Consider the following 44,079-nt stretch of genomic DNA (forward strand, 5'->3'; position numbering starts at 1 on the left):
GGTGGCGGCGGTCGGGGAAGGCACCCATGCGGTGGTGGCGCCCTGCTTGAGCTGGCCAGCCTTCTGCTCGACCATCGCGGCCATCAGGTCGGTCATGGCCCACATGCCCTTGCCGATCTGGGCATGGCCGGTCAGGCCGGTGGACAGGCCCGCGTCGACATTGTTGTCCTCGTAGGCGGTGAACCACTTCTGCGACTTCTGGTCCGCCTTGGGGACCACGACACCCGCCTCCATGGAGGTGTGGATCTCGTCGCCGGTGCGGTCGAGGAACCCGGTGTTGATGAACACGACGCGTTCCTGGGCCGCCTCGATGCAGGCGCGCAGGTTGACGCTGGTGCGGCGCTCCTCATCCATGATGCCGACCTTGAGGGTGTTCTCGGGCAGGTCGAAGATCTGCTCGACGCGGCGGAACAGCTCGACGGTGAACGCGACCTCCTCGGGCCCGTGCATCTTCGGCTTCACGATGTAGAGCGAGCCGGTGCGGCTGTTCTTCAGCGGGTACTCGCCGCGCAGGCTGTGCAGCCCGGCGAGGGAGGTGATGAGGGCGTCGAGGATGCCCTCGGGGATCTCGTTGCCCTCGGCGTCGAGGATCGCGTCGGTGGTCATGAGGTGGCCGACATTGCGGACGAACAGCAGCGAGCGGCCGGGCAGGGACAGCGTGCGGCCGTCGGGAGTGGTGTACTCGCGATCGGGGTTCATCACGCGGGTGAAGGTCTTGCCGTTCTTGCTGACGTCCTCGGAGAGGTCGCCCTTCATCAGGCCCAGCCAGTTGCGGTAGCCGTTGGTCTTGTCGTCGGCGTCGACCGCGGCGACGGAATCCTCGAAGTCCATGATGGTGGTGATGGCGGACTCGAGGACGACGTCCTTGACCCCTGCGGGATCGGTCGAGCCAACGGGGCTCTCGGGATCGAGGAGGATCTCGGCGTGCAGGCCATTGTGCTTGACGAGCAGCGAGGCGGGGTCGCTGGCGTCGCCGGTGTAGCCGAGGAAGCTGGCGTTCGTGGCGAGCCCGGTGGTGGAGCCGTCCGCGAGGGTGACCACGAGCTTGCCGTCCGCGATGGCGTACTTGGTCGAGCCGGCGTGGGAGCCCTCGGCGAGCGGGGCTGCCTGGTCGAGGACGCCGCGGGCGTAGGCGATGACCTTGTCGCCACGGACCTTGTTGTAGCCGCTGCCCTTCTCCGCGCCGTCATCCTCGGGGATCACATCGGTGCCGTAGAGCGCGTCGTACAGCGAGCCCCAGCGGGCGTTGGCCGCGTTGATGGCGAACCGGGCATTGGTGACGGGGACGACGAGCTGTGGCCCGGCGGTCTCCGCGATCTCCTCGTCCACGCCGGAGGTGGAGACGGTGAAGTCCGACGGGGCGGGCTGCAGGTAGCCGATATCGGTCAGGAACGACTTGTAGGCGGCGGCGTCGAAGCTGTCCTTGTTGTCCGTGTGCCAGGAGTCGATGGTGGCTTGCAGCTCATCGCGCTGGGCGAGCAGGGTCTTGTTGGTGGGGGCGAGATCGTTGATCACCGATTCAGCGCCCGCCCAGAACGCGTCGACGTCGACGCCGGTCCCGGGGATGGCTTCCTCCACCACGAAGTCGTACAGAACCTTGGCAACCTGCAGGCTGCCGACGTTCACGCGCTCAGTCATTCATCGCCTCGCTTCTTCGGAAAATCGTGTCACGCATGCGCACAACAATGCAGGCCCCGCGTCGTTGCGGCAGCCCTGCAACCACTTTAGGCTACCCGCAGCGTGTTGCCCGAACCACGGTATCGCCGATCCCCGGCCCCGCGCGAGGCCGGTCAGGCGGGCTCGAGGGCCGCGAGCGCTTCCCGGCAGGCCGTGGCGATGCGCTCGCGCAACGGAGCGGCCCGCTCGGCGAGCCCCTGCTGGAGCCGCACGTACTCGGCGCGCCCGCGCGGTGCTTCCACCTCGATCGGGGGGAGGCCGTGGCCGGACAGGTCATACGGGCTCGCGCGCATATCGATCTCGCGCGCGGCCAGAGCAAGCTCGAAGCAGTCGAGCAGCAGCTCCGAGGATGTGATCGGCAGCAGCTTGTAGCACCACTTGTACAAGTCCATGCTGGCATGCACGCAGCCGGGCTGCTCGGCGCGGAGCTGGTCGGCGCGGGAGAGCGCCTGGTCATTGCGGGGCCGCGCCGCGTCGGTGAAGAAGCGGTACGCGTCGACATGGGTGCAGCGCAGGGGCATCGATTCGACCACGGCATCGGTGCGGTCGTGCCCGAGCCGGAGCGGCACCTGCGCATGCCGCACGTCGTCGGGGCTGGCGCGATACACCATCGCCCATTCGTGCATGCCGAAGCACGAGAGGCGGGCGGGGCGCGCCGCGGTCCGCTCGATCAGGGCGAGGACGAAGCGCACGGTGCGGGCGCGGTGCTCGACGAACGCGGAGGAGACGTGAGCACGACCCTGCTGATCGGTGTGGTAGCCACGCCACCCCGCGTGGGCGGGAGCGTCCTCGAGTGCGATGCCGATGCCGGGGTGCCAGCGGCGCAACTGGGCTGGCCGCAGGCTGTAGTAGGTGAAGAGGAAATCCCAGACGGGGTGCGCCTCGCCGCGCTGCTGCCGCGCGCGATGCCGGGCGAGCAGCGCATCGGCGCGCGCGTGGTGGCGCGACTGGCGGGCGTGCCAGGCCTCAACAGGGAGGGAGCGGTCTGCTGCGGGGGGAGCATGAAGGGCGCGGCGCACACTGCTCATTGTGGCCCGGCCCGGCCCGCGCGGGCCAATCGCGAGCCAGCCTAGAGGGCTGGAGCGCTAGCGAGGGAGGGGGCAGAGGTGCCAGCGGGCAGCGTTCCAGATGGGGAACACCGCAGCGGTGTTGGCCTCGGGGTACTTCGGCCGGGTGTAGTCGAGGAGATCCTCGATGGTCTTGCCGGACTTGCTGGTGAGGATGCAGGTCTCCAGGGCGATCTTGCTCGTTTCGACGAAGCCGATATCGCGAGCGAACGATCCCATGCGCTGCTCGCCGACGAAGCCGTCGAGACCGTCGGCCCAGCGGTTGAAGCCGTACTGCGTGTCGAAGTCGCAGGTGGCCTCGTAGAAGTCCGCGCATGTCTGCTGCGAGCCGTTCACGGCGTAGGTGCGGCTCTCCTGCCGCACCTCCGTCGAGTCCGAGCTGTCGATCAGGACGAAGAAAAGAACCGCACCGATCGCGATGGCGACGACGGCGGCAATCAGTCCAGCGAGCAAACCCTTCATGGATCCACACTATAACGGTGGCTGCCGCCACCACTGACAAATGCGACGCTTCGACTGGAGCGGATGCGCATTTAGCGGCGGACCGGGCGGGCGTGGCCCTCAGCGAAGCCCGCCGACGACTGGATCCCCACCACCGCGTCCTCCGCGAGCGAGGACAACGAGCGGGCACCGGTGTAGGTGCAGGTGCTGCGCACGCCCGAGCAGATGTGATCGATCAGGTCCTCCACGCCGGGGCGCTCGGGATCGAGATGCATCCGGGACGTGGAGATGCCTTCCTCGAACAACGCTTTGCGCGCGCGGTCATAGGGTGAATCGCTGGCGGTGCGGGCGGCGACGGCCCGCTTGGAGGCCATGCCGAAGCTCTCCTTGTACGGCAGGCCATCGCTATCGATGTGCAGGTCGCCGGGCGCCTCATAGGTACCGGCGAACCAGGAGCCGATCATGACATTGGACGCGCCCGCGACAAGGGCGAGCGCGACATCGCGCGGATGGCGGATCCCCCCATCGGCCCACACGTGCCCCCCGGCCTCGCGCGCGGCGGCGACGCATTCGAGGATCGCCGAGAACTGCGGGCGGCCAACGCCAGTCATCATGCGGGTGGTGCACATCGCGCCCGGACCGACGCCGGCCTTGATGATGGTCGCGCCCGCCTCGAGCAGTTCCGCGGTGCCTTCCGCGGTGACGACGTTGCCCGCGGCGAGCGGCACCCCGAGCCCCGCATCGGCGATGGCAGCGACCGCGCTGATCATCTTCTCCTGGTGCCCGTGCGCGGTGTCGACCACGAGCAGGTCGGCCCCGGCCTGCACCAACGCCCGGGCCCGGTCCACGACATCGCCGTTGATCCCCACGGCGGCGGCGACACGCAGCTCGCCACGCGCATTGGCATTGGGGGAATACAGCCCCGCGCGCAGCGCGCCCTGCCTGGTGAGCACGCCCACGACGAGCCCGGCATCGTCCACGATCACCGCGAGGTCCTCGTGCGCGGCCGCGAGCCGATCGAACACGTCGCGCGCGGCGGTGTCCACACCGATCGTCATGAAGCTCGTGGCCATCACATCGCCGACGCGGGTGTAGCGGTCCACCCCCTCGCACGCGCGCGGGGTGAGCACCCCGACGGGGCGGCCCGCCTCGATCACCACGGCAGCGCCGTGCGCGCGGCGGGTGATCAGCGCGTGCCCGTCGTACACCGCTTGCGCGGCGGAGAGAACGATGGGCGTATCGGCGACGTGATGGCGGGAGTGAACGAACGCGATGGTCTCCGCGGCCGCGGCGAGGGGGAGGTCCTGGGGCAGCACCACGAGCCCGCCGCGCCGGGCGACCGTCTCGGCCATGCGCCGCCCGGCGACCGCGGTCATGTTCGACACCACGAGTGGGATGGTGGTGCCCGACCCATCGTTGGTGGAGAGGTCCACGTCGAAGCGGGAGGCGACGTCGCTGCGCCGCGGCACGAGGAACACATCGTCGTAAGTGAGGTCGTGGGTGGGTTGCCGTCCGTCGAGGTATCGCATCGCTGCCTCCTGGGGCTGCTTCCTGCGGGGGTGCCGGATCGATCGCGGGCTAGCCGGCGGTGGTCTCGCTGCGATCGCCGCCCCACAGGGTATGGAAGTGGCCGGGCTTGTCGATCCGCTCGTAGGTGTGGGCTCCGAAGAAGTCGCGCAGGCCCTGCAGCAGCGCGGCAGGCAACCGGTCGGCGCGCACGCTGTCGTAGTAGGCGAGCGCGGACCCGAAGCCGGGCACCGGCACGCCCATCAGGGCGGCAGCGGCGACCACGCGCCGCCAGCTGCCGATCGAGCCTTCCACGGCATCGCGGAAGTAGGGGTCGAGCAGCAGGCTGGGCAACGCCGGGTCCGCGTCGTAGGCCTCGCGGATGCGGCCGAGGAACTGGGCCCGGATGATGCAGCCGCCGCGCCAGATAGTCGCGAGCTCGCCTGGCCGCAGCGACCATTCGTACTCCTCGCTGCCCGCGGTGAGCTGGTTGAAGCCCTGCGCGTAGGCCACCACCTTGGAGGCATACAGCGCGGCGTGGATGTCATCGAGGAAGGATTGCTCGTCCACCCCCGGCAGGGCCTCGCCTAGCGTAGTGGCGAGCTCGCCGCCCGCGAGCCCGGTGGCGGCCGCGCGGAGATCGCGCGAGCCGGAGACCGCGCGCGCGAAGACGGCCTCGGCGATGCCGGTGACTGGGACGCCGAGGTCGAGGGCGGACTTGACGGTCCACCGGCCCGTGCCCTTCTGCCCGGTGGCGTCGAGGATCATCTCGACGAGCGGGCGCCCGGTCGCGTCATCGACCTGGGCGAGGACCTCGGCAGTGATCTCGATCAAGTAGCTCTCGAGCACGCCGCGGTTCCATTCGGCGAACACCTCGGCGCACCGTGCGGGGCTGTAGCCGAGCACGCCGGTCATGAGCTGGAATGCCTCGCCGATGAGCTGCATGTCGGCGTACTCGATGCCGTTGTGCACCATCTTCACGTAGTGGCCGGCGCCATCGGGGCCGATGTGGGCGCAGCAGGGCGTCCCGTCGACATGCGCGGAGATGGACTCGAGCAGCGGCCCGACCGCCTCGTAGGCCTCCGCGGAGCCGCCGGGCATGATCGAGGGGCCCTCGAGCGCGCCCTCCTCGCCGCCGGAGATGCCGCAGCCCACGAAGTGGATGCCGCGCTCGCGCAGCTCGGCCTCGCGCCGGCGCGTATCGGTGTAGAGCGAGTTTCCACCGTCGATGATGATGTCGCCGTGCTCCATGGCACCGGCGAGCTGCTCGATGACCGCATCGGTGGCGGCTCCGGCCTGGACCATGATCAGCGCGCGGCGGGGCTTCTCGAGGGTGGACACGAATTCCTCGATCGTGCCTGCTGCAAGGAACGTGCCGTCGCGGCCGTGATTGCTGACTAGCTCGGCGGTGCGCTGCGGGCTGCGATTGTACACGGCCACCGCATGACCGTGGCGGGCGAGGTTCCGGGCGATGTTGGCGCCCATCACGCCGAGGCCGGTGACGCCTATGGGGGCGGTGCGGGAGGACGAGGTCACGATGCGGACTCCTGACTGGGCGAATGCCGGGCTGGGGGATTCAGGCCTGGGTTCTCGATCCACCTTAGACCGCGCCGGGCGGGGCGTGGGGCCGCTCAGGACTCCAGGCCGAACAGCCGGGAGAGCTCGATCAGCCAGGGCACCGCAACCGCGAGGGTGGGCCCGATGAGGATCAGCGAGGCCGTGGTGTAGGCCGCGACGGCGGTGGGCGCGTGGTGGGTCTGGCCGGCGAGCCGTTGCACGCGCAGGAGAGTGGAGATCCCCCCGGCCGCCATTGCTCCCTCCGGGGCGGTGCCCGCTGAGCAGGTCACCAGGGCGCGGGCGAGCGGCGATGGGCCCGTGGCGTGGAGCGCTGCATCATCCGCGAGCAGCTCGATGAGCAGGCGCACCGAGCCGAGCGCGGACTTGCTGCGCACGACGCGCGGGAAGGCCTCGTGCACGGCGGTGAAGGCCTCGAGCACGAGGTCGTGGCGGGCGCGCAGGTGCGCCCGCTCGTGAGCGAGGATCGCCTCGAGCTCGACGGGGGAGAGGGAGTCGAGCGCGCCCTCGCTGACCACGACGCGCTGGTGCATTCCGGGCAGGCAGTACGCGAGGGGCTCGGCGTGCTCGAGCACGCGCAGGTCGGCGGTGGTGTAGCGCGACAGCCGCGGATCGCCCTTGCTGAGCAGGTCGACGAGCATCCGGTGGTGGGCGCGACGGCGACGCGTGCGCACCGCGACGCGCACGGTGCTGTAGGCCAGGCGCGCTCCGATGAGCACCGTGAGGGCGAACACGGCGACGGAGAGCAGCCACAGGGGCAGGCCGAGGACCGCGATCTCCGCTGCGGGGGAGGTGGTGGGGCGACCGTCGGGGCCGGGCACGAGCAGCATGCTCGCGATGGCGAGGCCGGAGCTGAACGCGGAGAGCACGGCGGCGAGCGCGATGGACTGCCAGAGGACGAGCGCGGCGCGGGGCGCGCGCAGCGGCCATCGGGCATGGGCGAGGACCGCGGGAATCGGGCCGGCGAGCGCGATGGCGAGGACCGCGAACGCGATGGCGGTCGTCCCGATCATGCTTGTCCCTCGATCGTTGATGGTGCGGGTGGGCGGCGTCCTGTGCTACCAGTGTGCCCGCGCGGGGTCGATTGGGAAAGCCCGGCCTGGCTAGTTGCGCTGGCCGCGGGCCCGCCCGCTGCCCTGCTGGTCGCGCTCCTCGAGCGCGGCGAGGGCCTGGCGGAGCGCATCTGCCTCGGTGGCGTCGACGCGCTCGACGAAGTGCACGAGCGCGGCGGCGCGACCCCCGGATTCCACGGCCTGCTTGAGCGCATCGACCATCAGCTCGGCGACAAGCTCCTCGCGGGCATTGACCGGGGCGTAGCGATAGGCGCGCTCCTCGCGCTCCTGGGCGACGAGATTCTTCTTCGCGAGCCGCTGGAGCACGGTCATCACCGTGGTGTAGGCCAGTGCCCGGTGCTGCGAGAGGGCCTCGTGGACCTGGCGCACGGTCTGGGGCTCGGGCATGGACCAGAGGTGGTCCATGACTGCCCGCTCGAGTTCTCCAAGACCTGCCATTCCGCCAATTCTACTGGTAGCACGACCATGGCCGCTACTACGAGTGGTCGTAGTCACCTTCAGGGTCACGCGCGGGCCGGTTGCTTCTCGCTGCCGGCGAGCCCCGCATGCACATGGCGCGTGCCGATGGGCACGATCAGCGGGGCATCGGAGGCGGGATCCTCGATCACCGCCGCGCGCAGGCCGAACGCCTCGTCGAGCAGGGCCGGGGTGATCACCTCCCGCGGCGCGCCCGAGGCGATGATCCGGCCCGCCTTCATGACCACGAGGTGATCGCTATACCGCACCGCGAGGTTCAGGTCATGCAGCACCATCACCACGGTGCGGCCCATCTCGTCGTGCAACCGGTCCACGAGATCGAGCACATCGAGCGCGTGCGACAGATCGAGGTAGGTCGTGGGCTCGTCGAGCAGCAGGATGTCGGTGCCCTGCGCGAGCGCCATCGAGATCCACACCCGTTGCCGCTGCCCGCCAGAGAGCTCATCGACGGGGCGGTCGGCGAGCTCGGTGATGCCCGTCAGCTCCAGCGCCGCGGCGACCACGTGCTCATCGTCGGCGGACCATTGGCGCATCCAGGACTGGTGGGGGTGGCGCCCGCGCGCGACCAGGTCGGCCACGGCCAGCCCCTCGGGCGCGATCGGGGCCTGCGGGAGCAGCCCCACCAGGCGCGCGACTTCCTTGGTGCGCAGCGAATGAATGGAGCGCCCATCGAGGATGACGCTTCCCTCGCGCGGCTTGAGGAGCCGACCGAGCGCCCGGAGCAAGGTGGACTTGCCACAGCCGTTGGGCCCGATGATCGTTGTCACCCCGCCCTGCGGGATCTCGAGGTCGAGCCCCTCGACGATGAGGCGATCGCCGTAGCCGAGCGTCACATTGCTGGCATGGAGCCGTGCCGTCGTGCTCATGCTGTCACCTTGCGATTGGTGCGGACGAGGAGGTAGAGCAGGAACGGGACACCGAGGGCGGCGGTGACGATGCCGGCGGGCAGCTCCACCGGCAGCATGGTGCGGGCGGTGATATCCGCGGCCAGCACAAGGGCGGCGCCGACCAGCCCGGAAGCGAGCAACGGCGGCCCGGGGGAGCGCAGCAGCCGCAGCGCGACCTGGGGGGCCATCAGGCCCACGAAGCCGATCGGGCCGGCCGCGGCGACGCTCGCGGCGGCCAGGCCCACCGCGCTCAGGAGCAGAACGGCCTGCGTGCCATTCACCCGGGCACCGAGTGCTCGGGCGGTCTCGTCGCCAAGGCGCAGCACGTTGACGCTCGAGGCGGCGGCGAGGGCGACGCCGCTGAACGCGGCGGTCGCGGCGAGCATCGGGACGAAGTGCCGCCAGTCACGCCCATTGAGGGAGCCGACGAGCCACGCCTGGGCCTGGGCGACGTCGTTGATGTCGGACTTGATAAGCATCCAGTAGACCAGCGCCTGGCAGATCGCGGTGATCGCGATGCCGATGAGGATCAGCCGGAATCCATCGACGCCGCCCTTCCACGCGAGCGCGTACAGGATGACCGCGGTGACCAGGCCGCCGATGAGCGCGGCTAGTGGCAGGCCGACCGAGCCGAGCCTGGAGAGCACCACCCCGGTGGACCCCCCCGTGAGCACGATCACGGCCACCGCGGTGACCGACGCCCCGGAACTGATGCCGAGGATATCGGGGCTGGCCAGGCCGTTGCGCGTCAGCGACTGGGTGATCGCGCCGGCGAGGCCGAGGGAGAAGCCGACCACCACGCCCACGAGGGAGCGGGGCAGCCGCAGGTCGATGACGATGAACTGCTCGAGGTTGTCGCCGCCGCCGAGCAGGACGCGGGCGACGTCGGCGAGGGAGAGGGGAAAGTCGCCCCGGCCGATGTTGATGCCCATCAGCAGCACGATCACCATCGCGAGCAGGGTGCTCACGATGATCATCCGTGGGCGCAGCACGAAGGAGCTGCCCGCGATGCGCAGGGAGGGCCGCGAGGGCACGACGCGAACGGAGGGATCGACGTAGCTGGTGATATCGCGGGCGGTGGTAGCGGGCTGGGTGGTAGCGGGCTGGGTCATCGGGGGCTCGGTCCTCACAGGCTCACCAGCTTCCGTCGGCGCACCAGCGCGATGAAGAACGGTCCGCCGACGAGGGCGAGCACGATGCCGAGCTGTAGCTCGCTCGGGCGGACCACGATGCGGCCGAGCACGTCGGCCGAGAGGATGAGGATCGCGCCGCACAGGCCGGAGAACGGAACGATCCATTTGTAGTCGGGGCCGGTGATGGCGCGCGCGATGTGCGGCACCACGAGGCCGAGGAAAGCGATGACGCCGCACGCTGCGGTCGCCGCGCCGGCAAGGAGGGTGATCGCGAGGATGCCCGCGACGCGGGTCAGCGCGATGTTGGTGCCGAGCGAGCGCGCCATGTCGTCGCCAAGGCTCAGGAGGTTGAGGCCCGGGGTGCTGGCCCGCGCGATCGCGAGTCCCACGATGATGAACGGCAGCACTTGCAGCAGCACGTCGAGCCCGCGCCCCGCGACCGAGCCGACGTTCCAGAAGCGGTAGGCATCGAGGGACGCGCGGTCGAGCAGGACTACGGCGTTGGTCATGGCGGTGAGGAAGGCGCCCACGGCCACGCCCGCGAGGGGCAGGGTGAGCGGGCTCGCGCCGCCCTTGCCGATGGAGGCGATGCCAAACACAACGATCGTGGTCAGGAAGGCCCCGAGGAAGGCGAACCATACGTACTCGCTGGGCGAGCCGAGCCGGAACAGGTAGACGGCGAGCACGACGGCGAACGCCGCGCCGGGGATGACGCCGAGTATCCCGGGGTCCGCGAGGGGGTTGCGGGTGTGGCCCTGGATCAGCGCGCCAGCGACGCCGATGGCGATGCCGACAGTGATCGCGAGGAGCGTGCGGGGCACGCGGAGGCTGCGCACGATGATGTCGGTATCGGCACCGCTGGGGGAGAGCAGCGCGTTCTGGATCTCGAGGAGGGCTAGCGGGCGTGCGCCGATGGCGATGCTGGCGAAGGCCATGAACACGAGTGTGATCGCGAGCGCTGCCAGGCCGAGGAGCCGGCGCCGGCGCAGCTCGGCGATGGTGGGGGCCTGCTGGTCGGGCTCGAAGCCCTCGGCGAGGGCGGCGGGCTCGTCGAGGGTCTCCGCGGGCCCGCCCGCGCGTCCCAGGGTGAGGCGCCGGGCGAGCGCGCGCCGTGGGCCGAGGGGGCGACCGGTCCGGGTGTCCCGGGTGATGAGCAGGGCGGCGGACTTGCCCAGCGACTGGCCCCGCGTGCCGTCGCGGGCTCCGAGGTTCCACCACGCGAGGCCGAGGGTGGCCGCGGCGGTGAAGATCGCGAAGACGGCCCGGTCTGCCTGCCCGCCGCCGGACTGGTCGCTGAGGCTGCTGATGATGAGGAGCCCGAGCGTGAGCGGCGCGGCAACGATGAGCGCGTCGATCGCGTGGGCGGAGAGGTGCCGCCACCAGGGCGCGCGCGGGTCGAGCGGGGCTTGCCGTCCGAGGTGGTCCGGCCCGGAGGTTCTGGCGCGCGGGAGCGCAGCGTGATCCGCGGCCGCGGACAGTGTGTTCGACACGGTGTAGCTCGCTTTCGGCACGGACGAGTGAGGATCGGCCCTGGCGCCACGACCTCGGGCGCTGTCGTTAGGTTACGCGAACCTAACCAGGGCGGCGAAACCGTGGTCGCGGAAGGCGGGCGGCCTCGGGATTTGAATAGCTTAGCCTGACCTCACTATGGTTAGGGTACGCTAATCAAAAGGTCCCGGGTGGGGCCGCGACGCTGTTGGAGGCCCCTGCGCCGGGGCTCGGGAGGGATGAGCAACGAATGGGCTTCGTGACAACAACGCCGACGTCGCCCGCGCTGGCGGGCGGGGCGAGCCAGGGGCGACTAGCCGCCCGCGTGGAGCAGCCGTTCCTCGCGAGCATGGCGCGGTTGCGCGCGCTCGACGTCGACTATCCGCGCAACTATGCGATCACCTGGATGCACACCGAGCCCCGCCGCCATGGTGGCCGCTGGGTGCGGCGATCCCGGAGGGGCGCCTGGAGGTCATGCACCGCAGGGCCGTTCGCGAGCTCGGCTCGCGCGACGTGGCGACCGGCCAGGTTGCCTCGATGGTGATTCATGCCGTGGTGGCCCGCCTTGTCGCGCTGCTGGTGCTCGAGGGTCGCGCGTGGGATCCCGGCACCGACAACCTGTGGCTGCACTATGACTCCGACGGCGGCGTGGACTGGGCTGGGGTGGTGGATCCGATGCTGCGCGTGCTACCCGGGGACCCCGCCGAGGGATCACGGGCGGTGCGGACGCTGCCCAGCGAGGGGGCGCTGGTGATGTGGGTGGCGCACCGGTGCGAGACGACGCTGGCCCCGTTGCTCGCCGAGATCGCGCGCTTGTCCGGGGTGGACGCCTCGCGGTTGTGGTCGATGGTGGGCGAGGCCGTGCTCGGGATGGCTTCCTATGCTCCGGCGCGGGCTGGGGTCGATGACGCTGCCGCGCTGCGGCGCGCCCGGGGGCTGATCACGGCCTTCGAGGAGCTCGGTCGGCCGGTGCGGAGCCATTCGTCCGTGGTGCGGCTGCGCTGGGGGAGCCTCGCAGCGGCTGTGTGATGAAAGTCACTCTTCGGAACGGGTTGCAGATGAGGCAAGGCTCACCTAATGTAGTGCGTGGGCGGGGGAGCACAAAGACCGCCGGGCCGTGACGGTGTCCTGAGGGCTGCAGCGACACCCGGTCCATGCCAGGATGGGCCTCACGCTTACAGTGGCGTGAGGCCCATCTGCATTCCCACGCAAAAGGATCCACACGTGACCACTACCGATTCCGCCCCCGGCTTCCCCAGCGACATCCCCGACGAGCTCACCGAGATGCTCAACCGCGGAATGGGCCAGTACCTAGGCCTCCGCTATACCGAGATCACCCCCGACTCCGTGCGCGCGCACTGGACGATCCGCCCCGACATGCACCAGCCCGCCGGGCTCGTCCACGGCGGCGTCTACTGCGCCGTCGTCGAATCCATGGCCAGCGTCGCTGGCACCGCCTGGCTCGGCGATCGCGGCCACGTCGTGGGGGTCAACAACAACACTGACTTCCTCCGCGCCGTGCGCGAGGGAACGCTCCACGCGCACTCCATCCCGCTGCACCGCGGCAGGCTGCAGCAGCTGTGGCTGGTCAACATCACCGATGAGCAGCACCGGCTCGTCGCCCGCGGCCATGTCCGCATCCAGAACATCATCGACTCCGCCAAGCTCGGCACTTCCTGAGGGCCGGGAAACGGCAACGGCGCCGGGAACCCTGGAGGGTCCCCGGCGCCGCGAGCTAGGCGCTAGCCGCTTCAGCTAGCTTCGAGCTCGTCCTGCTTCGCCTGCGCCTTCTTCTGCGCCTCCAGCGATTCGAGATGATCGAGCGCGGTCCGGGCCGTCATCCACTGCTCGGTCACGGTGAGCTGCGCGCGCGAGTTGGTCAGGAAGGTCACCGTCCAGGAGAACAGCGTGGCCACGCGGCTCTTGAAGCCCACGATGTAGACCAGGTGCACCGCGAGCCACATCAGCCACCCGATGAACCCGCTGATGTTGATCTTGCCGACCTGGGCGACGGCGCTGTACTTCGACACAGCGGCCATGTTGCCCTTGTTGAAGTAGGAGAACGGCTTGCGCTCCGGGACGGGCTGGCCCTTCTTCTCGGCCTTGATCTCCTTCTTGATCGCCTTGGCCGAGTAGCGGCCGCCCTGGATGGCGACCTGCGCGACGCCGGGGAGCCCGTCCAGGGACATCATGTCGCCCACCACGAAGATGTTCGGCTGCCCCTGGACCGTCAAGTCCGGGTTGACCTCGACGCGACCGGCGCGATCCACGCCGGTGCCGGTCTGGTCGGCGAGGATCTTGCCGAGCGGGCTGGCCGCCACGCCCGCGGCCCACAGCTTGCAGTACGACGTGATGCGCTGCTCCTGGCCCTCCTTGTTCTTCACCACGATGCCGTTCTCATCAACATCGGTGACGAACGTGTTCAGCATGATCTCCACGCCGAGCTTCTCGAGGCGGTTCTGCGCCTTCATGCCGAGCTTCGGGCCGAACGGCGGCAGCACCTGCGGCGCGGCGTCGAGCAGGATCACCCGCGCCTGGCCCGGATCGATGTTGCGGAACGCGCCCTCGAGGGTGTCCTTCGCGAGCTCGGCGATCTGCCCCGCCATCTCGACGCCCGTGGGGCCCGCGCCGACCACGACGAAGGTGAGCAGCTTCTCCTGCTCGACGGGGTCATTGGACAGTTCCGCGAGCTCGAACGCGGAAACGATCTTGCCGCGCAGCTCGAGCGCATGGTCCACGGTCTTCATGCCGGGCGCGTGCTTGGCGAAGTGATCGTTGCCGAAGTACGACTGCTCGGCGCCCGCCGCGACGATCAGGCTGTCATACGAGGTGACAGTGATATGACCGAACTGCTCGGACGTGATGGTCTTGTTCTGCACGTCGATGTCGATGACCTCGCCCATCAGCACGCGCGCGTTCTTCTGCTTGCGCAGCACGACGCGCGTGGGGGCGGCGATCTCGCCGACCGAGAGGATGCCGGTGGCCACCTGGTACAGCAGCGGCTGGAACAGGTGATGGGTGGTGCGGGCGATCATCGTGACGTCCACATCGGCCCGCTTCAGCGCCTGGGTCGCGAACAATCCGCCGAAACCGGACCCGATGATGACGACCTGGTGCCGCTGCTTGGTTGCGGGCTCATTAGCCATGGCAGGCTCCTTTGATTGCAAGGCTGGCTTTCTAGCGTAGTGACGTGCACCACGCCGCGGGAATGGGATCTCCATAATTGCCGCGGTTGTCTCCCCATCACTTTCTCACCTTGCGGGAAAGCGATGCTGCACCAGGGTGTCCAAATGTGTCCGATATCGCACTTGGGGCTTCCGGGCCCGGTGAGGGTGAGGCACTTCACTGCCCACCGGCCCATCCGCACCCGCGGCAGGAGCGAATACCTCGCGTGAACGCAATCGTGCTCGTGCTCCCTGGCGGCAAGGTCCGCAACTCCCGCCCGCTGCGCCCCTGGCACCTCGCGGCGGTGCGGATGCGCCCGTTCACAGCAGCGCTCCGCGCGGTCCCCGGCCTCGATGTCACGCAGGTCAGCTACAGCCAGCGCGGCTGGAACGGTGACGGATCGACCGTGCGCGCCGATGCCCTGGCCATCCTGCAGCAGCGCCTCGCGCTGTATCCCGGGACCCCGGTCGTGCTCGTCGGCCACTCCATGGGCGGCAGGGTGGCGGCGCACTGCGCTTCCCATCCCGCCGTGCGCGGAGTCGTGGCGCTCGCCCCATGGTGGCCACAGGATGAGGGCGCCCTGCTCGGGGAGGGGCAGCGGGTGCACGTCCTGCACGGCACCGCGGACGGATGGACCGACCCGGCAGCATCCCGGCGGGAAACGCTGCGCGCCAGCACCGCCGGCGTGGAAGCATCATGGCATCCCGTCGAGGGCGCCGGGCACTTCATGCTGCGCGACGCATCCCGCTGGCACGACTGGACCGTCGAGCGCGTGCAAGAGATCGCCGCGCTGCCGCGCTAGGCCCGCGCGCTACCACCGAACCGATCCGGCGGCGGCTCCGAATGCCCAAGGAATACAGCAACACGAGGGGGAATCCATGGCACGAGCGATCCATGAGGACAGGCGGGTAGCTGTCATCGGCAGCGGCGTCGCGGGACTCACCGCGGCGTGGGTGCTGCGCACCAGCGCCAAGGTGACGCTGTTCGAGGCGGACGCGCGGCTCGGCGGCCACGCCGACACCCACGACGTGCCCGTCGGTGGAGCGACCGTGCCCGTCGACACTGGTTTCATCGTGCACAATGACCGCACCTACCCGACTCTGCTGAGGCTCTTCGCCGAGCTGGGCGTGGAGACCCAGGAGACCGACATGAGCATGTCGGTGCGCTGCGACGGTTGCGGCCTCGAGTATGCCGGCGGCAAGAAGGCACCCGGCATCATCCCCACCGCGCGGACCCTCGGCCGCGGCCGCTACCTGCGCATGCTCGCTGAGGTCAAGCGCTTCCACCGCGCGGCCCGCAAGGTCCTCGATGCCGACGAGCACGATCCTCGCGCCGACCCGGACGTCACCCTCGGGGCGTTCCTCGAGGCAGGCGGATTCTCGCCCTACTTCATCCAGCACTTCGTCACCCCGCTGGTCTCCGCGGTGTGGTCCTGCAACCCGGGCACGGCGCTGCAATACCCGGCCCGCTACCTGTTTGCCTTCCTCGATCATCACGGGATGCTCAGCGTCACGGGATCACCCACCTGGCGCACCGTCACGGGCGGCTCGCGCGAGTACGTGGCGCGGGTCGCCAAGCAGCTCGACGCCGTGCACACGGCCACGCCCGTGCGGTCGGTGCGGGAGGCCAAGGACCATGTGCTCGTGGTGCTCGAGGGCGGCGAGCGCGCGGTCTTCGACGCGGTTGTGATCGCCACGCACCCCCATCAGGCCCTCACCATGCTTCCCTCGGCGACGCCGGAGCAGCGCGAGGTGCTCGGTGCGATCCACTACACCCCCAACAAGGCACAGCTGCACACCGACGAGTCCGTGCTGCCGAAGGCGCCCCGGGCCCGGGCTTCGTGGAACTACCGCATCCCCTCCTGCGATGCCGATCCGGAGAACGTGCTTGTCAGCTACGACATGACGCGGCTGCAACGCCTCGGCGCGCTCGATGGCCGCCGCTTCGTCGTCACCCTCGGCGGGGAGCACCTCATCGATGCGGGCGCCGTGATCGACACGATGGGCTACGAGCATCCCCAGTACACCCCCGAGGCCGTCGCCGCGCAGCGCAGGCTGCCCGGCATCAGCACGAGCCGCATCGCCTTCGCCGGCGCCTACCACGGCTGGGGATTCCACGAGGACGGCGCCCTGTCGGGCCTGCGCGCCGCCGAGCACCTCGGAGCGACCTGGTGACCAGCACGACGGTCCGCACCTACCCGGGCGCGCTGTACCCCACCGAGGTCCGGCACGTGCGGCGGGCGCCCCTGCGCAACGAGTTCACCTACCGCAGCTACTGGTGGCTCGTCGATCTCGACCGCTTGCCCGTGCTGCCCTGGTGGCTGCGCCCGCTCGCGCGGTTCGAGGCCCGCGACCACCTGGGCGATCCAGCACGCCCCATCCGCGCGAACGTCGACGCCTTCCTCGCCACCCGCGGGATCGACCTGCGGGGCGGCACCATCCTCATGCTCGCCAACGCACGGGTCCTCGGCGTCAACTTCAATCCGCTCTCGGTGTTCTGGTGCTTCGGCGGCGACGGCGAGCTGCGCTGCGTCATCGCCGAGGTGCGCAACACCTACGGCGAGCGGCACTGCTACCTGCTGCCCGCCGGCGCTGTCGTCGACCCTGGTGGCGCGCGCGTGGCCAAGGAGTTCTACGTCTCCCCGTTCAACGACGTCTCGGGCGACTACGAGCTGCGGCTGCCCGTGCCCGGCGAGCGCCTCGGGCTCGCGATCGTGCTGCATCGCAGCGCCCAGCCGCCCTTCGTCGCCTCCGTGACCGGCACGAGGCGGCCCATCACGCGCCGCACGCTGCTGCGGGCATTCGCCAGCATCCCCTGGGCGCCGCTGCGGGTGATCGTGCAGATCCGCTGGCAGGGCATCCGGCTGTGGGCGCGGCGCCTGCCCATCCAGCCCCGCCCGGTCCACGCCCGGCAGGAGGGCACGTAGATGAAGCGAACCACCGCCGAAGCGAGCCCGCGCACCGCGCGGTCGCGTCATGATCAGCAGGAGAACCCCGTCCCCAGGAAGAAAGTGGCAGGCACGATGAACACCGACGCTGCGACAACATCGCCGGAAGCGATCACCGCGCCGGCACCACCCCTCGCCATCGATCCCGAGCGCTGGCCCGGCGTGGACTCGCCACCGAGCGGGCCCATCGCGCGCGGCCGTGGACGCGTGGCGCGACGGCTATTCCGCCACGCGGTCAAGGACATGCCGCTGCGGGTCGAGCTGCCCGACGGCACGATCTGGGGCAGCCCCGACCCGGACGCTCCGGCTCCGCGGATGATCCTGCGCCGTCCAGCCGACTTCTTCGACCGGCTCGGTTGCGGCGCGCTGATCGGGTTCGGCGAGGCCTACATGGCCGGCGACTGGGACGCCGATGACCTCGAGGCCGTGCTCGAGGTGTTCGCTCGCAACCTCACCAGCCTCGTGCCCGCGCCGCTGCAACGGCTGCGCGCGGCACTGATCGCCCGGCAGCCGCGCAGCGAGCGCAACTCCACGGAGAACTCGCGCTCCAACATCTCCCGGCACTACGACTTGTCCAACGATTTCTTCCGGCTGTTCCTCGACAAGTCCATGACCTACTCCGCCGCCCTCTTCACCGATCCTGTCGGGGCGAGCTGGGATGATCTCGCGGCGGCGCAGCGGCGCAAGATCGACCGGCTCCTCGATCAGGCGGGCGTCGGCGAGGGCACGCGCCTGCTCGAGATCGGCACCGGGTGGGGGGAGCTCGCCGTCCGTGCCGCCCAGCGCGGCGCTCGCGTGCGCACCGTCACGCTCTCCACCGCCCAGGCCGAGGTCGCCCGCCACCGTGTCGCCGAGGCGGGCCTCGCCGGGCTCGTCGACGTGGACGTGCTCGACTATCGCTTCGTCGAGGGCGAGTTCGACGCGATCGTCTCGGTCGAGATGATCGAGGCCGTCGGCTACCAGTACTGGACGACCTACTTCCAGAAGATCGACGAGCTGCTCGCCCCCGGCGGCAAGGTCGCCATCCAGGCCATCACCATGCCGCACGAGCGCATGATGGCCACGCGCAACACCTACACGTGGATCCACAAGTACATCTTCCCTGGCGGCCTCATCCCCTCCGTCCAGGCGATCGACGACACCGTCACCCGGAGCACGAGCCTGCGCATCGCCGACCGGCTCGGCATGGGCCTGCATTATGCCCGCACGCTGCGGCTGTGGGAGGACCGCTTCACGGCGACGTTCGACGATGCCCGCCAGCTCGGCTTCGACGACGTGTTCCGCCGCATGTGGAAGTTCTACCTCAACTACTCCGAGGCCGGGTTCTCCGCCCGCTACCTCGACGTCGAGCAGATCCTGTTCACCCGCCCGGGCGAGGACAGCGATGCGCGCAAGGAGGGCATCTCGTGACGACCACCGCCACCAATGACGTCCACGGCCACGAGGCGCCGAGCGCCAGCGCGACGGGCGCTGCCGGGTTGATCGCCGAGATCCTCGAGCCGATCACCGGAAGCCCCCTGCCCGTGCGGCTGACCGCCTGGGACGGCAGCAGCGCGGGCCCCGAGGATGCCCCGCGCGTGCGGATCAGCAGCACCGATGCGCTGCGGCGGCTCCTGTGGCATCCCGGCGAGCTCGGTGCCGCGCAGGCCTACGTCACCGGCGAGCTCGATGTCGAGGGTGATCTCGGCGAGGCCCTCGACCACGTCTGGAACGTCGTGCGCGAGCGTGGGCTCTCCGCGGTCCGTCCGGGCCCGCGGTTGATCGCCCGGCTCGCTCGCGCAGCCCGGCAGCTCGACGCGCTCGGCCTCGACCCGCAGCCGCCGGCCACCCAGGCCCGTGTCCGGGGGCGCCTGCACAGCCCGGGACGGGACCGGCAGGCCATCAGCCACCACTACGACCTATCGAACGACTTCTACGCCCTGATCCTCGACCCCAACATGGCCTACTCGTGCGGCTACTGGCCCTCCCGCGAGCCCGGCTACACCGTCGAGGACGCGCAGCGCGACAAGCTCGACCTCGTGTGCCGCAAGGTTGGCCTGCGCCCCGGCATGCGGATGCTCGACATCGGCTGCGGCTGGGGCTCGCTGAGCATCCACGCCGCCGCGAACTATGGTGTCACCGTCGTGGGCGTGACCATCTCGGCCGAGCAGAAGCGCTTCGCTGACGATCGGATCGCCCGGCTGGGCCTGCAGGACAAGGTCGAGATCCGCCTGCAGGATTACCGCGAGATCCCCGACGGGCCTTTCGACGCGGTCACCTCCCTCGAGATGGGCGAGCATGTCGGGCAGCGCAACTATCCCCGCTATGCCCGTGCCCTCCATGACAACGTCCGCCCCGGCGGGCGCGTGCTGATCCAGCAGATGTCGAGGCGCGGCAAGCACCCCGGCGGCGGGCCCTTCATCGAGTCCTTCATCGCCCCGGACATGCACATGCGCCCGGTCGGCGAGACCATCGCCATGCTCGAGGCGCCAGGCCTGGAGCTGCGCGACGTCCACGCCCTGCGCGAGCACTACGAATGGACCGTCAACGCCTGGCTCGAAACCTTCGAGGACCGCTGGGACGAGGCCGTGGCGATGGTCGGCGAGGAGATGGCCCGCGTCTGGCGCCTCTACCTCGTCGGTGGTGCCCGGACGTTCCGCGACGGGCGCATGGGCGTGGACCAGCTCCTGCTCGTCCGCCCCGGTGATCGTGGCGAGTCCGGCTTCCCGGACGTGCGCCCGCAATGGTCCGGACGGCTCGGCGAGGACAGCAGCAATGACTGATTTCCTGATCGTCAGCGCAGCCAGCCTGCTCGCGGTCGTCGTGCTCATGGCGATCACCGCCCGCATCGGATTCACGCTCGGCAGGCACAATGTCGTCGATGTCACCTGGGGGCTCGCGTTCGTCGTCATTGCCGTGGTGTCGGCGATCGCGGGAACGGGCGAGCCCGCTCGCCGCATCGTCGTGGCGCTGCTCGTCTCGGCCTGGGGGCTGCGGCTTGCCTGGCACTTGCTGCAGCGCACCCGCGGCCACGGCGAGGACCCGCGGTACGCGGCGATGCTCGAGAGCCACGGCAGCGGCTCCCCGTGGGTGCCCCTCACCCGGATCTACCTCACCCAGGCGCTCGCGGCCTGGTTCATCTCCCTGCCCATCCAGGTGGCCGCCATCTCCGATGGGCCGCTCGGCTGGATCGCCTTCGCCGGGATCCTGCTGTGGATCGTTGGCGTGCTTTTCGAGTCGGTCGGGGACCATCAGCTTCGCGAGTTCAAGGCGGACGGCGCCAATCGCGGCAAGATCATGGACCGCGGCCTGTGGTCGTGGACCCGCCATCCCAACTACTTCGGTGATGCCTGCGTGTGGTGGGGGATCTTCCTCATCGCCGCCGACGTATGGCCCGGTGCGCTGACGGTGCTGTCGCCGGTCGTCATGACGTACTTCCTCGTTCATGCCACTGGGGCGCGGCTGCTGGAGAAGCACATGGCCGACCGGCCCGGCTTCCGCGAGTACCAGGAACGCACCAGCTACTTCGTGCCGCTGCCGCCCAAGCGCGGGTAGCGCTGGGCGCGGCGGCGAGTGTGCGAGAAACGACAGGCTCGAGCGCTGGAGCTGTCGTTTCTCGCACACTCGGGGCCGGGCAGCTCGGGGACCCCCGTGCCTACCGGTTCTCGGCGCCGCCCGCCGCCTCGGTGCGCGAGCCCCCGCACTCCACGCCGGTGAGGTCCGGCATGTCGCTGCGGACGAACACCGGGTCGAGGCCCTGCGCGCGCTGCTCCCGGTAGTGCTTGAGCAGCCGGAACACTACGACCGACAGCGGCGCGATGACCAGCAGGTTGATGGTGACCATGAAGCCCATGCTGAGATCGGCGAGCGACCAGACGAGGGCCAGCGACGCCACCGAGCCGAGGAACACGCACGCCACCACCGCCATGCGGAACAGCAGGATGGCGAGGCTGGAGCTGTTGAGGAAGGCCATGTTGGCCTCGCCGACGTAGTAGTTGCCCAGCACGGAGCTGAACGCGAGGAAGAAGATCACCACCGCGAGGTAGTGGATGGCCCAGTCGCCGAACTGCAGGGCGAGAGCCTCCTGGGTGAGCGAGGCGCCCTCGCGGCCCACGCCGTAGGACGGATCGGCGAGCAGGATGATGAACGCGGTCATGGAGCAGATGAGCAGGGTGTCGAAGTACACGCCGAGCGATTGCACGAGCCCCTGCTTGACGGGGTGCGACACCGCGGCGGTGGCACTGACATTGGGGATGGAGCCCATGCCGGCCTCGTTGGAGTAGAGGCCGCGGCGGATGCCGTTCATGATGACTGCGGCGATGCCGCCGCCGACGATCTCCTGGATGCCGAACGCGTTCTCGATGATGAGCAGGAACATGTTCGGTACCTCGCTGATGTTCAGCGCGACCACGAGCAGTCCGAGCCCGACGTAGGAGAGCGCCATGACCGGCACGAGCACCTCGGTGACGCGGGCGATGCGCCGCACCCCGCCGAACACCACCAGCGCGGTCAGCCCAGCGAGGAGCACGCCGATGCCAACGGTGAACATGCCGGAGCTATTGCCGGTGGAGGTCTGCACGACGTCGGAGATCGTGTTGGCCTGCACGGTGTTGAACACCAGCGAGTACGTCACCAGCGCGATGAGCGAGAACGCGATGGCGATGTGGCGATTGCGGAGCCCGTAGGTGATGTAGTAGGCGGGGCCGCCACGGTAGGAATCGACATCCTTGATCTTGTAGAGCTGCGCGAGGGTGGATTCGATGAAGGCCGTGGCGGCGCCGACGATGGCGGTGAGCCACATCCAGAAGATCGCGCCGGGGCCGCCGATGGTGATGGCGATGGCCACGCCGGCGATGTTGCCGGTGCCGACGCGGGCGGCGGCGGCGATGGTGAACGACTGGAACGCGGACAGGCCCTTCTTGCCGTTCTCCATGACGAGCGCGGGCTCGGCGACGGAGCGGAACATGTCGCCGATCATGGTGATCTGGAGGACCCCGGACCGGATCGTGTAGTAGATGCCGGACAGGACGAGCACCGCGACGACGAAGTACCAGTAGATGTCGTTGATGCTGGTGATCGTGTCGATGACGTCTTCCAAGGCGGTGACCCCCAGGGACGTGGCCCAGCGCGTGGACCGGCATGGTCGGTTGGCTTCGCTGAGCCTATCCCCGGGACCACGTGTTACAGGCGTTTTTCCGCCGTCGCGGGGGCGCGGCACCGGCGCTGATCTGCGATGGCGCCAGCGATGCCCGGTTCCTCCTGATCAACGTTGTTACGTCGAGTTCACAGCGGGGCCCGTGCTGCTCACACGTCGCGAAGGATGGGCAGCTCGCCCGCGTCGATGAGGCCGGTGAACTCGCTGTAGTCGTCCTCCATCTGGTTGGCGTAGGCATTGGCGAAGGCCGCGATGGCCTTGTCGAAGTGTTTGCCCTTGCGGAGGTAGGCGCTGAGCGCGCGGGGGTCCGTGGTGCGGGCGTGGGCGCGGGCGAGCAGGGCGCCGGTGAGGCGGCCGTAGTCGTCAAGATTCTTGCTGGTGAGCGTCTCGGGGTCGATGTCGGCCTTGTGGTTGCGGAACTGGCGCACGTAGTAGTGCTGGTCGTCGATATTCGTCCAGCCGAGCGTGACGTCGTGATCGGCCTGGACGAGCTTGGCGCCCTCGGCGACGCGCTGCCCGTGGTGGGCGGGCGCGGAGTGGGGCACGTACGGCTCGAGCTGGGAGGCAGTGGCTTGCTTGACCTGCAGCACGAGTGCTTCCCCGGCGTTGCCCTCGAGCAGGACCAGGTAGCTGCGGAGCCCGACGCTGCCGGTGCCTACGATGCGGTGGACCACGTCGTGGGGGCGATAGCGGCGCAGCAGGGTTCGCGGGGCGGCGGGCACCGTGGCGATGTACTCGCGCAGGGCCTCGATCACCTGCTCCTCGACTTCATCGGTGACGTGGGCGCGGATCGGTGGATCCTCGGTGAAGCGCCAGCGGTCGCCGTCCTGGGCGGTCCACTTGTCGGCGACGCGGCGGTTGGCGTTGCGCTGGGCCTTCTCGCGCGCGTCCTCGAGGTCGTCCTCGAGGTGCTTGGCCTTGACCTCGCTGACGGCCGTGTCGTCGGGCTGCGTGCGCCAGGAAGCGAGGAAGGTGAGGTCGGCGAGGCGGTGCATGGTGCGGCGGTAGGCGCGGGAGGCATGCCGGGCGGCCTTGGTGGCCGACTTGCGGTCGATGTCGTTATCGCGCCCGGCGAGGACGAGGCTAGCGGCGAGGCGCTTGAGGTCCCATTCCCAGGGGCCGGGGATGGTCTCGTCGAAGTCGTTGACATCCATGATGATCCCGCCGAGGCGTCCGGCGAACAGGCCGAAGTTGGCCGCGTGGGCGTCCCCGCACAACTGAGCGTGCAGGCCGGTGACGGGAGCGATCTGGAGGTCGTGGGCCATCAGCCCGGCGATGCCGCGATAGAAGGTGAAGGGGGTCTCGCTCATGCGGCCGATGCGGATAGGGATGAGGTCCTCGACGCGGCCCTTGTTGGTGCGTTCGATGTGCTCGGCGACGGTGGGGCGCGCGGGGGAGAGGGTCAGCTCGGCGTGGGCGTCGAAGGGCACGGCCTCGCGCAGGGAGCGGCCGAGCTCACGGGCTTCGTCGGCGCTGAGCCAGGCGTGATCGGCGTCGGCGAAGAGGGTTCTCTGGGTGCGCGCGTCCATGCGGCAACTCTGCCTGAACCCCGGGCTCGCGCGCCAGCCTTGAGTGGAATACACTCAACTATGTCCATGTTATGTCAAGTACGAGGGGTGTGCGAGATCCCTCGACCACCATCGCAAGCATTCGGATGAAGGAGGAACAACGATGGCACTTCCAGCACGACGCGCCGCGGCCACCCCGGCCCTGGGCCGCTGGGATCCCTTCCGCGACTTCGAGGAGCTCTACGACCGGCTAGGCCGATGGCTCGACACCACTCCCGGCGACGCGCCCGCGTCCTGGGTGCCGAACGTCGACATCGAGGAGACCGACACCGCCTACAAGGTCGAGGCGGAACTGCCTGGCGTGACCAAGGACAACATCGCGATCGAGTACCGCGAGGGCGTCCTGCACATCTCCGGCGAGGTGGAGGAGAAGGAGCGCGACGGCATCGTCCATCGCCGCGCCCGGCGCACCGGACGATTCAGCTACCAGGTGAGCCTGCCCACCGAGATCGACCACGACAACATCGGCGCGCAGCTCAACGACGGTGTCCTCGCCGTCACCCTGCCCAAGTCGCAGAAGCGCGACAGCGCTCGCAAGATCGAGATCACCGGTTGACCGAACCGCGTGCCCGGGCCACCCGCTGGCCCGGGCACGCGCGCTACGGTGGATCCCGTGGCCCCCATCGAACACCGACCCTCGCCGATCGCCGACCTGCTCTCGGCGCGCCGCTCCTTCCTCACCCTCACCGACGAGGCACCCAGCGACGCTGACATCACCAGGCTCGTCCAGGCCTGCACGTCCGTGGCCGACCACAAGGCCCTGCGCCCCTGGCGGGTCATCACCCTGCGCGGCGCGGCCCGAGAGCGAATGGGCGAGGCGATCGCCGGCCACATGCACGGCGATGTGCCCGGCCTCACCGACCCCGAGCAGATCGAGGACGCGCGCAAGCTCGCCGCCAAGCCGCTGCGCGCGCCGTTGCTGATCGCCCTGGTGCACCGCGCCGTGCGCCCCCCCAGCGTCCCGGAATGGGAGCAGATCGCCACGGCCGCGGGAGTCGGCCACTACCTCTCGTTGCTGCTGCACGACGAGGGGTGGGGGGTCGTATGGCGCACCGGACCCTTCGTGGACATGCCCGCGGTCGCCACGATGCACGGCCTCGCCGCCCATGAGCGCCTGCTCGGGTGGCTCTACGTCGGCGGCATCGAGCCGGGCGATGACAAGCCCCGCAACCGCAAGATCGACGCCGAGCACCTCATCACCCGCCTGGCATGACGTTCACCAAGACCGACGACGCGGGCAACGGCCCCGGCTTCTTCGCCGCGGAGGCGGCCGGGCTGCGCTGGCTTGCCGAGGGTGGGCTGCCCGTCGTCGCGGTGCACGAGGTCGGCAGCGGGCACATCACCCTTGAGCGGCTGGTGCACGCGGCCCCGAGCAAGGACGCGGCCCGGCAGTTTGGTGCCGCGCTCGCCCGCTGCCACGCCTCCGGCGCGCCTGGGTTCGGCGCGCCGCCAGCCGGCCATGACGGCGGCCTCTATATCGGGACCCAGGCGATGCCCGCGGGACCGGGCAGCGATCCTGGCTCGTGGGGATCGTTCTACGCGGCCACTCGCGTGCTGCCGTTCGTGCCGCGCGCGGTCCGGCTCGGCATGCTCACTGCCGCCGCCGCCCGGATCGTCGAAGCGGCCTGCGCGGAGATCGCCGCGGGCACCTTCGATGACGGCGCGGCGCCCGCGCGCATCCACGGCGACCTGTGGTCGGGCAACGTCATGTGGACGCCGCGTGGTGCGGTAGCGATCGATCCAGCGGCGCACGGCGGGCACGCGGAGACCGATCTCGCGATGCTCGCGCTGTTCGGCTGCCCCCAGCTCGATGAGATCCTCCGTGGCTACGAGGCGGTCGCGCCACTGCGCGGGGGGTGGCGCGAGAGGATCCCGCTGCATCAGCTGCATCCGCTCGCCGTGCATGCGGCGGGGCAGGGCGCGCACTACGGGGAAGCGCTCGAGCGCGCCGCCCGGCAGGTGCTCGCCCTGTGCCGCTAGCTCGGGCGGAGCAGGCCCGGCAGGCATGGTTATCCACTCTTCAGTGCAATCGGTTAGGCTCACCTTGCTACCTGGTTGTCGCTGCGCGTAGACCGCGGCCACTACCCTGCTCACGCTCATCCGGGAAGGCACGTACACATGGCACCCCGCCACCAACGACTCCGACACCCGCGACTCCACCGTCGCGCACTGCTCACCACGGCCCTCGCCGCGGCGCTCGCCCTGGCAGGCTGCTCGGCCAACGACGACGCAACAAGCAATACCGCCGCGACTGGCTCGGGCATCAACGTCGAGCATGCCTTCGGCAGCACCGAGGTGCCCGAGGACCCGCAGCGCGTCGTCAGCGTCGGGTACAACGATCAGGACACCCTCCTCGCGCTCGGCTTCGTCCCCGTCGGCGCGTTCGACTGGTACGGCGACTACCCGGGCGGCGTCTGGCCATGGGGCCAGGAACTGCTCGACGGGGCGGTTCCCGCGGTCGTGGGCTCTCCGGCGGGGGACATCGACATCGAGACCGTCGCCTCGCTCGACCCCGACCTGATCGTCGGCACCTATACCGGGCTCAAGGAAGCACAGTACGATCAGCTCAGCTCCATCGCACCAACGGTCGCGCAGCCCGACGACTACCCCGAGTGGGGCATCCCCTGGGACGCGCAGACCCGCATGATCGGGCAAGCAGTGGGGGAGCCGGACAAGGCCGAGGAGTTGATCGACGGCATCGCCGACACTATCGCCGAGGTCAAGGCCGCGCATCCGGAGTTCGAGGGCAAGACCATCGCGGTCGGCGCGCTCAACCAGCCGGGCGAGTTTGGCATCTACGGCCCCGCCGACCCGAAGGTGCGATTCTTCAACGAGCTGGGCTTCGCAAACCCGCCCGCCACCGAGGAGATCGCCGGCAATTTCTCGCCCATCTCCACGGAGCAGCTCTCCCTGCTCGATGTCGAAGTCCTCGTCTGGTACGCCAGCGCCGACTTCGAGCCGAAGCTGCGCGCCGAGCTCGACAAGACCGAGATCTATCAGCAGCTCGATGTCGTCAAGGATGGGCGGGCGATCATCCTCGCTGACGATGCCGCGCAGGCGATGTCGTGGAGCACCGTGCTGAGCCTGCCGTTCGCGCTCGATCGGATCCCCGACCGCATCGCCGATCTCCTGCAGTAGCCGGCTAGGGCTCGCTCCCTGGCTCCGCGAGGCGCGGCACGACCAACCATCGTGCCGCGCCTTTCCGCGTTCCCGAGAGTTCCGCCGCGCGCTCGACGCACCACCGGTGCAGCGCCACGAGCCGCGCCCCGTCGAGCTGCGGCGGGATGCCCCCGTCGGCCTCGAGGCTGGCGCCGATATTGGCCGCGGCGCGCTCGAGCAATCGCCCCGCGCCCGCGGCGTTTCCCCGCGCGGCATGGGTGACGCCCACAGCAAGCTGGGCGAGCCCACGCCATGCCTGAGCCTCGCCAGCCGGGGCGGCCTTCCAGGCATCCTCGAGCAGCTCGTGCGCGTGGAACGGGTGGCCGGTGGCGAGCAGCGCGTCCGCATCGCGCAGCGCCTGGACAGCCTCGGTGTAGGCAGGGATGCGATGGCGGCACTCGCGGGCAGCATCACCGTGCGGCAGGGGGCGGCCGAGGCAATCGCGCGGCCGCTGGTTGCGGGCGCGGCCATCGCCATCGCGGTCGCGGGGGAGCGAGGAAGTCACCACTGCATCGTGCCACGCGCGCACCGCGCCCACGCATGCCCAGGACTGCGCGCGCACCGCTTCCTGGAGCGGTGTGGCCAATCATGATCATGTCGCCGGATGTGACGGTGGTCACGATTGGCGAAGTTGGCCGCGAGAAAATCCGCAGGTGATCGCGAACCCTTCCCAGGGGCTGCCTCACAGCGTGGCGAAGCGGCGGGGAGCAGGGGAGCGGCGGTCCTTTCGTGCCGTGCAAACGGGGGGCAGGCTGGCTACAGTTCTTCCATCGCGGCACCCACGAGCGCGCCGCATATTCCGCGTCCGGCGAGCTTCGAGGGGCACCATGGCACGCATTGTCATCACGGTCATCGAGAACCACCCCAACTGTCCGCTGGACCTGCTCGAGGAGCCCCTGCGCCAGTGCCACCTCGAGATCGTTCGCCCCTACTACGGCGACGCCATTCCCGCGGCGAGCGACGTGGGTGACGGGATGATCGTGCTCGGTGGGTACCAGAACGCGCAGGCCGATGACGACTGCCCGTGGCTGCCGCGCCTGCGCGCGCTGATGGCTGCCTGCGTCGATGAAGCGATCCCCCTGCTCGGTATCTGCTTGGGCGCCCAGTTGCTCGCCCTCGCCTGCGGCGGCCGACTCGATCGGGACGCCAAGGCCGGCCTCGAGGCCGGGGTCGCCGCGGTGCAGTGGTCCGCGAGCGCCGCGAGCGATCCGTTGTTCCGCCGCATCGCCGCGAGCTGCGATCCGCTCCTTGCGCCGACCATGCATTTCGATGCGATCAGCGAGCTGCCGCCCGGCGCGACGCTGCTCGGCTCCTCCGTCCTCTACCAGAACCAGGCCTTCCGGGTCGGCGACCGCGCCTGGGGAGTGCAGTTCCACCCCGAGGCCTCGTACGGGGCGTTCCGGGCCTGGGCGACCGATGCCGCGATGCAGGAGTCGATCAGTCCCAGCCGCTTCCTCGAGCAATACCTCGAGCGCGAGCCCCAGATCGAGGCCACCGCGCGGATGGTGGGCAGTTCCTTTCGGAGCGTCGTCCTGGCCGCTTCCGCATGACCTGGCCCACACCACGATCCCTTCGCCCTGCCGAATCACCGGATCAATGAAACAAATGTGATTGCGGATGTAACAATCCAGGGCGCCTCGTGCGATGTATCTGGCAGAACGTCCGGCGCGCCACCCTGCTCGGTGAGCGCCCGGCCACACGGGGAGAAAGGTCCATTGATGAACACCGACGCCACGGCGCAAGTCCTCATCGAGGTGGTAGGCGACGACACCACGATCAGTTCCGCCTTTTCCGTCGAAGCGGCCGCATTCCGCGCCCACAAGAGCGACTACATCGACCACCGGCCACGCCCCTTGAGCTGAGCCCCCGCCGCTAGGCAGCCCGTAGCGCGGCCCTCACCCGGTGCATGAAACACTCAAGGGGTGGGTGAGCAAAGATTGACTCGCGCGAAGGTCGCGGAATACGCAGTGCTGTTCTGGCGCGACGGGAACCTCATCTGGGACGACTACCTCCACCACCGCCAGTTCGCGCTCACGCCCGAGAGCGTCGGAATCCTGCGGTGGTTTTCCTATTGGCGGGACATCGCCACCATCGGGCCGCCCACCGACCTGCACCGCGCGATCGCCGAGCGGCTCCTCGAGGAGAAAGTCCTGATCGCCGAGGGCTCCACGGAGCATCAGGAGGAGCAGCGCCTGCTCGCCGAATGGGGCGACTGGGGACCGTCCACCCGGTACCACCACTTCGCCTCCCGCACCGACGAGACGGTCGAGTACCTCGACCCCGTGGCCGATGTGGAGGAATTCTCCACCAAGGCTCGCGCTGAGCCACCGCCCGAGGTGGTCAAGACCTTTCCGCGACAGCCGATCACCGTCACCACACCAAGCATCGACGATGCCGCTCGATGGCCGCGCCCGGGGCTCGTCGATGTGCTGTTCGCCCGGCGCTCCACGCGATCGTTCACCACCCAGGCCGTCCCGCTCGACGCCATTGGCACGATCGTCGATATCGCCGCAGGCCCCATCGATGTGATCGAGAACGCCGAGACGGGCCCGATCATCCGCAAGACAAGCCCCTCGGCGGGCGCGCGCAGCCCCATCGAGATCTATCTGCACGCCAACAGGATCCACGGCCTGCAGCCCGGGGTGTACCACTACGCGGCGTCGCGGGGCGGCCTCGAGCGCATCCGCCGCCCCGCGCGCGCGCCACTTCTCGAGCGGGCCCTCGGCAACCAGTCCTGGCTCGCCGAGGCCCCCGCGCTGCTCATCTACACCTCGGTGCTCCGGCGCAGCCGCTGGCGCTTCAGCACCACTCGCGCCTACCGGGACATCCTGATCGAGGCCGGGCACATCAGCCAGACAGTCCTGCTCACCGCGACCGCGATGGGGCTCGGGTCCGTGACCGCCACCGCCATCAGCGACGTGCTCGTCGAGCAGATCATCGGTGTCGACCCGATGAGCGAGCCAGTGCTTGCTGTCACCGCGATCGGCTACCCCGGGTAGCGGCTCACAACGTGCACAGCGGCTGGATCGTCTCCAGCCCGCCGGTGATCGGCGACGTCAGGAAGAAGCACGGGTTCCAGCCTCGGTCAACGATCACATCCTGGACCTGCTGCCACTCCGCGCCGGTCAGCGTGCCCGATCGCGACAGCACGAAGCCGGATGTGCGGGCAGGGTCGCCGACGATAGCCGTCTCGTAGCCCTCATCGATGTAGGTGACCACATAGTTCGGCAGGCCCTCGGGCGGGGAGAACGGCACGGATGGGAACGTGACCTGCAACGAGGCGTTGGTCGAGGGATCAGTCACCGTCGCTTCCCCCGTGATGCCCGAAGGGGCGCCCGACCAGGTGGTGCAGTCATTGCGAACCGAGATGGTGCCGGGCGCGGTCACCGCGTACGTGGCGCGGGTATCGCGGGCGCACTCGAGGTTGAACGGCTGAGGCACGGCCGCCACCTGCTGCCAGGTGCCGGCATAGCGCTCCACATCGAGCGAGGCGATCGAGGGCAGGGGAGCGGGCAGCATCGAGCCCGGCGCGGCGGCAGCGGTGGCCGCGCCCGTCACGACGATGCCTGCCGCGAGAGCACCCGCTGCGGCGAGCGCGGGGATGAGCGGGCGGGATGATGATCGGCTCATGATGTCTCCTCGAGGATTGGGCCCGGGGTGCTGCGCGGCACTCCAGGACGATGACGCGACTGCCTAATGATGCGACACTGCGTTGTTAATTCGGTGCCGAACGGGGCTCGGTTGGGTGGAACTCGCCACAATCACAACAATCCGGATTGTGCGATCGCGCCGCGGGCAGCACGATGGAATCCGTGAAACCCGTCCTTGACCGACTCATTGGCTCGGCGCCCTACGCGCTCGGCTCCTTCGTCGCGATCGTCGGCGTCCGCCTCATCACCGGCGATGCGCCCGACGAGGCCGTCCTGGGATCCCTCGGCAGCAGCGCGTTCGGCTGGGGCATCATGGCGCTGCTCGGCATCGGCATGCCCGTGCGCCCAGCCGCAAACCCGGCCCCGAGCACCCGGTAGGGCACTACCCGAGCCCCGGTAGCGGCGGCTCGAAGACCAGCGGGACATACGGCTGAGAGCCATCCCCCTCGGCCGACGGCCACACCGCGACCGCCTCGTGCACATCATCATCGAGCTCCAGCGTCACCCGGTACTCATAGGGGCCCGGAGCGTCGGTCAGCGCGGGATCATCGCTCGTGCCGAAGAACCGCACGCTGCCCTCGGGGCAACCAATCGTGGCGGCCTCGCTGCCAATGCTCTGCATCGATCCGTCAGCAGCAACGATCTCGATAGTCACCGCGGCGTTGCCGGGATCAGTGCCCAGGTTCGAGACCGACATGTCCGGGCGCGCCTGGCCGAGCGGAACAAACGGCGAAGCGATCGCGAGCGTCGCCTCGGGCTCGGCGATCGCGCCGTCGCGCGGCGTGGTCCAGGTGAATGACACCGCTGCATCGCCACTGCTCCCGCGAACGGCCAGCAGCACCTCGTACTCCCCGGCCATGCCCATGGGCTCCAGCACGAACACGTCGTCCGCATCCCGTTCCAGGCTCGCCTCGAACGTGCGCGCGCACTCCCCGCCACCTGCCTCGCGCATCCGCGCGATGAACGTCGCATCCTCCTCCGGGAACGAGATCCGGACATCCTCGGCGGAACCAAGCGCCAACTGCTCCGCCGGAGGGGTCCCGTCCACGCACGTGCCATCCCAGCAGTACGACCACGGCTCGAGCACATGCTCCGAGCCGCCCGCGGACACCGTGATCGGTGGCGGACCAGCACCATCTCCGGAGGGCTGGCTCGTGGCTGGAGGCGTGCTCGTTGCCCCGTCCGGCGAGGCAGCAGAATCCTCGGGATCCTCGCCCCCGCCGCACCCCGCGAGCACGACGACGGAAGCCAGCAACCACGCCGCTGCCCTCCGCGATGGCAACCTCGAAGCGGTAGATCTCACCACACGACCTCAGCCTTCTCCCTGCACGGACACCTTGCGCGTGATGCTACCCGCTTCCGTAGTGGCGCATGTCACCTCAGCCCGTCGCGCCATGACACATGTCATCGCCGATCCCTGACAGGCGGACGAGGCGCGGATGCTGGCGGCCCGCGACGCTAGGTGCATGGAACAATACGCAGCGATACGGCTCACCGCCGTGGCCAAGGCCTTCCAGCGCCGCGGCAAACCGACCGTGCATGCCGTCCGAGGCATCGACCTGCGCATCAACACCGGCGAGATCGTGGCGCTGCTCGGGCCCAACGGCGCCGGGAAGACCACGACCCTCGACATGATCCTCGGGCTCGCAGCGCCCACCAGCGGCACCATCGAGGTGCTCGGCACCGACCCCCGCGCCGCGGTGCGGAGTGGCAAGCTCTCCGCGCTGCTGCAATCCGGTGGCTTGCTCGCCGATCTCACCGTCGCCGAGACCGCCACCATCATCCGTTCGGTCACGCCCGGGGCCCTCCCCGTCCACGAAGCACTCCTGCGGGCAGGCATCGCCGAGATCGCCGATCGCCGGGTCGGCCTTTGCTCGGGCGGGCAGCAGCAACGCCTCAAGTTCGCGCTCGCGCTGCTGCCCGCCCCTGACATCCTCGTCCTCGACGAACCCACCACCGGCATGGACGTCACCGCCCGTCGCGGCTTCTGGGACGCGATGCGCGCTGAGGCGAAGCAGGGCCGCACCATCCTGTTCGCCACTCACTACCTCGAGGAGGCCGATGACTTCGCCGACCGGGTCGTCCTGATCGCTGAGGGGCGCGTCATCGCCGACGGCCCCACCGAGCAGGTCCGCGCCACCACCATGGGGCGCACCGTCACCGCCCGTCTCGACCCGCGCGACGAGCCCGGCATCCGCGCGCTGCTCGCCGACCAGCCCGGCGTACGGGGGCTCGACCTGCACGGCGACAGGGTCAGCATCACCACCACCGACTCCGACACCCTCGCCCGCCTGCTGCTCAACCACACCAGTGCCACCGACCTCGAGATCACCAGCGCGAGCCTCGAGGCCGCCTTCGTCGCGCTCACCTCGACCCGTGAGGAAGCCACGCAATGAGCATCACCTACGCCCGCATCGAGCTGCTGCGCACGATCCGCAACGTCCCCAATGTCTTCTTCATCGCGCTGCTGCCCGGCATCTTCTACCTCGTGTTCGGCGCCATGCAGGAGTACGGCTCGGAAACGGCCGGGGATGGCAACGTCGCCGCCGCGATCATGACGTCGATGGCCGCCTACGGCGCCGCCGTTGCCACCATGACAATCGGCGGTTCCGTGGCCGTCGAGCAATTCCAGGGATGGGGCCGGCAGCTCGCGCTGACCCCGATGAGCACCCAGGGATTCGTCACCACCAAGGCCGTCGTCGCCATGGTCGTCGCGTTGATGCCCATCGGCGTCGTCTACGCCACCGGAGCCCTCACCGGCGCCGAGGCCACCGCGCGGGTATGGGTGCTCTCGGCCGCCGCCATCTGGGCCGGATCGGTCATCTTCGCGCTCTTCGGGCTCGCCATCGGATTCGCGTTCCGCACCGAGGCCGCGCTCTCCGCCGCCGGTGGCGCGCTCGTCATCCTCGCCTTCCTCGGCAACGTGTTCATCCCGCTCAGCGGCACCATGCTGGACATCGGCAAGCTCACCCCCATGTATGGCATGGTTGCGCTAGCCCGCTACCCGCAGACCGAGGGCGTCTACGCGACCTCAGCAGGAGAACCCCTGTGGATCCCCATCGCCAACATCATCGCCTGGACGATCATCCTCGGCGCCGCCGCGGCGCTGCTCTCCCGGCGCGGGCGGCAACGCCAGTGACGAGCACCATCGAGGCAGGCCGCGACGAGCCCAGCGACCACGGCTGGATCTTCGGCGCGGCCTGGCTGGTGTTCCTCATCTTTCCGGCCATGCTCATCGTCGAGGACAACGAGTCGATTGCCACGCGCGTGGCGGCGCTGATGCTCCTCGCCACCTACGCCACCCTCTACACGGCTGGCCTGTTCCTGCTGCGCGACATCGCCGAGGACAGCGCCCGCATCAACATCCTCGTCGCGGCGCTGATCGCCATCATCGTGGCCGTCGCCGCCACCACCGGGATCGGGGCGGCGCTCGCGATGCTTCCGTTCGTCACCTGCTACGCCATCTTCGCCTGGCCCCTCGCGCGCTCGCTCGGCCTCGTCGCGCTCGCCGCGGCCGCCATCCTCTGGGCACCAACCCTCATCGACGGCACCACTATCGGCGCCTACTGGCAGATCCTGCTGTTCACCGCCCCCGCCGTCGTGATCTCCCTGATGTGGCGCACCCTGCTGCTCACTGAGGACGATCGCCGGCACCTCGAGCAGGAGGTGGCCCGCCTCGGCGAGCGCGACCGCATCGCACGCGAGGTCCACGACATCCTCGGCCACGGCCTCACCGTCATCGCTGTCCAGGCCGAGCTTGCCTCCCGCCTCATCGACGCGGACGCCGACCGTGCCCGCACCGAGATCGAAGCCGTCCACGAGCTTTCCCGCACAGCCCTCGCCGAGGTCCGTGCCGCCGTGAGCGGACTACGCACCCGCAACCTGCCCGAGGCGCTCCACGCTGCCGAGCAAGCACTCGACACCGCCGGGATCGACCTCCGCGCCGAGATCACCGCCAGCCCGGACCGCGCCGACATCGCCGAGGTATTCGCCAGCGCCATCCAAGAAGGCACCACCAACATCATCCGACACAGCAAAGCCCACGCCTGCCACATCCACATCGACCGGCGCCGCTTGCGCATCACCAACGACGGCGCCCCGGCCGGGCCACCAAGCACTGCCCGCCTCGGCAACGGGCTCCGCGGCCTCGCGGAACGAGCCGCTGCCGCCGGAGGACGCGTCACCGCCAGCACGCTCGGCGGCGGAGAATTCAACCTCGAGGTGGAGATCCCATGATCCGTGTGCTGCTCGCCGACGACCAGGCCCTAGTCCGCGGCGCCCTTGCTGCCCTGCTCGACCTCGAGCCCGACATCACCGTCATTGCCGAGGCAGGAAATGGCGAGGAAGCCCTCGCCGCCGCGCGCGAGCACCAGCCCGACGTATGCCTGCTCGACATCGAGATGCCCGGCCTCGACGGAATAGCCGCCACGCAGCGCCTCCGCGCCGAATGCCCCGCCGCCCGCGTGCTGATCGTCACCACTTTCGGTCGCGGCGGCTACGTTCGGCGCGCCCTCGAAGCCGGGGCGCACGGCTTCGTGGTCAAGGACACCCCGGCGCGCGAGCTCGCCGAGGCAGTCCGGCGCATACACGCTGGCGTCCGCGTCATTGATCCCGCGCTGGCCGCGGAATTACTGGCCACGGGGAACAACCCGCTCTCCCCGCGCGAGCAAGAAGTGCTGCGCCACGCCCTCGGAGGCGACGTGGTCTCCGCGATCGCTCGCCGGGTGCACCTCACCGAGGGCACGGTCCGCAACCATCTCTCGGCGGCGATCGGCAAGACCGGGGCAGCCACGCGCGCCGAGGCAGCCCGGATCGCGCAGCACAACGGCTGGTTGTAGCGGCGGCGGTGGGCCGCGGGTGGCTCGCGGGTGGCCGTTCGCGGGTGGGTGGCGGGTGGCTCGCGAGTGGCCGTTCGCGGGTGGCCCGCGGTGCAAACGCGATAGAAGCCTCCGAGATCCCAGGTCGGTTTCTATCGCGTTTGGCGGTTTCCGGTGCTTTTGCGAGCGCGGCGGGGGGCCCGGCGAGCGCGGCGGGGGGCCCGGCGAGCGCCAGTGGAAACTTTTCCCCACTGAGGCGGGAAAAGCTTCCACTGCCCGCGCGCCCAACCCGCCGGCCCAACCCCGCGCGCCCAACCCGTCGGCCCACCCCCGCGCGCCCAACCCGTCGGCCCAACCCCGCGCGCCGCCGCGCCCTGACGACTGGCGCCTGAGCAACCCAGCGCCGCAACATGTTTCACCGTGTTCACGAGCGCCGGGCAAACCGGGCACGGTATCGGACGATCAGTACGAAGCGGAAGCCGACCGTGACAGCAATCTTGCGGGCGCACCGTCGCGGCGGCCGACCTGTCACCGGCCAGCAACGCGGCGAGCCAATTGTTGCAACAGAGCGTGAATAGCTTGGGTCATGTCCCTCCGGGGATGGTTCATGACAACCAATCGAAAGGACATCATCATGGGTCTTGTTGCAGGTTTGGTTACCATCGTCGGCGATCTCCTCCACCTGCTCCTCGGCGGACTGTGCTCCCTTCGAGCTGAATCCCTGGACATGATGCTGGCCCCCGCCTCGGCGGGGGCCAGCACGCGTCGAGCGCCGCTAGCGCTGCGCCACGTACTCCAGGCCGTCGCCGGACTCGCTCATGACGGTCATCCGGTCAGCCTCGATGGTCGTTCGCACCGTGCCCGCGGACAGGACCGCAAGCACTGCTCGCTCGACTTCGTTCTTCTCGTCGGAGCAGTTCATCCGCGTCGTCGCGAGCGGGCTGAACTCCACGGCGGAGCCATCGACCTGCGCCGAGCCCATGATGTTGTTACAGCCCGCCGAGCCGCTCACGCGGCCTTCCTCGTCAATGCGCAACGTAGCGCCCGACTCGGTAATGGAGGCGCTGGAAGTGATGGCATCCTCGGATATCAGCGCCCGCAGCTCCCACGTGGTGCCGACCAGTGGCTGGTCGGGCTCGGCGACCTCGCGGTCGATCAGGGTGACGGTGGTCTCGCCCGTGCGCAGCACCAGCTCATCACCGTCGAGCTCCCACTCGGGCTCGCCCGCGAACAGGCTGTTGAGCCATTCGTCGGCGCCCGCGGTCTCCTCGGAGCAGCCGATCAGTGTCATCGCGAGCTGCTCGGTCCGCACCCGCCCGTCGGAGAGGTCGACGCCGCCGAACGCGGTGTTGCAGCCAGCGGTGGCGTTGAGCGTGCCGTCCTCGCCGAACTCGACGCGCATCGGTCCGCCGCCGGGTATCGGCGTGCCCGTCACTGAGCTGGAGATGAACTCGCGCCCTTCGAGACCGGCCATCGGTTCCTCCTCGTCGCTGCTGCCGCAGGAGGCCACCATGCCCACGACGACACCGCAGGACGCGATCACGCCAACCATTCGCCTTGACACAGATCCCATACGTCCATCCCCGGTAGCTCGTATACGTACCAGGCTGTTCTACCAGAAGGTGATGATCATCGCTGCGGGGCGAGGGGAGCGCGCGATCGTCTACATTCGGGGGGTGACCACACCGCAGGATCCCCAGGACCGTGACCGCTCCGATGATGGCGCGAGCTGGCCGCCACCGACCGGCCAATCCGGGAACCAGTGGGCCGGCACCGGTGGCTACTCCTATCCGCCGCTCGGCGGGGACCCGCAGCCCCCCTACGGCGCGACGGGGCCCGCGCACGATCCGTATGGCGCGCCTCCGGAATATGGCTACCCGGCCCCCGACCCTGCCACCGGGGCGTACTACCCACCGCCCCCGGGCGCGGGCGGCTATCCCGGCTACCCGGGCTATCCCCAGGGCCCCGGATCCCCCTACGGCATGGCGCAGCGCACCAACGGGCTCGCGATCGCCTCGCTGATCGTCTCGATCGCCTCGCTGCTGTGCTGCGGTCTCTTTGGGTTCATCGGCATCATCCTCGGCGTGATGGCGCGCAAGCAGATCCGGCAGACCGGCGAGAACGGCGACGGGCTGGCCATCGCTGGCATCGCCGTCGGAGCTGCCGTGACAGTGCTCCTGGTGCTGTTCGTGATCCTCAGCGTGATCGGCAGCGCCGCGGGCTACTAGCCGAACCATTACGCTGGCGTCCATGGCGGAAGGCAGCAACGTCGATGTGGTCGTCATCGGAGCGGGGCAGGCAGGCTTGTCCGCCGCCCACTTCCTGGCCCGGTTCGGCCTGCGGCCCGGCGAGGAGCTCCTCGTCCTCGACTCGGCCCACCAGCCGGGCGGGGCGTGGCAGCACCGCTGGCCGTCGCTGACCCTCGCTACCGTCAATGGCGTGAGCGACCTTCCCGGACTGCCGTTCGCCGACATCGTCGACACCGCGCGCGGGGAGGTCACCGCGGCCGAGGCCGTGCCCCGCTACTACGCCGCGTACGAGCAGAAGTTCGGCCTGGACGTGCAGCGGCCGGTCGCGGTGCGGGTGGTGTGCGGCCCGCACGAGGACGATCGCTTCCAGGTGGAGACCAGCGCGGGAACGTGGCGGGCGCGGGGCATCATCAACGCCACCGGCACGTGGGAGAAGCCCTTCATCCCGTTCTATCCCGGTGCCGATACCTTTCGTGGCAGGCAGCTCCACACCCACGACTACACCACCGCTGATGAGTTCCGCGGCAAGCACACCGTGGTGATCGGTGGCGGGATCTCCGCCATCCAGCTGCTCGATGAGGTCTCCCGCGTCACCTCCACCACCTGGGTGACGCGCAGCGAGCCACGCTTCCGCGAGGGACCGTTCGACGCGGGCGAGGGGCGGCGCGCGGTGGCCCTCGTGGAGGACCGGGTGCGCCACGGGCTTCCGCCCGGCTCGGTCGTCTCGGTGACGGGCCTGCCGGTGACCCCGGCGGTCCGGTCGGCCCGCGAGCGCGGCGTCCTCGTGCGGCGGCCGATGTTCGCGCGCATCGAGCCGGAAGGCGTGCGCTGGGCCGATGGTGACTACCAGCATGCGGAGATCCTGTTCTGGTGCACCGGCTTCCGCTCCTCGCTCGATCACCTCGCGCCCCTTGCGCTGCGCGGCCATGGCGGTGGCATCGTCATGACGGGCCGGGCAGCGACCCAGGTGGCCGAGCAGCCCCGCGTGCACCTGGTGGGCTACGGGCCGTCGGCGAGCACGATCGGCGCCAACCGGGCCGGGCGGGACGCCGCTCGCGAGCTGCTCGGCACGCTCGGGCTCCGGTAGCAGGCCCACGCGCCGGGCGCAGGCCGTAGGATCACCACGCGGAACGAGCAAGGAGGCAACAGGGTGAGCATCACCGTCGAGGGTGGCATCGCCACGGTCATCGTGTCGGATCCGGACCGCGGCTGCAGCCTGGACATCCCGGGGCTCGACCATGCGGCCACCGTGCTGCGCGAGGACGACAGCATTCGCGCCGTGGTGCTGCAGGGCCCCGAGGGCATGGGGTTCTGCAATGGCGGCGATGTGAAGGCGTTCGCCGCGGCCGATGATCCGGGCGCCTACCTCGCGGAGATCGCGGCGCCATTCCATCGCTTCGTCTCCGCGCTGCGAGCCATCGACGCGCCATCCATCGCGGCGGTACGGGGTTTCGCCGCTGGGGGAGGCATGAGCATCGCTTGTGCCGCGACGCTCGCGGTGGGCGGCCCCGGCACCAGGTTCGTCCCGGCCTATCCGACGATCGGCTTCTCCACCGATGGCGGCCTGAGCTGGACCCTTCCGCGCATCGTGGGACAACGCCAGGCCGCGCGCATCATCCTCGCCAACCAGATCCTCGACAGCAGCGAGGCGCAGCGGCTCGGGCTGCTCGGTGATGTGACCGGCACCGATGAGGACGTCGTCCCGCACGCGCGCGCCATGGCCGAGAAGCTCGCGGCAGCGTCGCGCACCGCGACCACCGAGATCCTGCGCCTGCTGCGCGCGAGCGACGCCAGCGCGCTCGGCGAGCATCTCGATGCGGAAGCAGCGGCGATCGCCCGCACCGCGGGCAGCGCGGACGGCCGGGAGGGCGTCGCGGCGTTCCTCGCCAAGCGCCCACCCCGGTTCGAGCCATGAATGCCGACCTGCGAATATGCGACCTGCGACCATTCGACCTGCGACCATCAAACCTGCGACCCCAAGGAATCCCATGAGCAGTGACTTCATCGAGACCCTCGACCTGCGCGGCAAGGTCGTCTTCGTGGCCGGGGGAACGAGCGGCATCAATCTCGGTATCGCCGAGGACTTCGCCCGCGCTGGCGCGAACATCGCGGTGCAGAGCCGCTCGCAGGACAAGGTCGACGCCACCGTCGCGGACCTGAAGGAGTTCGGGGTGGCCGCGTTCGGGGCTGCCGCTGATGTTCGAGACTACGCCGCCACCGAGGAGGCCCTCGCGACGGCGGCCGATGCGCTCGGCCCCATCGACGTGCTCATCTCCGGGGCCGCCGGGAACTTTCCCGTCGCAGCGTTGAACATGTCGGCCAACGCGTTCAAGTCCGTTGTCGACATCGACTTGCTCGGCACCTTCAACGTGCTGCGCGCGGGCTACCAGTTCCTGCGCCGGCCGGGCGCGAGCGTCATCAACATCTCCGCGCCGCAGTCGGAGCTGCCCACCATCACCCAGGCGCACGTGTGCGCGGCCAAGGCCGGGGTGGACATGCTCACCCGCACTCTGGCTCTCGAATGGGGCCCGTCCGGCGTGCGGGTGAACGCCGTCATCCCGGGCCCGATCGACGGCACCGAGGGCATGACCCGCCTCGCTCCCACCGATGAGGCTCGCGAGCTCGTTACCAGCAGCGTCCCCCTGCGCCGCTACGGCACCCCGCGGGATGTCGCCAACGTGTGCCGCTTCCTCGCGTCGCCGCTCGCCAGCTATGTGACGGGCGTCGTGCTGCCCGCCGATGGAGGATGGGTGCTCGGCGGAGCCGCCCAGACCATGGGTGTCATCGGTGCGCCGCTGATGGAGCCCAAGCAAGGCTGATCAGGGCCTGGAAAGGCCAGTGGCCCCGTGGATCATCCACGGGGCCACTGCTCTCGGATTGGTCTCAGGGGCGGTCAGCGGGGTTCCAGGGGAAGACGGGCTGGAAGAAGGCCTGCTCGGTGTTGACCCACTCGCCGAGGTCCGCGTCCCATTCCTGGCCGATCTCCTGGGTGCCCTGCAGCACGCCGAGGAGCTCGGCCTGGCCCGCGTTGAAATCTCCGAGCCCGGCGAGGAAATCGCCAAGGTCCGCGTAGTAGCCGGAATCGCCGATGAGGGCGGTGAGGATCTGCTCGAGCATGATGCATCCTTGGTTCGTAGGGTGCGCGCCGGGCTAGGGAGTGGCGCGCTGCCCCCATTTGTATTGAGCCGCAAGTGAATTAGTGAGCCAGTCGAAGCAATGGATGCGATTCCTTGACCGGTTTGTCGCCTTGCCGAAACTCGTTTAACTGCAGGTAAACGGGGGTTTTCGGTAAGGGGTCCAGCGTGTGGATCGTGGGGGCTGGAAAGCGGTCCTCCAATGCGCGTGGAGCGGGAGGGAAACCTTCGGGCATCCCTCCCGCTCCATCACCACAGCGGCGACGAGCGACGCTACGGATTCGACGCTACGGATTCATCGTGTAGCTGCCCGACATGCTGGCGACGGCATCCCAGGTGGAGCTGTCATCGCTGTCCGCAGGACGACGGATCGCAGCGATCATGCGCTTCTGCTGCTCGTCGGTCGCGAGCGGCTTCGAGTACAGGGCAACGGCGTAGCTGGAGAAGTCCCGGACGATCGTGGTGAAGATCTGATCGATCAGAGCGTCATCGATGCCTTCGATGCGGGCCTGCTCGAGGATGAGGTGGCCGTAGACGATCTGGGTGAACAACTGGCCCACCTCGAGCATGAAGTTCATGTCCTTGATCTGCTCGGCCGATGGCGTGGCCTCGGTGAGCAGCGCGAGGAACTCGGTGATCTGCTCGCGGAACACCGCAACGTTCGGGATGCGCGACGCGGCCTCGAACTCGCTGTTCCAGTCATGGAACCGCACCTTCGACAACCCCCGGGCGGGCCCCTGCTTGAAGAGGAAGCCATCGTTGGCGGCATCGCGGCGCGTGGGCACCTCGGGCAGATCAACGGGCTGGAAGAGGTAGGCAGCCATGAACTTGTTGATCAGCGCGAGGTTCACCGCGACGGTGCCCTCGAGCTTGGGCAGGCCGCGCACGTCATTGGCGGCGATGGTGATGAAGTTGTCCTTCTCGAAGCTCTTGGCCGCCACGATGTCCCCGAGCAGGCCGATGACCTTCTCCGACTCGGTGGTCACCTTCATCTTGGTGACGGCGTTGTAGAGCAGGTAGCGGCGATCATCGGCATTTGCCTCGCGGAAGTAGTCGATGGCACGGTCCGAGAACAGGCGTCCACCGATCAAGCGTGCGTACGCCTCGATGAACGCGGCCCGCACATGCGGCATGGTGGTCACCGCGGCGCCGTAGAGGACGCGGTTGGAGGCGTGGGTGATGGCCTCGTAGAACGCATGGGTGGCCATGCCGATGCCGCCGAAGCACAGGTTGAACTTGCCGACGTTGACGGTGTTCATCGCGGCGGAGAACGCGTCGTCGCCGCGGTGGAGGATGTCCTCCTCGCGCACGGGGTAGTCGTTGAGCTGGAACGCGGCCACATACATCTGCGAGGGCACGATGTTCTTGATCAGCTCGAACGCGGGATGCGAGGAGTCGGCGCGGAAGAACACGTACTCGTGCCCGCCGTCGGCCTGGTCGATGCGGCCGAACACCGAGACGGTGCGGGCACAGTTGCCATTGCCGATGTAGTACTTGCCGCCGTTGGCGCGGTAGCCGTCGTCGGTGGCGGTGAGGCGCATGTCCGTGGAGTAGACGTCCGCGCCGTGATCCTTGTCGGACAACCCGAACGCGGCGACCTCGCCGCTGGCGAGGGATTCCGCGGTGATCTGGCGGGCCGACGCGTTGCTGCTCTGCCAGACCGGGCCGAGGCCGAGCGCGGTGACCTGCCAGGGGTACCAGTAGTTCAGCCCGTAGAACCCGAGGATCTCCGACAGCGCGGCGACCCGGGCGGTGTCCCAGCGGGCTCCCGGCGCGGCGCCCTCCTGGTCGGCGGGGGTGAGGAACTTCGCGAAGAGTTGCTTCTCGGCGACGAAGTCGAGGAACTCCTGGTAAAAGACGTGATCGTGAAAATCCTCGGTCAGCTTGCCCAGTCCGCGGGACTCGAACCAGTCGATCGTCGCGGCGAGCAGCTCGCGGGTCTCGGCGTCGAAGTGCGCGGGGTCGTAGCTGTGCGGGTGCAGCAGAAGGTCGGGGGAGGGCACGGTACCTGCCTTGGTCTCGTTCGTGACGTTGCTTGGCTTGTCCATCGAGACTAGGCCGCTGCCGATCCCCGTGCCACAGCACACGCCGGGACGTCGTGTCCCACAAAGCCGCAGGTACTCTCGGTGGCAGCGCCTACTGCGCGGCCGGGTTCCCGTGCCCGCCGGGAGGATCGCCATCCCTGGGCCGCAGCAATCGCTGCGCCCCGGCAGCGACCAAGACAGCGAGAATCGCGCCGACGCCCATGAGCTCCGCGCGGCTCCAGGCTGCCCCGAGCGTGTCGCCGCCGGAGCCCAGCAGGATGGGCAGCGGCGTGGTCCACAGCGTCTGGCGGCGCTCGTCACCCATCACGGCGAACCCCACCCCGATCCACGCGCAGCCGATCAGGGCGAGCGCGGCCGCCCAGTGCGGCAGGAACAGCGCGATCACGGCCACCACGGCGAGCCCGCCGAGCGTGCCTGCCAAGCGGTTCGCGGCGGATCGGCCCGTACCGAGCGAGACGGGGCGGAAGATCATCATGAAAGCCGCGACCGCCCAATAGCCATGGGGCAGCGAGAACGCGACGGACAGGGCAACGAGCGGTCCGCACACCAGCGCGCACCCCACAGCGTGGACACGGCTCAGGCCCAGGGCCACCGGGATCGCCGGCGCTGCGATGCGCGCGCGGTGCATGGCGAAAAATATCACCGCGGCTCCTGCGGCAGCCCACAGCGCGTTGCCCAGAGGGCTGCCCGCGCTGATGCTCGCGAAGACGGCCACGTCGATCGGCAGGAACGCCCCGAGGAGCAGGGTCCGGCGGTTCAGTGGTGCTTGCGCGAGAGCGGCGGCCGCGGCGGTGATGCCCGCGGCGAGGGGGCTCGCGGCAGCCAGCGTCGCCAGCGCCACCGTCACGCCAGTCGCGGCGGCGGTAGCCCCAAGCCAGCCCCACGTG

The 44,079-nt window shown here is 69.5% G+C and carries 44 protein-coding genes (1 of these 44 running past the window's edge); 24 read left to right on the plus strand and 20 right to left on the minus strand.

Translation table 11 applies throughout. The features are described 5' to 3' along the window. From HT102_RS14115 to HT102_RS14160, 10 genes are all read right to left on the minus strand, one after another. Window positions 1-1,638 carry the 5' portion of a malate synthase G gene (locus tag HT102_RS14115; RefSeq protein ID WP_192040081.1) on the minus strand. The gene continues 537 nt to the left of window position 1, outside the view, so the window shows 1,638 of its 2,175 coding nt (coding positions 1-1,638); the start codon lies at window positions 1,636-1,638; its stop codon lies off the left edge, out of view. Window positions 1,639-1,790: 152 nt separating this feature from the next. Further along, window positions 1,791-2,705 carry a 3-methyladenine DNA glycosylase gene (locus HT102_RS14120; RefSeq protein ID WP_408611370.1) on the minus strand — a complete coding sequence of 305 codons (915 nt, stop codon included), beginning with the start codon at window positions 2,703-2,705 and terminating at the stop codon, window positions 1,791-1,793. Between the two features lie 57 nt (window positions 2,706-2,762). Next, on the minus strand, window positions 2,763-3,206 hold the full coding sequence (locus HT102_RS14125; RefSeq protein WP_192040083.1) for a hypothetical protein: 444 nt from the start codon (window positions 3,204-3,206) through the stop codon (window positions 2,763-2,765). 71 nt (window positions 3,207-3,277) lie between these two features. Beyond that, window positions 3,278-4,714: a GuaB1 family IMP dehydrogenase-related protein gene (locus HT102_RS14130; protein ID WP_192040084.1), complete on the minus strand. Its 1,437-nt coding sequence runs from the start codon at window positions 4,712-4,714 to the stop codon at window positions 3,278-3,280. Window positions 4,715-4,763: 49 nt separating this feature from the next. After that, a complete protein-coding gene (gene gndA, locus HT102_RS14135; RefSeq protein ID WP_192040085.1) occupies window positions 4,764-6,227 on the minus strand; it encodes an NADP-dependent phosphogluconate dehydrogenase in 1,464 nt (487 codons plus the stop codon). Window positions 6,228-6,322: 95 nt separating this feature from the next. Further along, a complete protein-coding gene (locus HT102_RS14140) occupies window positions 6,323-7,279 on the minus strand; it encodes a M56 family metallopeptidase (RefSeq protein ID WP_192040086.1) in 957 nt (318 codons plus the stop codon). 90 nt (window positions 7,280-7,369) lie between these two features. Then, complete coding sequence (locus HT102_RS14145; RefSeq protein WP_192040087.1) at window positions 7,370-7,777, minus strand: BlaI/MecI/CopY family transcriptional regulator; 408 nt, start codon at window positions 7,775-7,777, stop codon at window positions 7,370-7,372. A gap of 65 nt (window positions 7,778-7,842) precedes the next feature. Next, complete coding sequence (locus HT102_RS14150) at window positions 7,843-8,682, minus strand: ABC transporter ATP-binding protein (protein WP_192040088.1); 840 nt, start codon at window positions 8,680-8,682, stop codon at window positions 7,843-7,845. Continuing rightward, entirely contained in the window at window positions 8,679-9,815 is a 1,137-nt protein-coding gene (locus tag HT102_RS14155; protein WP_225443702.1) for a FecCD family ABC transporter permease, read from the minus strand. Before HT102_RS14155 ends, HT102_RS14150 begins: the two co-directional genes overlap by 4 nt. A 14-nt stretch (window positions 9,816-9,829) precedes the next feature. Then, window positions 9,830-11,326, minus strand: coding sequence for an iron ABC transporter permease (locus HT102_RS14160; RefSeq protein ID WP_333473463.1), 1,497 nt, complete (start codon window positions 11,324-11,326; stop codon window positions 9,830-9,832). Between the two features lie 472 nt (window positions 11,327-11,798). On the opposite strand from HT102_RS14160, the gene HT102_RS14165 reads away from it, so the two are divergent. Both HT102_RS14165 and HT102_RS14170 read left to right on the plus strand, forming a co-directional pair. Further along, the gene (locus HT102_RS14165; RefSeq protein ID WP_192040089.1) at window positions 11,799-12,353 is read left to right on the plus strand and encodes a hypothetical protein; all 555 of its coding nucleotides are present in this window, start codon (window positions 11,799-11,801) and stop codon (window positions 12,351-12,353) included. A 255-nt stretch (window positions 12,354-12,608) separates the two neighbouring features. Next, entirely contained in the window at window positions 12,609-13,004 is a 396-nt protein-coding gene (locus tag HT102_RS14170; protein WP_192040149.1) for a PaaI family thioesterase, read from the plus strand. 71 nt (window positions 13,005-13,075) lie between these two features. Here the strand turns inward: HT102_RS14170 and HT102_RS14175 are convergent, their stop codons facing one another. Further along, on the minus strand, window positions 13,076-14,470 hold the full coding sequence (locus HT102_RS14175; protein WP_192040090.1) for an NAD(P)/FAD-dependent oxidoreductase: 1,395 nt from the start codon (window positions 14,468-14,470) through the stop codon (window positions 13,076-13,078). A 245-nt stretch (window positions 14,471-14,715) separates the two neighbouring features. On the opposite strand from HT102_RS14175, the gene HT102_RS14180 reads away from it, so the two are divergent. The 6 genes from HT102_RS14180 (at window position 14,716) to HT102_RS14205 (ending at window position 20,970) form a co-directional block, all read left to right on the plus strand. After that, a complete protein-coding gene (locus HT102_RS14180; RefSeq protein ID WP_333473464.1) occupies window positions 14,716-15,291 on the plus strand; it encodes an alpha/beta hydrolase in 576 nt (191 codons plus the stop codon). 76 nt (window positions 15,292-15,367) lie between these two features. Further along, window positions 15,368-16,663 (plus strand): NAD(P)/FAD-dependent oxidoreductase, encoded by a 1,296-nt coding sequence (locus HT102_RS14185; protein ID WP_192040091.1) that lies wholly within the window; start codon window positions 15,368-15,370, stop codon window positions 16,661-16,663. After that, a complete protein-coding gene (locus HT102_RS14190) occupies window positions 16,660-17,415 on the plus strand; it encodes a DUF1365 domain-containing protein (protein ID WP_333473465.1) in 756 nt (251 codons plus the stop codon). Before HT102_RS14185 ends, HT102_RS14190 begins: the two co-directional genes overlap by 4 nt. A gap of 96 nt (window positions 17,416-17,511) precedes the next feature. Beyond that, on the plus strand, window positions 17,512-18,846 hold the full coding sequence (locus HT102_RS14195) for a class I SAM-dependent methyltransferase (RefSeq protein ID WP_192040152.1): 1,335 nt from the start codon (window positions 17,512-17,514) through the stop codon (window positions 18,844-18,846). A 68-nt stretch (window positions 18,847-18,914) separates the two neighbouring features. After that, on the plus strand, window positions 18,915-20,198 hold the full coding sequence (locus HT102_RS14200) for a class I SAM-dependent methyltransferase (RefSeq protein WP_225443724.1): 1,284 nt from the start codon (window positions 18,915-18,917) through the stop codon (window positions 20,196-20,198). Further along, on the plus strand, window positions 20,191-20,970 hold the full coding sequence (locus tag HT102_RS14205) for a DUF1295 domain-containing protein (RefSeq protein ID WP_192040092.1): 780 nt from the start codon (window positions 20,191-20,193) through the stop codon (window positions 20,968-20,970). The genes HT102_RS14200 and HT102_RS14205 overlap by 8 nt, the downstream gene beginning before the upstream one ends. Window positions 20,971-21,070: 100 nt before the next feature. Here HT102_RS14205 and HT102_RS14210 read toward each other — a convergent pair whose 3' ends face one another. Both HT102_RS14210 and HT102_RS14215 read right to left on the minus strand, forming a co-directional pair. After that, the gene (locus HT102_RS14210; protein ID WP_192040093.1) at window positions 21,071-22,513 is read right to left on the minus strand and encodes an alanine/glycine:cation symporter family protein; all 1,443 of its coding nucleotides are present in this window, start codon (window positions 22,511-22,513) and stop codon (window positions 21,071-21,073) included. 206 nt (window positions 22,514-22,719) lie between these two features. Continuing rightward, complete coding sequence (locus tag HT102_RS14215) at window positions 22,720-24,099, minus strand: DUF2252 domain-containing protein (RefSeq protein WP_192040094.1); 1,380 nt, start codon at window positions 24,097-24,099, stop codon at window positions 22,720-22,722. Window positions 24,100-24,241: 142 nt separating this feature from the next. Between HT102_RS14215 and HT102_RS14220 the strand changes: the two genes are divergently transcribed. The 4 genes from HT102_RS14220 to HT102_RS14235 all read left to right on the plus strand — a co-directional run bounded on the left by HT102_RS14220 (window position 24,242) and on the right by HT102_RS14235 (window position 27,276). Continuing rightward, a complete protein-coding gene (locus HT102_RS14220) occupies window positions 24,242-24,694 on the plus strand; it encodes an Hsp20/alpha crystallin family protein (protein ID WP_192040095.1) in 453 nt (150 codons plus the stop codon). 57 nt (window positions 24,695-24,751) lie between these two features. Then, entirely contained in the window at window positions 24,752-25,351 is a 600-nt protein-coding gene (locus HT102_RS14225; protein WP_333473466.1) for a nitroreductase family protein, read from the plus strand. Then, window positions 25,348-26,118, plus strand: a complete 771-nt coding sequence (locus HT102_RS14230) for a fructosamine kinase family protein (protein ID WP_192040096.1) — start codon at window positions 25,348-25,350, stop codon at window positions 26,116-26,118. The genes HT102_RS14225 and HT102_RS14230 overlap by 4 nt, the downstream gene beginning before the upstream one ends. 138 nt (window positions 26,119-26,256) lie before the next feature. Then, complete coding sequence (locus HT102_RS14235) at window positions 26,257-27,276, plus strand: iron-siderophore ABC transporter substrate-binding protein (RefSeq protein ID WP_192040097.1); 1,020 nt, start codon at window positions 26,257-26,259, stop codon at window positions 27,274-27,276. Window positions 27,277-27,280: 4 nt separating this feature from the next. Here HT102_RS14235 and HT102_RS14240 read toward each other — a convergent pair whose 3' ends face one another. Next, window positions 27,281-27,802, minus strand: coding sequence for a DUF309 domain-containing protein (locus tag HT102_RS14240; RefSeq protein WP_333473467.1), 522 nt, complete (start codon window positions 27,800-27,802; stop codon window positions 27,281-27,283). A gap of 322 nt (window positions 27,803-28,124) precedes the next feature. Between HT102_RS14240 and HT102_RS14245 the strand changes: the two genes are divergently transcribed. The 3 genes from HT102_RS14245 to HT102_RS14255 all read left to right on the plus strand — a co-directional run bounded on the left by HT102_RS14245 (window position 28,125) and on the right by HT102_RS14255 (window position 30,296). Beyond that, on the plus strand, window positions 28,125-28,847 hold the full coding sequence (locus HT102_RS14245) for a type 1 glutamine amidotransferase (RefSeq protein ID WP_192040098.1): 723 nt from the start codon (window positions 28,125-28,127) through the stop codon (window positions 28,845-28,847). Window positions 28,848-29,015: 168 nt separating this feature from the next. Then, entirely contained in the window at window positions 29,016-29,159 is a 144-nt protein-coding gene (locus HT102_RS14250) for a hypothetical protein (RefSeq protein ID WP_192040099.1), read from the plus strand. Window positions 29,160-29,219: 60 nt separating this feature from the next. Further along, the gene (locus HT102_RS14255) at window positions 29,220-30,296 is read left to right on the plus strand and encodes a SagB family peptide dehydrogenase (RefSeq protein ID WP_333473468.1); all 1,077 of its coding nucleotides are present in this window, start codon (window positions 29,220-29,222) and stop codon (window positions 30,294-30,296) included. Window positions 30,297-30,300: 4 nt separating this feature from the next. Here the strand turns inward: HT102_RS14255 and HT102_RS14260 are convergent, their stop codons facing one another. Further along, window positions 30,301-30,927, minus strand: coding sequence for a lipocalin family protein (locus HT102_RS14260; RefSeq protein ID WP_192040100.1), 627 nt, complete (start codon window positions 30,925-30,927; stop codon window positions 30,301-30,303). Between the two features lie 182 nt (window positions 30,928-31,109). Between HT102_RS14260 and HT102_RS14265 the strand changes: the two genes are divergently transcribed. Continuing rightward, window positions 31,110-31,325: a hypothetical protein gene (locus HT102_RS14265; RefSeq protein WP_192040101.1), complete on the plus strand. Its 216-nt coding sequence runs from the start codon at window positions 31,110-31,112 to the stop codon at window positions 31,323-31,325. 4 nt (window positions 31,326-31,329) lie between these two features. Here HT102_RS14265 and HT102_RS14270 read toward each other — a convergent pair whose 3' ends face one another. Next, the gene (locus HT102_RS14270; protein WP_192040102.1) at window positions 31,330-32,202 is read right to left on the minus strand and encodes a hypothetical protein; all 873 of its coding nucleotides are present in this window, start codon (window positions 32,200-32,202) and stop codon (window positions 31,330-31,332) included. A gap of 211 nt (window positions 32,203-32,413) precedes the next feature. On the opposite strand from HT102_RS14270, the gene HT102_RS14275 reads away from it, so the two are divergent. From HT102_RS14275 to HT102_RS14290, 4 genes are read left to right on the plus strand one after another with little or no spacing between them, the layout of a single operon-like run. Next, the gene (locus tag HT102_RS14275; RefSeq protein ID WP_192040103.1) at window positions 32,414-33,343 is read left to right on the plus strand and encodes an ABC transporter ATP-binding protein; all 930 of its coding nucleotides are present in this window, start codon (window positions 32,414-32,416) and stop codon (window positions 33,341-33,343) included. Further along, window positions 33,340-34,086: an ABC transporter permease gene (locus tag HT102_RS14280; RefSeq protein WP_192040104.1), complete on the plus strand. Its 747-nt coding sequence runs from the start codon at window positions 33,340-33,342 to the stop codon at window positions 34,084-34,086. The genes HT102_RS14275 and HT102_RS14280 overlap by 4 nt, the downstream gene beginning before the upstream one ends. Next, the gene (locus tag HT102_RS16360) at window positions 34,083-35,183 is read left to right on the plus strand and encodes a sensor histidine kinase (protein ID WP_192040105.1); all 1,101 of its coding nucleotides are present in this window, start codon (window positions 34,083-34,085) and stop codon (window positions 35,181-35,183) included. The genes HT102_RS14280 and HT102_RS16360 overlap by 4 nt, the downstream gene beginning before the upstream one ends. Next, window positions 35,180-35,785, plus strand: coding sequence for a response regulator transcription factor (locus HT102_RS14290; protein ID WP_192040106.1), 606 nt, complete (start codon window positions 35,180-35,182; stop codon window positions 35,783-35,785). The genes HT102_RS16360 and HT102_RS14290 overlap by 4 nt, the downstream gene beginning before the upstream one ends. Before the next feature lie 754 nt (window positions 35,786-36,539). Here HT102_RS14290 and HT102_RS14295 read toward each other — a convergent pair. Beyond that, window positions 36,540-37,307: an META domain-containing protein gene (locus HT102_RS14295; RefSeq protein ID WP_192040107.1), complete on the minus strand. Its 768-nt coding sequence runs from the start codon at window positions 37,305-37,307 to the stop codon at window positions 36,540-36,542. 133 nt (window positions 37,308-37,440) lie between these two features. Between HT102_RS14295 and HT102_RS16365 the strand changes: the two genes are divergently transcribed. The 4 genes from HT102_RS16365 (at window position 37,441) to HT102_RS14315 (ending at window position 40,832) form a co-directional block, all read left to right on the plus strand. Continuing rightward, entirely contained in the window at window positions 37,441-37,992 is a 552-nt protein-coding gene (locus HT102_RS16365) for a DUF4190 domain-containing protein (RefSeq protein WP_192040108.1), read from the plus strand. A gap of 22 nt (window positions 37,993-38,014) precedes the next feature. Further along, a complete protein-coding gene (locus HT102_RS14305) occupies window positions 38,015-39,100 on the plus strand; it encodes an NAD(P)-binding domain-containing protein (RefSeq protein ID WP_192040109.1) in 1,086 nt (361 codons plus the stop codon). Between the two features lie 63 nt (window positions 39,101-39,163). After that, a complete protein-coding gene (locus HT102_RS14310; protein ID WP_192040110.1) occupies window positions 39,164-39,928 on the plus strand; it encodes an enoyl-CoA hydratase/isomerase family protein in 765 nt (254 codons plus the stop codon). A 73-nt stretch (window positions 39,929-40,001) separates the two neighbouring features. Next, window positions 40,002-40,832: an SDR family oxidoreductase gene (locus tag HT102_RS14315; RefSeq protein ID WP_192040111.1), complete on the plus strand. Its 831-nt coding sequence runs from the start codon at window positions 40,002-40,004 to the stop codon at window positions 40,830-40,832. Between the two features lie 64 nt (window positions 40,833-40,896). Here the strand turns inward: HT102_RS14315 and HT102_RS14320 are convergent, their stop codons facing one another. From HT102_RS14320 to HT102_RS14330, 3 genes are all read right to left on the minus strand, one after another. Beyond that, window positions 40,897-41,130, minus strand: a complete 234-nt coding sequence (locus HT102_RS14320) for a hypothetical protein (protein WP_192040112.1) — start codon at window positions 41,128-41,130, stop codon at window positions 40,897-40,899. 304 nt (window positions 41,131-41,434) lie between these two features. After that, window positions 41,435-43,195: an acyl-CoA dehydrogenase family protein gene (locus HT102_RS14325; RefSeq protein WP_192040113.1), complete on the minus strand. Its 1,761-nt coding sequence runs from the start codon at window positions 43,193-43,195 to the stop codon at window positions 41,435-41,437. 88 nt (window positions 43,196-43,283) lie between these two features. Then, the coding region (locus HT102_RS14330) for an FUSC family protein (RefSeq protein ID WP_192040114.1) at window positions 43,284-44,079 on the minus strand (796 nt) is incomplete at its 5' end.

It is taken from the genome of Lolliginicoccus lacisalsi (genome assembly GCF_014841105.1).
Lineage (GTDB): Bacteria > Actinomycetota > Actinomycetes > Mycobacteriales > Mycobacteriaceae > Lolliginicoccus > Lolliginicoccus lacisalsi.

What these genes read in the sequence shown, in the direction of transcription:
- HT102_RS14125 (WP_192040083.1), bottom strand. Translation starts at nt 3,206, where the DNA reads ATGAAGGGTTTGCTCGCTGGACTGATTGCCGCCGTCGTCGCCATCGCG.
- HT102_RS14315 (WP_192040111.1), top strand. Translation starts at nt 40,002, where the DNA reads ATGAGCAGTGACTTCATCGAGACCCTCGACCTGCGCGGCAAGGTCGTC.
- HT102_RS14325 (WP_192040113.1), bottom strand. Translation starts at nt 43,195, where the DNA reads ATGGACAAGCCAAGCAACGTCACGAACGAGACCAAGGCAGGTACCGTG.
- HT102_RS14245 (WP_192040098.1), top strand. Translation starts at nt 28,125, where the DNA reads ATGGCACGCATTGTCATCACGGTCATCGAGAACCACCCCAACTGTCCG.
- HT102_RS14260 (WP_192040100.1), bottom strand. Translation starts at nt 30,927, where the DNA reads ATGAGCCGATCATCATCCCGCCCGCTCATCCCCGCGCTCGCCGCAGCG.
- HT102_RS14220 (WP_192040095.1), top strand. Translation starts at nt 24,242, where the DNA reads ATGGCACTTCCAGCACGACGCGCCGCGGCCACCCCGGCCCTGGGCCGC.
- HT102_RS14120 (WP_408611370.1), bottom strand. Translation starts at nt 2,705, where the DNA reads ATGAGCAGTGTGCGCCGCGCCCTTCATGCTCCCCCCGCAGCAGACCGC.
- HT102_RS14185 (WP_192040091.1), top strand. Translation starts at nt 15,368, where the DNA reads ATGGCACGAGCGATCCATGAGGACAGGCGGGTAGCTGTCATCGGCAGC.
- HT102_RS14170 (WP_192040149.1), top strand. Translation starts at nt 12,609, where the DNA reads ATGCTCAACCGCGGAATGGGCCAGTACCTAGGCCTCCGCTATACCGAG.
- HT102_RS14250 (WP_192040099.1), top strand. Translation starts at nt 29,016, where the DNA reads ATGAACACCGACGCCACGGCGCAAGTCCTCATCGAGGTGGTAGGCGAC.
- HT102_RS14305 (WP_192040109.1), top strand. Translation starts at nt 38,015, where the DNA reads ATGGCGGAAGGCAGCAACGTCGATGTGGTCGTCATCGGAGCGGGGCAG.
- HT102_RS14155 (WP_225443702.1), bottom strand. Translation starts at nt 9,815, where the DNA reads ATGACCCAGCCCGCTACCACCCAGCCCGCTACCACCGCCCGCGATATC.
- HT102_RS14290 (WP_192040106.1), top strand. Translation starts at nt 35,180, where the DNA reads ATGATCCGTGTGCTGCTCGCCGACGACCAGGCCCTAGTCCGCGGCGCC.
- HT102_RS14230 (WP_192040096.1), top strand. Translation starts at nt 25,348, where the DNA reads ATGACGTTCACCAAGACCGACGACGCGGGCAACGGCCCCGGCTTCTTC.
- HT102_RS14145 (WP_192040087.1), bottom strand. Translation starts at nt 7,777, where the DNA reads ATGGCAGGTCTTGGAGAACTCGAGCGGGCAGTCATGGACCACCTCTGG.
- HT102_RS14205 (WP_192040092.1), top strand. Translation starts at nt 20,191, where the DNA reads ATGACTGATTTCCTGATCGTCAGCGCAGCCAGCCTGCTCGCGGTCGTC.
- HT102_RS14140 (WP_192040086.1), bottom strand. Translation starts at nt 7,279, where the DNA reads ATGATCGGGACGACCGCCATCGCGTTCGCGGTCCTCGCCATCGCGCTC.
- HT102_RS14195 (WP_192040152.1), top strand. Translation starts at nt 17,512, where the DNA reads ATGAACACCGACGCTGCGACAACATCGCCGGAAGCGATCACCGCGCCG.
- HT102_RS14165 (WP_192040089.1), top strand. Translation starts at nt 11,799, where the DNA reads ATGCACCGCAGGGCCGTTCGCGAGCTCGGCTCGCGCGACGTGGCGACC.
- HT102_RS14130 (WP_192040084.1), bottom strand. Translation starts at nt 4,714, where the DNA reads ATGCGATACCTCGACGGACGGCAACCCACCCACGACCTCACTTACGAC.
- HT102_RS14320 (WP_192040112.1), bottom strand. Translation starts at nt 41,130, where the DNA reads ATGCTCGAGCAGATCCTCACCGCCCTCATCGGCGATTCCGGCTACTAC.
- HT102_RS14275 (WP_192040103.1), top strand. Translation starts at nt 32,414, where the DNA reads ATGGAACAATACGCAGCGATACGGCTCACCGCCGTGGCCAAGGCCTTC.
- HT102_RS14175 (WP_192040090.1), bottom strand. Translation starts at nt 14,470, where the DNA reads ATGGCTAATGAGCCCGCAACCAAGCAGCGGCACCAGGTCGTCATCATC.
- HT102_RS14215 (WP_192040094.1), bottom strand. Translation starts at nt 24,099, where the DNA reads ATGGACGCGCGCACCCAGAGAACCCTCTTCGCCGACGCCGATCACGCC.
- HT102_RS14280 (WP_192040104.1), top strand. Translation starts at nt 33,340, where the DNA reads ATGAGCATCACCTACGCCCGCATCGAGCTGCTGCGCACGATCCGCAAC.
- HT102_RS14235 (WP_192040097.1), top strand. Translation starts at nt 26,257, where the DNA reads ATGGCACCCCGCCACCAACGACTCCGACACCCGCGACTCCACCGTCGC.
- HT102_RS14150 (WP_192040088.1), bottom strand. Translation starts at nt 8,682, where the DNA reads ATGAGCACGACGGCACGGCTCCATGCCAGCAATGTGACGCTCGGCTAC.